The sequence below is a fragment of the Nonomuraea sp. NPDC051191 genome (assembly GCF_044455665.1).
Taxonomy (GTDB): domain Bacteria; phylum Actinomycetota; class Actinomycetes; order Streptosporangiales; family Streptosporangiaceae; genus Nonomuraea.
This window is the reverse complement of the sequence record NZ_JBITEZ010000009.1, coordinates 420,318-468,165: the sequence shown is the minus strand read 5'-3', so window position 1 is coordinate 468,165 and position 47,848 is coordinate 420,318. Positions and strand designations below refer to the sequence as shown.

General features: G+C 70.5%; 47 protein-coding genes, 2 tRNA genes and 1 riboswitch (1 of these 50 running past the window's edge). Of the genes, 23 read left to right on the top strand and 26 right to left on the bottom strand.

Going from position 1 to position 47,848, the window contains the following annotated elements; genetic code table 11:
• Nucleotides 1-369 precede the first annotated feature (369 nt).
• From ACIA8R_RS27670 to ACIA8R_RS27645, 6 genes are all read right to left on the bottom strand, one after another.
• Nucleotides 370-2,934 (bottom strand): valine--tRNA ligase, encoded by a 2,565-nt coding sequence (locus tag ACIA8R_RS27670; protein ID WP_397041141.1) that lies wholly within the window; start codon nt 2,932-2,934, stop codon nt 370-372.
• Between the two features lie 72 nt (nt 2,935-3,006).
• Nucleotides 3,007-4,290, bottom strand: coding sequence for an ATP-dependent Clp protease ATP-binding subunit ClpX (gene clpX, locus ACIA8R_RS27665; RefSeq protein WP_185067261.1), 1,284 nt, complete (start codon nt 4,288-4,290; stop codon nt 3,007-3,009).
• Between the two features lie 184 nt (nt 4,291-4,474).
• Entirely contained in the window at nt 4,475-5,098 is a 624-nt protein-coding gene (locus ACIA8R_RS27660; protein ID WP_352323604.1) for an ATP-dependent Clp protease proteolytic subunit, read from the bottom strand.
• A gap of 11 nt (nt 5,099-5,109) precedes the next feature.
• Complete coding sequence (locus ACIA8R_RS27655) at nt 5,110-5,742, bottom strand: ATP-dependent Clp protease proteolytic subunit (RefSeq protein ID WP_352323605.1); 633 nt, start codon at nt 5,740-5,742, stop codon at nt 5,110-5,112.
• 518 nt (nt 5,743-6,260) lie between these two features.
• On the bottom strand, nt 6,261-7,643 hold the full coding sequence (gene tig, locus ACIA8R_RS27650) for a trigger factor (protein WP_364104295.1): 1,383 nt from the start codon (nt 7,641-7,643) through the stop codon (nt 6,261-6,263).
• Nucleotides 7,644-7,809: 166 nt separating this feature from the next.
• Nucleotides 7,810-8,676 (bottom strand): helix-turn-helix domain-containing protein, encoded by an 867-nt coding sequence (locus tag ACIA8R_RS27645; RefSeq protein ID WP_397041138.1) that lies wholly within the window; start codon nt 8,674-8,676, stop codon nt 7,810-7,812.
• A gap of 233 nt (nt 8,677-8,909) precedes the next feature.
• Here ACIA8R_RS27645 and ACIA8R_RS27640 point away from each other — a divergent pair, with 233 nt between their 5' ends.
• Complete coding sequence (locus tag ACIA8R_RS27640) at nt 8,910-9,389, top strand: ATP-binding protein (protein WP_357705267.1); 480 nt, start codon at nt 8,910-8,912, stop codon at nt 9,387-9,389.
• Nucleotides 9,390-9,400: 11 nt separating this feature from the next.
• On the opposite strand, the gene ACIA8R_RS27635 is transcribed toward ACIA8R_RS27640, so the two are convergent.
• Together ACIA8R_RS27635 and ACIA8R_RS27630 are read right to left on the bottom strand one after the other, a co-directional pair.
• Complete coding sequence (locus ACIA8R_RS27635; RefSeq protein ID WP_397041136.1) at nt 9,401-9,901, bottom strand: DinB family protein; 501 nt, start codon at nt 9,899-9,901, stop codon at nt 9,401-9,403.
• 96 nt (nt 9,902-9,997) lie between these two features.
• Nucleotides 9,998-10,074: transfer RNA gene (locus tag ACIA8R_RS27630), tRNA-Pro, on the bottom strand.
• Nucleotides 10,075-10,163: 89 nt separating this feature from the next.
• Between ACIA8R_RS27630 and ACIA8R_RS27625 the strand changes: the two genes are divergently transcribed.
• Together ACIA8R_RS27625 and ACIA8R_RS27620 are read left to right on the top strand one after the other, a co-directional pair.
• Nucleotides 10,164-10,237, top strand: a tRNA-Gly gene (locus ACIA8R_RS27625).
• A 614-nt stretch (nt 10,238-10,851) separates the two neighbouring features.
• Entirely contained in the window at nt 10,852-11,481 is a 630-nt protein-coding gene (locus ACIA8R_RS27620) for a uridine kinase (RefSeq protein ID WP_397041134.1), read from the top strand.
• Here the strand turns inward: ACIA8R_RS27620 and ACIA8R_RS27615 are convergent.
• Nucleotides 11,435-12,073 (bottom strand): HAD family phosphatase, encoded by a 639-nt coding sequence (locus tag ACIA8R_RS27615; protein ID WP_364104308.1) that lies wholly within the window; start codon nt 12,071-12,073, stop codon nt 11,435-11,437. The genes ACIA8R_RS27620 and ACIA8R_RS27615 overlap by 47 nt on opposite strands.
• A gap of 95 nt (nt 12,074-12,168) precedes the next feature.
• On the opposite strand from ACIA8R_RS27615, the gene ACIA8R_RS27610 reads away from it, so the two are divergent.
• Complete coding sequence (locus tag ACIA8R_RS27610) at nt 12,169-13,479, top strand: TrpB-like pyridoxal phosphate-dependent enzyme (RefSeq protein ID WP_397041133.1); 1,311 nt, start codon at nt 12,169-12,171, stop codon at nt 13,477-13,479.
• 41 nt (nt 13,480-13,520) lie between these two features.
• Here ACIA8R_RS27610 and ACIA8R_RS27605 read toward each other — a convergent pair whose 3' ends face one another.
• On the bottom strand, nt 13,521-13,598 hold the full coding sequence (locus ACIA8R_RS27605) for a 50S ribosomal protein bL37 (protein WP_387679150.1): 78 nt from the start codon (nt 13,596-13,598) through the stop codon (nt 13,521-13,523).
• A gap of 137 nt (nt 13,599-13,735) precedes the next feature.
• On the opposite strand from ACIA8R_RS27605, the gene ACIA8R_RS27600 reads away from it, so the two are divergent.
• The 3 genes from ACIA8R_RS27600 to ACIA8R_RS27590 all read left to right on the top strand — a co-directional run bounded on the left by ACIA8R_RS27600 (nt 13,736) and on the right by ACIA8R_RS27590 (nt 16,748).
• A complete protein-coding gene (locus ACIA8R_RS27600; protein WP_125636437.1) occupies nt 13,736-14,515 on the top strand; it encodes a DeoR/GlpR family DNA-binding transcription regulator in 780 nt (259 codons plus the stop codon).
• Complete coding sequence (gene galT, locus ACIA8R_RS27595; RefSeq protein WP_364104313.1) at nt 14,512-15,582, top strand: galactose-1-phosphate uridylyltransferase; 1,071 nt, start codon at nt 14,512-14,514, stop codon at nt 15,580-15,582. The genes ACIA8R_RS27600 and galT overlap by 4 nt, the downstream gene beginning before the upstream one ends.
• A 68-nt stretch (nt 15,583-15,650) precedes the next feature.
• Nucleotides 15,651-15,789, top strand: a riboswitch (cyclic di-AMP (ydaO/yuaA leader).
• Nucleotides 15,790-15,794: 5 nt separating this feature from the next.
• A complete protein-coding gene (locus ACIA8R_RS27590) occupies nt 15,795-16,748 on the top strand; it encodes a coiled-coil domain-containing protein (RefSeq protein ID WP_397041131.1) in 954 nt (317 codons plus the stop codon).
• Between the two features lie 57 nt (nt 16,749-16,805).
• Here ACIA8R_RS27590 and pip read toward each other — a convergent pair whose 3' ends face one another.
• Nucleotides 16,806-17,738 carry a prolyl aminopeptidase gene (gene pip, locus ACIA8R_RS27585; RefSeq protein ID WP_397041130.1) on the bottom strand — a complete coding sequence of 311 codons (933 nt, stop codon included), beginning with the start codon at nt 17,736-17,738 and terminating at the stop codon, nt 16,806-16,808.
• A gap of 18 nt (nt 17,739-17,756) precedes the next feature.
• On the opposite strand from pip, the gene ACIA8R_RS27580 reads away from it, so the two are divergent.
• Nucleotides 17,757-18,257 carry a MarR family transcriptional regulator gene (locus ACIA8R_RS27580; protein WP_364104317.1) on the top strand — a complete coding sequence of 167 codons (501 nt, stop codon included), beginning with the start codon at nt 17,757-17,759 and terminating at the stop codon, nt 18,255-18,257.
• A gap of 10 nt (nt 18,258-18,267) precedes the next feature.
• Here ACIA8R_RS27580 and ACIA8R_RS27575 read toward each other — a convergent pair whose 3' ends face one another.
• A complete protein-coding gene (locus ACIA8R_RS27575) occupies nt 18,268-19,197 on the bottom strand; it encodes a zinc-binding dehydrogenase (RefSeq protein ID WP_397041128.1) in 930 nt (309 codons plus the stop codon).
• Nucleotides 19,198-19,273: 76 nt separating this feature from the next.
• On the opposite strand from ACIA8R_RS27575, the gene ACIA8R_RS27570 reads away from it, so the two are divergent.
• Entirely contained in the window at nt 19,274-19,930 is a 657-nt protein-coding gene (locus ACIA8R_RS27570) for a TetR/AcrR family transcriptional regulator (protein ID WP_397041127.1), read from the top strand.
• On the opposite strand, the gene ACIA8R_RS27565 is transcribed toward ACIA8R_RS27570, so the two are convergent.
• A complete protein-coding gene (locus ACIA8R_RS27565) occupies nt 19,917-21,218 on the bottom strand; it encodes a M50 family metallopeptidase (protein ID WP_357705244.1) in 1,302 nt (433 codons plus the stop codon). The two genes, ACIA8R_RS27570 and ACIA8R_RS27565, sit on opposite strands and share 14 nt — an antisense overlap.
• Before the next feature lie 155 nt (nt 21,219-21,373).
• On the opposite strand from ACIA8R_RS27565, the gene ACIA8R_RS27560 reads away from it, so the two are divergent.
• The gene (locus tag ACIA8R_RS27560) at nt 21,374-21,970 is read left to right on the top strand and encodes a response regulator transcription factor (RefSeq protein WP_364092358.1); all 597 of its coding nucleotides are present in this window, start codon (nt 21,374-21,376) and stop codon (nt 21,968-21,970) included.
• Between the two features lie 141 nt (nt 21,971-22,111).
• On the opposite strand, the gene ACIA8R_RS27555 is transcribed toward ACIA8R_RS27560, so the two are convergent.
• A complete protein-coding gene (locus ACIA8R_RS27555) occupies nt 22,112-23,227 on the bottom strand; it encodes a PP2C family protein-serine/threonine phosphatase (protein WP_364092356.1) in 1,116 nt (371 codons plus the stop codon).
• 118 nt (nt 23,228-23,345) lie between these two features.
• On the opposite strand from ACIA8R_RS27555, the gene ACIA8R_RS27550 reads away from it, so the two are divergent.
• Together ACIA8R_RS27550 and ACIA8R_RS27545 are read left to right on the top strand one after the other, a co-directional pair.
• Nucleotides 23,346-24,578, top strand: a complete 1,233-nt coding sequence (locus ACIA8R_RS27550) for a GNAT family N-acetyltransferase (protein ID WP_357705238.1) — start codon at nt 23,346-23,348, stop codon at nt 24,576-24,578.
• A gap of 83 nt (nt 24,579-24,661) precedes the next feature.
• Complete coding sequence (locus ACIA8R_RS27545; RefSeq protein ID WP_357705236.1) at nt 24,662-24,817, top strand: hypothetical protein; 156 nt, start codon at nt 24,662-24,664, stop codon at nt 24,815-24,817.
• Here ACIA8R_RS27545 and ACIA8R_RS27540 read toward each other — a convergent pair.
• Complete coding sequence (locus ACIA8R_RS27540) at nt 24,814-25,281, bottom strand: ribose-5-phosphate isomerase (protein WP_352360446.1); 468 nt, start codon at nt 25,279-25,281, stop codon at nt 24,814-24,816. The two genes, ACIA8R_RS27545 and ACIA8R_RS27540, sit on opposite strands and share 4 nt — an antisense overlap.
• A gap of 90 nt (nt 25,282-25,371) precedes the next feature.
• On the opposite strand from ACIA8R_RS27540, the gene def reads away from it, so the two are divergent.
• Nucleotides 25,372-25,857, top strand: a complete 486-nt coding sequence (gene def / locus ACIA8R_RS27535; RefSeq protein ID WP_357705234.1) for a peptide deformylase — start codon at nt 25,372-25,374, stop codon at nt 25,855-25,857.
• Nucleotides 25,858-25,865: 8 nt separating this feature from the next.
• Here the strand turns inward: def and ACIA8R_RS27530 are convergent, their stop codons facing one another.
• Nucleotides 25,866-27,269 carry an aldehyde dehydrogenase family protein gene (locus ACIA8R_RS27530; protein WP_364092353.1) on the bottom strand — a complete coding sequence of 468 codons (1,404 nt, stop codon included), beginning with the start codon at nt 27,267-27,269 and terminating at the stop codon, nt 25,866-25,868.
• 129 nt (nt 27,270-27,398) lie between these two features.
• Nucleotides 27,399-28,019: a disulfide bond formation protein DsbA gene (locus ACIA8R_RS27525; RefSeq protein ID WP_357705230.1), complete on the bottom strand. Its 621-nt coding sequence runs from the start codon at nt 28,017-28,019 to the stop codon at nt 27,399-27,401.
• A 90-nt stretch (nt 28,020-28,109) separates the two neighbouring features.
• Here ACIA8R_RS27525 and pepN point away from each other — a divergent pair, with 90 nt between their 5' ends.
• The 3 genes from pepN to ACIA8R_RS27510 all read left to right on the top strand — a co-directional run bounded on the left by pepN (nt 28,110) and on the right by ACIA8R_RS27510 (nt 33,179).
• Nucleotides 28,110-30,674 carry an aminopeptidase N gene (pepN, locus tag ACIA8R_RS27520; protein WP_397041124.1) on the top strand — a complete coding sequence of 855 codons (2,565 nt, stop codon included), beginning with the start codon at nt 28,110-28,112 and terminating at the stop codon, nt 30,672-30,674.
• Between the two features lie 94 nt (nt 30,675-30,768).
• The gene (locus ACIA8R_RS27515; protein ID WP_397041122.1) at nt 30,769-32,199 is read left to right on the top strand and encodes a protein kinase; all 1,431 of its coding nucleotides are present in this window, start codon (nt 30,769-30,771) and stop codon (nt 32,197-32,199) included.
• Nucleotides 32,200-32,228: 29 nt separating this feature from the next.
• Nucleotides 32,229-33,179 (top strand): hypothetical protein, encoded by a 951-nt coding sequence (locus ACIA8R_RS27510; RefSeq protein ID WP_364092346.1) that lies wholly within the window; start codon nt 32,229-32,231, stop codon nt 33,177-33,179.
• Nucleotides 33,180-33,197: 18 nt separating this feature from the next.
• Here ACIA8R_RS27510 and ACIA8R_RS27505 read toward each other — a convergent pair whose 3' ends face one another.
• The 3 genes from ACIA8R_RS27505 to ACIA8R_RS27495 are packed head-to-tail and all read right to left on the bottom strand — an operon-like array spanning nt 33,198 to nt 35,318.
• On the bottom strand, nt 33,198-33,560 hold the full coding sequence (locus tag ACIA8R_RS27505; RefSeq protein WP_357705223.1) for a DUF5130 family protein: 363 nt from the start codon (nt 33,558-33,560) through the stop codon (nt 33,198-33,200).
• 7 nt (nt 33,561-33,567) lie between these two features.
• Complete coding sequence (locus ACIA8R_RS27500; protein ID WP_397041120.1) at nt 33,568-33,858, bottom strand: hypothetical protein; 291 nt, start codon at nt 33,856-33,858, stop codon at nt 33,568-33,570.
• Between the two features lie 53 nt (nt 33,859-33,911).
• On the bottom strand, nt 33,912-35,318 hold the full coding sequence (locus tag ACIA8R_RS27495) for an amidase (protein WP_397041119.1): 1,407 nt from the start codon (nt 35,316-35,318) through the stop codon (nt 33,912-33,914).
• Nucleotides 35,319-35,508: 190 nt separating this feature from the next.
• On the opposite strand from ACIA8R_RS27495, the gene ACIA8R_RS27490 reads away from it, so the two are divergent.
• Entirely contained in the window at nt 35,509-36,285 is a 777-nt protein-coding gene (locus ACIA8R_RS27490; protein ID WP_357705217.1) for a nuclease-related domain-containing protein, read from the top strand.
• A gap of 6 nt (nt 36,286-36,291) precedes the next feature.
• Here the strand turns inward: ACIA8R_RS27490 and ACIA8R_RS27485 are convergent, their stop codons facing one another.
• Nucleotides 36,292-37,020 (bottom strand): TetR/AcrR family transcriptional regulator, encoded by a 729-nt coding sequence (locus tag ACIA8R_RS27485; protein ID WP_357705215.1) that lies wholly within the window; start codon nt 37,018-37,020, stop codon nt 36,292-36,294.
• Between the two features lie 69 nt (nt 37,021-37,089).
• Here ACIA8R_RS27485 and ACIA8R_RS27480 point away from each other — a divergent pair, with 69 nt between their 5' ends.
• The 3 genes from ACIA8R_RS27480 to ACIA8R_RS27470 all read left to right on the top strand — a co-directional run bounded on the left by ACIA8R_RS27480 (nt 37,090) and on the right by ACIA8R_RS27470 (nt 40,395).
• A complete protein-coding gene (locus ACIA8R_RS27480) occupies nt 37,090-37,899 on the top strand; it encodes a thioesterase family protein (protein ID WP_364092337.1) in 810 nt (269 codons plus the stop codon).
• Between the two features lie 85 nt (nt 37,900-37,984).
• Nucleotides 37,985-39,823, top strand: coding sequence for a dihydroxy-acid dehydratase (ilvD, locus tag ACIA8R_RS27475; RefSeq protein WP_364092334.1), 1,839 nt, complete (start codon nt 37,985-37,987; stop codon nt 39,821-39,823).
• 74 nt (nt 39,824-39,897) lie between these two features.
• Nucleotides 39,898-40,395 (top strand): WYL domain-containing protein, encoded by a 498-nt coding sequence (locus ACIA8R_RS27470; protein WP_357705209.1) that lies wholly within the window; start codon nt 39,898-39,900, stop codon nt 40,393-40,395.
• A 983-nt stretch (nt 40,396-41,378) separates the two neighbouring features.
• Here the strand turns inward: ACIA8R_RS27470 and ACIA8R_RS27465 are convergent.
• The 3 genes from ACIA8R_RS27465 to ACIA8R_RS27455 are packed head-to-tail and all read right to left on the bottom strand — an operon-like array spanning nt 41,379 to nt 42,981.
• Complete coding sequence (locus ACIA8R_RS27465; RefSeq protein WP_397041116.1) at nt 41,379-41,588, bottom strand: zinc ribbon domain-containing protein; 210 nt, start codon at nt 41,586-41,588, stop codon at nt 41,379-41,381.
• 9 nt (nt 41,589-41,597) lie between these two features.
• A complete protein-coding gene (locus ACIA8R_RS27460) occupies nt 41,598-42,425 on the bottom strand; it encodes a GNAT family N-acetyltransferase (protein WP_397041115.1) in 828 nt (275 codons plus the stop codon).
• 46 nt (nt 42,426-42,471) lie between these two features.
• The gene (locus ACIA8R_RS27455) at nt 42,472-42,981 is read right to left on the bottom strand and encodes an HNH endonuclease (protein WP_352322827.1); all 510 of its coding nucleotides are present in this window, start codon (nt 42,979-42,981) and stop codon (nt 42,472-42,474) included.
• A 280-nt stretch (nt 42,982-43,261) separates the two neighbouring features.
• Here ACIA8R_RS27455 and ACIA8R_RS27450 point away from each other — a divergent pair, with 280 nt between their 5' ends.
• Genes ACIA8R_RS27450 through ACIA8R_RS27440 form a run of 3 tightly spaced genes read left to right on the top strand, consistent with a single transcriptional unit; the run spans nt 43,262 to nt 46,477 of the window.
• Complete coding sequence (locus ACIA8R_RS27450) at nt 43,262-45,319, top strand: prolyl oligopeptidase family protein (RefSeq protein ID WP_397041113.1); 2,058 nt, start codon at nt 43,262-43,264, stop codon at nt 45,317-45,319.
• A 10-nt stretch (nt 45,320-45,329) separates the two neighbouring features.
• A complete protein-coding gene (locus ACIA8R_RS27445; RefSeq protein ID WP_364092326.1) occupies nt 45,330-46,130 on the top strand; it encodes an AraC family transcriptional regulator in 801 nt (266 codons plus the stop codon).
• Nucleotides 46,127-46,477, top strand: a complete 351-nt coding sequence (locus ACIA8R_RS27440) for a VOC family protein (RefSeq protein ID WP_357705199.1) — start codon at nt 46,127-46,129, stop codon at nt 46,475-46,477. Before ACIA8R_RS27445 ends, ACIA8R_RS27440 begins: the two co-directional genes overlap by 4 nt.
• Nucleotides 46,478-46,491: 14 nt before the next feature.
• Here the strand turns inward: ACIA8R_RS27440 and purU are convergent, their stop codons facing one another.
• Both purU and ACIA8R_RS27430 read right to left on the bottom strand, forming a co-directional pair.
• Entirely contained in the window at nt 46,492-47,346 is an 855-nt protein-coding gene (gene purU, locus ACIA8R_RS27435) for a formyltetrahydrofolate deformylase (protein ID WP_357705197.1), read from the bottom strand.
• On the bottom strand, nt 47,343-47,848 hold the 3' end of the coding sequence (locus tag ACIA8R_RS27430) for an FAD-dependent oxidoreductase (protein ID WP_397041111.1). Its footprint extends 1,879 nt past the window's final position; 506 of the gene's 2,385 nt are visible here — the last part of the coding sequence; its start codon lies beyond the right edge, outside the window — the gene reads right to left on this strand; it ends in the stop codon at nt 47,343-47,345. Before ACIA8R_RS27430 ends, purU begins: the two co-directional genes overlap by 4 nt.

Below are 47,848 nucleotides of genomic sequence, written 5' to 3'. Positions count from 1 at the left end.
TTTCATGCACTGGCTTTTAACACACTGTTGAGTTCTCAAGAAACGGACGCGTACTTCCTCACCAGAACCCGTTCCCGGATCCTCGTTCAGAGGCGCTCCCACTTCATTTCCTTCAGTCTACCAGATTCGGACGATTCTTGTCAAACCGCCCGATCCGGGAGCTTCCGGACCTGCCCCGTTTCGGAGCAACCCTGCTAACTTACTCTAACTTCCGGCCTTTGTCCAACCGCTAGGTCAGACAGCCCGAAAGTCGGGGTTGATCAGAAGGGGTGTGGGGCCGATCGGCCCCGCGTTGAAAACTGTAGCAGCCCTGAGGACGACGAAGGTCCATCTTCGGTAACGAATGGACCTTCCCCGCGTTCGTATGGTCTAAACCCCGAGCCCGGACAGCTGCGCCTCAAGGCGCGCGATGTCCGCGGCGGCCTGCTCGGCACGGGCACTGACCTTGGCCACCACGTCGTCGGGCGCCTTGGACATGAACTGCTCGTTGCCCAGCTTGCCGCTCGCCTGAGCGGCTTCCTTCCTGGCGGCGGCGAGATCCTTCTCCAGACGCTTCCGCTCGGCCACGACGTCGATGGCGCCCGCGGTGTCGATCTCCACGGTCACCGCGCCCACGCTGAACCGCGCCGTGGCGTTGAACGTCTCCGCCGGCTCGGTCAGCCGCAGCAACGCGCGGATCGCCTTCTCCTGGGCCTCCAGCGGCGTGCCGGACAGCCCCAGCCGGGCGGCCACCTTCTGGCCGGGCTTGAGCCCCTGGTCGGAACGGAACCTGCGGACCTCGGTGACGAGCTCCTGGAGGGCGTCGATCTCGGCCTCGGCCGCCGGATCGGCGTAGCGCGGGTCGGCCTGCGGCCAGGGGGCCACGACGATCGACTCGCCACCTGTCACCGCTCGCCACAACTCCTCGGTGACGAACGGCACCAGCGGATGCATCAACCGCAGCAGCGCGTCGAGCACGTGCCCGAGCACGAGCCGGGTGTGTTCGAGCCCCTCCCCGAGCTGGATCTTGGCCAACTCCAGGTACCAGTCGCAGACCTCGTCCCAGGCGAAGTGGTAGAGCAGGTCGGAGGCCTTGGCGAACTCGTACTCGTCGAAGGCCGCATCCGCGGCGTTCACCACGGTCTGCAGGCGGGACAGGATCCAGCGGTCGGCCGCGGTGAGGTCGAGCCCGTCGAGCGAGCCCACCGTCGCGCCGTTCATCAGCGCGAACCTGGTGGCGTTCCAGATCTTGTTGCAGAAGTTGCGCGAGCCGGCCGCCCATTCCTCGCTCACCGCCACGTCGGCGCCGGGGTTGGCGCCGCGCAGCAGCGTGAAGCGGGTGGCGTCGGCGCCGAAACGCTCGACCCAGTCGAGCGGGTCGACCACGTTGCCGAACGACTTCGACATCTTCTTGCCGTATTGGTCGCGGACCATGCCGTGCAGGGCCACGGTCTGGAACGGCGGACGGCCGTCCATGGCGTAGAGGCCGAACATCATCATCCGGGCCACCCAGAAGAACAGGATGTCGTAGCCGGTGACCAGGACGGAGGTCGGATAGAACTTCTCCAGCTCCGGGGTGGAGTCGGGCCAGCCGAGTGTCGAGAACGGCCACAGGCCCGAGGAGAACCAGGTGTCGAGGACGTCGGAGTCCTGGGTGTAGCCGGCCGGCGGCTCCTCGTCGGGGCCGACGCAGACGACCTCGCCGCCCGGGCCGTACCAGACCGGGATGCGGTGGCCCCACCACAGCTGGCGGGAGATGCACCAGTCGTGCATGTCGTCGACCCAGTCGAAGTAGCGCTTGGCCAGCTCCGGCGGGTGGATGCGGGTGCGGCCGTCGCGCACGGCGTCGCCGGCCGCCTTGGCCAGCGGCGAGACGTTGACGAACCACTGCAGCGACAGCCGCGGCTCCACCACGGTCTTGCAGCGCGAGCAGTGGCCGACCGAGTGCAGGTACGGGCGCTTCTCGGCGACGATGCGGCCATCGGCGCGCAGCGCGGCGACCACGGCCGGGCGCGCCTCGAAGCGGTCGAGCCCTTGGAAGGGGCCGTGAGCGGTGATGACGCCGCGCTCGTCCATGACGGTGAGGGACGGCAGCGAGTGGCGTCGGCCGATCTCGAAGTCGTTGGGGTCGTGAGCCGGGGTGACCTTGACCGCACCGGTGCCGAAGGCGGGATCGACGTGCTCGTCGGCGACCACGGGGATCATGCGGCCGGTCAGCGGCACCTCGACCATCGTGCCGACCAGGTGGGCGTAGCGCTCGTCGGAGGGATGGACGGCCACGGCCGTGTCGCCGAGCATGGTCTCGGCGCGGGTGGTGGCCACCACGATCTCGTCGGAGTAGCGGATCGAGACCAGCTCGCCCTCGTCCTCGCTGTGCTCGACCTCGATGTCGGACAATGCGGTCAGGCAGCGCGGGCACCAGTTGATGATGCGCTCGGCGCGGTAGATGAGCCCGTCGTCGAAGAGCTTCTTGAAGATGGTCTGGACGGCCCGCGACAGCCCCGGGTCCATGGTGAAGCGCTCGCGCTCCCAGTCGACGCCGTCGCCGAGCTTGCGCATCTGGCCGAGGATGCGGCCGCCGGACTCCTCCTTCCACTCCCAGACGCGCTCGACGAACGCCTCGCGGCCCAGGTCGTGGCGGGACAGGCCCTGCTTGGCCAGCTCGCGCTCCACGACGTTCTGGGTGGCGATGCCGGCGTGGTCCATGCCGGGCAGCCACAACGTCTCGCGGCCCTGCATGCGGGCGCGGCGGGTCAGCGCGTCCTGGACGGAATGGTCGAGGGCGTGCCCGATGTGCAGGACGCCCGTCACGTTGGGCGGCGGGAGGACGATGCTGTACGGCACTCGCGAGCTGCCCGGGTCGGCGTGGAAGTAGCCTTCGGATACCCAGCGCTCGTAGCTACGGGTCTCGACGTCGGCCGGCGTGTATTGGGTGGGCAGCTCTTGCGTGGTCACAGTGACCAATTCTAGGGAGCCGGGCAAGCGAAACGCCCCCGGGTTGATTCCCGGGGGCGTTTTCGACGACGGTCAGGCCGACTTCTCGCGCGGCGTGCGCTGCTGCTTGGCGGCGAGCTGGTCGCGCGGCACGAGCGTCGGGATCGCGTGTTCGAGCACCGACTCGCGGGTGATGACCACGCGGGCGACGTCCTGGCGGGAGGGCACCTCGTACATGACGGACTGGAGCACTTCCTCCAGGATCGCGCGCAGGCCGCGCGCGCCGGTACCGCGCAGGATGGCCTGGTCGGCGATGGCCTCCAGCGCGCCGTCGGTGAACTCCAGCTCCACGCCGTCGAGCTCCAGCAGCTTGCGGTACTGCTTGACCAGCGCGTTGCGGGGCTCGGTGAGGATCTGGATGAGGGCCTCGCGGTCGAGGTTGTGGACCGAGGTGATGACCGGCAGACGCCCGACGAACTCGGGGATCATGCCGAACTTCAGCAGGTCTTCGGGCATCACGTCGCCGAAGATGTCGGCCGTGTCGACCTCTTCCTTCGAGCGGATGATGGCGTTGAAGCCGATGCCCTTCTTGCCGATGCGCGACTCGATGATCTTTTCGAGGCCGGCGAAGGCTCCACCGCAGATGAACAGCACGTTGGTGGTGTCGATCTGGATGAACTCCTGGTGCGGGTGCTTACGCCCGCCCTGCGGCGGCACCGAGGCCGTCGTGCCTTCGAGGATCTTCAGCAGCGCCTGCTGCACGCCCTCGCCGGAGACGTCACGAGTGATCGACGGGTTCTCGCTCTTACGGGCGATCTTGTCAACCTCGTCGATGTAGATGATGCCCGTCTCGGCCTTCTTGACGTCGTAGTCGGCGGCCTGGATGAGCTTGAGCAGGATGTTCTCGACATCCTCGCCGACGTAGCCCGCCTCGGTGAGGGCGGTGGCGTCGGCGATGGCGAAGGGCACGTTGAGCATCTTCGCCAGAGTCTGTGCGAGGAGAGTCTTTCCCGACCCGGTGGGCCCGAGCAGCAAGATGTTGCTCTTGGCCAGTTCAAGGCCGTCGTCTCTGCCCCGGTCGCCGGACTGCACCCGCTTGTAGTGGTTGTAGACCGCCACCGAGAGCGCCTTCTTCGCCTTGTCCTGTCCGATGACGTAGGCGTCGAGGAACTCGTAGATTTCCCTCGGCTTGGGCAGGTTGTCCCACTTGAGCTCGGAGGACTCGGAGAGCTCCTCCTCGATGATCTCGTTGCAGAGATCGATGCACTCATCGCAGATGTAGACGCCTGGACCGGCAATGAGCTTTTTGACTTGCTTCTGACTCTTTCCGCAGAAAGAGCACTTCAGCAGGTCTCCCCCGTCGCCGATGCGTGCCACCCCAGATACTCCTTTGCGTGGGACCGCCCTGCTCACGCGAGCAGTGTCTCCGGACATCCTCCGGACTAGGCCGAACCGCTCAGGTTTCGACGTTACCGTCTTCTGGGCCCTCAGTGAGCCCCCTAGCGGCGAGTCGCACCGGAACGTGCCCTATTGGGCAGCGCTCCGGTGCGTCACATCTCAACTAGGAAGCGACGGCCTGAGCTCGTTTCTTCCTGGTCGGGATGATGTCGTCGATCAGACCATACGCCTTTGCCTCGTCCGCGTTGAGAATTTTGTCGCGTTCGATGTCCTTGCGGATGTCGGCGGAGGCCTTGCCCGTGTGCTTCGCCACGATGTCCTCAAGGAGGGATCGCATGCGGAGGATCTCGCGGGCCTGGATCTCGATGTCGCTTCCCTGGCCACCGCCCTCGGTGGAGGGCTGGTGGATCAGCACCCGGGCGTTGGGCAGCGCGAAGCGCTTGCCCGGGGTGCCGCCGGCCAGCAGCACGGCCGCGGCGGACGCGGCCTGGCCGAGGCAGACGGTCTGGATCTCCGGCCGGACGAACTGCATCGTGTCGTAGATCGCCGTCATGGCCGTGAACGAGCCGCCGGGCGAGTTGATGTAGATGCTGATGTCACGGTCGGGGTCGAGCGACTCCAGCGTCAGCAGCTGGGCCATCACGTCGTTGGCCGACGCGTCGTCGATCTGCACTCCGAGGAAGATGATGCGGTCCTCGAAGAGCTTGTTGTACGGGTTCATCTCCTTCACGCCGTAGGACGTGCGCTCGACGAAGGAGGGGAGAACGTAACGGCTCTGGATGTTCATGTCAGCTCCCCCTAGGAGACCGGGCCCACGGAGGGCACCTGCCGCGCGCTGCGCACCACGTGATCGATGAAGCCGTAGTCCTTCGCCTCCTCGGCCGTGAACCAGCGGTCACGGTCGGAGTCGGACTCGATCTGGTCCAGCGGCTGCCCGGTGTGGAAGGCGATCCGCTCGGCGAGCGTCTTCTTCACGTAGAGCATCTGCTCCGCCTGGATGGCAATGTCGGCCGCGGTGCCGCCGATGCCGCCGGACGGCTGGTGCATCATGACGCGGGCGTGCGGCAGGCCGTAGCGCTTGCCGCGGGCGCCGGCGGTGAGCAGGAACTGCCCCATGGAGGCGGCCATGCCCATCACCACCGTGGACACGTCGTTAGGCACATATTCCATCATGTCGTAAATCGCCATACCGGCACTCACCGAGCCCCCCGGCGAGTTGATGTACAGCGTGATGTCGCGCTCGGGGTCGTCGGCCGCGAGCAGCAACAGCTCGGCGCAGATCCGGTTGGCGATCTCGTCATTGACCTCCTGACCGAGCACGATGATGCGCTCACGCAGCAGGCGCTGGTAAAGCTGGTCCTCAAGCCGGAAGGACGAGCCGTTCTCACGGCCTCGCGACTCAGGCTGATAGAAGGTCGGCGGGCTGGTCACAGCGTCACCTTCCGATGCGTCGTAAGTGATTGGCTTTGCTTGTGACCTTAACGCGCGACGCCCACAGGTCATGCCCGGTCCCCCGTACTGTTCGCTGACGGCGCAGGTCTGGGTGACCGGTCTTCTGTCAGGCTACGCCGTTCCTCCACGTCCAGCTCATGGTCCGGCTCTATGGGCGTTTCGGCGGGGATGATTCCTGGCTGGTGGGGCTTGTGGAGCTTCTGAGGTTGCGTCCCGGTGAATGCCGTCCGGCGGCGGGGAAGCCGTCGCGCGGGCGGTGGCGGTGAGGGCCTTGACGAGCCCTCAGAGGGCGGCTCCCGCCCCTAGGGCCGGATTCGCTCCTGCGGGATCGTCAGGAGCCCTCTGGGCGCGCTCACGCGTTCCATCGCGCGCGGGAACGCGTGACAGCCATGTCCAGAAGGCTTCTGGCCTGAAAACGCGAAACCCCGAACCGGAGTGGTTCGGGGCGAAATGCGCGAAGCCCCCGAACCGTGGTGGTTCGGGGGCTTCGGGGAAGATCAGGCTTCGGCCTTGTCCTCGGAGTCGGCCTCCTCGGCCTCCTCCTCGACCGGGGCGCCGTTGATCTCGGCGTAGATGGCCTTGAGGTCGACCTCGTTGCCCTCGCTGTCGACGACCTTGGCGGCGTCGCCGAGCACGGACTTGGCCTTGTCGCGGACGATCTCGACCATGGCCAGCGTGAGCTGGTCGTTGTCGGCGAGGTGCTTGGCCAGCTCGTTGGGCTGGACGCCCATCTCCATGGCGCGGCGCACCACGAAGTTGGTCAGCTCCTGCTCGTTGACGCCCAGTTCCTCGGCCTTGACGATCTTGTCGAGCACGAAGCCGACCTTGAGCGCCTTGGCGGAGTTGGTGTCGAACTCGGTGAAGCGCTCCTCCTCCGTCGTCTGGTACAGACGGAAGAAGGCGTCGCGGCTCAGGCCGCTCTCGGCGATCTGGTGGTCGAGGTTGTGCTTGCGGGCGTCGACCTCGGCCTTGAGCGCGCTCTCGGGCAGCGGGATGTCGATCTTCTCGAGCAGCGCGTCGAGGGCCTTCTCGCGGGCCTGGACGACCTGGTCGATGAGCTTGTTGCGGCGGGACTGCTCGCGGATGCTGGCCTTGAGCTCGTCGAGCGTGTCGAACTCGCTGGCGAGCTGGGCGAACTCGTCGTCGAGCTCGGGAAGGACCTTCTCCTTGACCGACTTGACGTTGATGATCACGTCGGCCTCCTCGCCGGCGTTCTCGCCGCCGACGAGCTCGGTCTTGAAGCTCTTCTCGTCGCCCGCGGACATGCCGACGAGGGCGTCGTCGAGGCCCTGCAGCACGGAGCCGGCGCCGACCTCGTAGGAGACCTCGCTGGCCTGCTGCTCCTCGATGTTCTCGCCGTTGATCTCGGCGCGCAGGTCCATCACCACGAAGTCGCCGTTGGCGGCCGCGCGCTCGACGCCGGTCAGCGTCGCGAAGCGCTGGCGCAGCGAGTCGAGCTGGCCGTCGACGTCCTCGTCGGAGACCTCGGCGGAGTCGACGGTGACCTCGGCGCCCTGGTAGTCGGGCACCTCGAAGTTGGGCCGGATGTCGACCTCGGCGGTGAACTCGATCTGCTCACCGTCGTCGATCTTCGTGACCTCGATGTCGGGCTGGCTCACCGGGAACACGTCGACCTCGTCGACGGCCTGGCCGTAGAGCTTGGGCACCGCGTCGTTGAGGGTCTCCTCCAGCACTACCGCCCGGCCGAAGCGCTGCTCGATGATGCGGGCCGGAACCTTGCCAGGCCGGAACCCGGGGACGCGCACCTGCTGCGCGACCTTCTTGTACGCCGCATCCATGCTCGGGCGCAGCTCGTCGAACGGCACCTCGACGGTGAGCTTGACCCGGGTCGGGCTGAGCTCCTCGACAGCGGTCTTCACGGAATGGTCTCCTTGATCAAGCTACGAGTGATCGCGGGCGCGTCCATTCGGTACGGCTCACGCGCCGCGCCCACATGAGCGGCGTTGGGCATGCTCCGCCACGGCGGGATCCAACGCCGATGGCCAGTCTAGGGCAGATGCGTACCGAACAACGACGCCGTCGCCGTCAGAACTCCTCGGCGATCGTCCGCAGGAGATCGATCGTCTCATCTGGGGTGGTGCTCACGGCGCACAGCCGCTCCATGACCTCTGTGTAGCGGTCCACGTCCTCACGCTTGTCCAGGTACAGGGCGCTGGCCAGTTGCTCGACGTAGACCACGTCGGGCAGGTCGCGGTCGGGGAAGCGCAGGACGCTGAAGGCCCCGCCCTCGGCGCTGTGGCCGCCGAAGCTGAACGGCATGATCTGGATGGTGATGCTGGGCTGCCGCATGAGGTCGATGAGGTGTTCGAGCTGGGCGCGCATGACCTCGACGCCGCCGATGGGCCGGCGCAGCGCCGCCTCGTCGATCACGGCCCAGAAGATCGGGCCGTCCGGGCGGTCGAAGATGCGCTGGCGTTCGAGCCTGAGGTCGACCCTCCTGGCGATCTCCTCCGTCGCGATGCCCGCCGCTCCCGCGGTCACGACGGCCCGGGCGTACTCCTTGGTCTGCAGCAGTCCCGGCACGAACTGGACCTCGTAGGTCCTGATCCGGGCGGCGGCCTCCTCAAGGCCGACGTACGCCTGGAACCACGTGGGCAGGACGTCGTTGAACCGGTGCCACCAGCCGGGTTCGTTGGCCGTGGCCACCAGGTCGAGGACGGCGGCGCGCGCCTGCGGATCGACGACCCCGTACAGGGTGAGCAGGTCGGAGACGTCACGTTCCTTGAACCCCACCCGGCCCAGCTCCATGCGGCTGATCTTGGATTCGGACCCCCTGATGAGGTGACCCGCCTCCTCGCGGCTGACGTTCTTCGCCTCCCTGAGCTTTCGCAGCTGGGAGCCCAGGAGGATGCGCAGCGCCGTCGGCCCCGAACCCGGCTGGTTCTGCGTCACTTTGCCTCCTACTCAAGGTCCGCACACACAGTGACACCACATTGCCGGGTATGACAAGGTCTCAACCCCGTGTCCGATTAGGAGAGTTTTGCCCCAAAAGGCACATGCTGCTGCACATTGCAGCTGCACGTGCATTTGGGTCTTGCAGCCGCCGCGTTCGTGACCCATGATGGCTTAGTGCATTGTGGGCCAAACATGCACTAAACCGAGGGCTACGGGGAGGTATCGGCGGCATGGTGGAGGATCCTCTGGCCACTGCCGATTGCCTGCAGATCACCCGTGAGGTGGGGTTCGACCACCTGCTCAAGGGCGGGAAGCCGAACACGACCGCGTGTCCCCTGCCCTTCCAGGCCGACTCGGTGAAGACCGCCAGGGACGTGACCCGCTCCACGCTGCGGGGATGGGGCCTGCACGAGCTGAGCGACGACGCCGCGCTCGTGGTGTCGGAGCTGGTGACGAACGCCGTCAGGTACGCCATGTACGCGGCCGGTCGGCGGGAGATCGAGCTCCTGCTGATGCGCGTGTCGCCGCACGTGCTGCTGGCGGTGGCGGACCCGAGCGACGAGGTGCCGCGCCGCAAGGAGCCGGACTTCATCTCCGAGAACGGGCGCGGACTCTACATCGTCGAGACCTACAGCCAGTGCTGGGGCTGGGACCCGCTCGACCGCGGCGGCAAGGCCGTGTGGGCGTTGTTCCGCGCCGAAGAGGGCTGACCCGCTCGTCCCTACTCGCCGGTGACGCCGTCGATGCGCTCGCGCAGCAGGTCGGCGTGGCCGTTGTGGCGCGCGTACTCCTCGATCATGTGGACGAGGATCCAGCGGTGGGTGCAGTCCTGGCCGTTCCTGTCGCCCGTGGCGTCCAGGGACTTGGTGGCCGAGATGGCACGTGCGCGCTCCATCTCGTCCTGCCACGTGGTGAACGCCTCCTCGACCGAGGCCTCGTCTACGTCGTTGAAGTCCGCGTCGGCGTCGACTTCCTTGTTCCAGAGGCGGGGGATGTCCTCGCCGTCCAGCACGCGGCGGAACCAGACGCGCTCCACGTGCGCCATGTGCCGGACCAGGCCCAGCAGTGACATGGTGGAGGGCCCGGCCGAGCGGAGCCTGAGCTGGTCGTCGGTCAGGCCGTCGCATTTGACGGCCAGAGTGCCGCGATGCCATTCGAGCCAGTTGTTGAGCATGGTCCGTTCGTCGCCGACATAGGGCGGCGGCACGCGATTGTCTGTCACGCCATGACCTTAGTGGGCAGTTCGTCCTGCTTCGACGCTATTTTTGGGGCGCGAAAAGCAAGAGGCCCCCTCCGGATGGGAGGGGGCCTGCTGAGCTGGTCGGGGCGACAGGATTTGAACCTGCGACTTCTTGCTCCCAAAGCAAGCGCGCTGCCAAGCTGCGCCACGCCCCGCCTCGTCGGGTGCGCATGCGGTCCGTGACTCCGGTACGCTTACGCCCTGACGACCGGATGAAGTCTAGACCAGAGTTCGACCGGTTCGCGCGGACGTAGCTCAATGGTAGAGCCCTAGTCTTCCAAACTAGCTACGCGGGTTCGATTCCCGTCGTCCGCTCCAGACACGAAGGCCCAGGTCCGGGAGATGATCCCGAGCCTGGGCCTTACTGTTATCCGATCTTGTCTCTTTGTGGCCGCGCCAGCCTCATGCCGTCCGGCCATCTGCCCTACAGGGGACACCGACACTGATCGCACGCTCTACGAGAGGGCGCGAAGTGCCTCCATGCGGCGACGGCCTCCACCCTCAAGGCCGATGGAACCTCAGGGCTCCTATGATCGGCACGACGACAGGAGGCCCAGTGTTCTTCCATCCGTTCACGCTCTTCGTCATCGCGATTCTGCTCGGCGGAGTCGCCTTGTTCGTCGTGATGAGCATCCTGCTGTGCAGGCTGTTCTGTGGGAACGCCTCCGGCGGGGGCGCTCGGCCCCGGGGTGATCGCGAAGGCGGTCCTGTCTCCGGGTAGTCAGCGGCCTAGGCAGAGCCCATGATCTTCATGGCCGTAGCCGCCTTCCCACTCTCGTCACGCACCAGGACTGCAAGAAGCGGCCGACCACGGGGGCGTCGCGATGATCGACGGTGTGCGTCATGACGGACCCGACGTACGGCGGAGCAGCTCTCGTGCGTGGTTCGGGGGCCTGGGGTTTTCGTGATCTTCGGGGCGTAGGGTGGTGGTGATGCGTGCACGACCGATCTCACGGGAGGCGCTCGTCGAGGAGCTGGCCGAGCGTGTCGCCGCGTGGCCCAGGGACTCATGGGTGCGGGTGGCCGTCGACGGGGCGCCCGTGGCGGGGCCCGGCGCGCTGGCCGACGAGCTGGTCGCGCCCCTGCGGCTGCTGGGGCGGCCCGTGCTGCGGGTGTCGGCCGGCGACTTCCTGAGGCCGGCCTCGCTGCGGCTGGAGCACGGCCGGACCGATCCCGACGTCTTCTACGAGGACTGGCTCGACGTCAAGGGGTTGCTGCGCGAGGTGCTCGAACCGCTGGAACCGGGCGGCTCGGGGCGGGTGCTGCCGGCGTTGTGGGACAGCGGGATCGATCGGGCGTACCGGCTGCCGTACCGGGAGCTGGCGCCGGGCGGGGTGGTGCTCGTGGACGGGACGCTCCTGCTGGGACGGGGGCTGCCGTTCGAGCTGAGCGTGCACGTGTGGCTGTCGGCGGGTGCGCTGGCGCGGCGCACCCCCGAGGACGAACGGTGGCGCCTGCCGGCCTACGAGCGGTACGAGCGCGAGGCGCGCCCGCAGCGGGCCGCCGACGTGGTCGTCAGGGCCGACCATCCGGACCGTCCGGCGGTGCTGACGGACGGCTGAGCCCCAACAGGGCGTCCAGCTCGGCGACGGCCTGGGCGTTGGAGGTGAAGCGCACGGCGTGCAGGCCGGCCGCGCGGGCGCCCTCGACGTACGGCTCGTGGTCGTCGAGGAACACCGTGGCGGCGGGATCGGCGCCGAGGGCGTCGCAGGCCAGCAGGTAGATGCGCGGGTCCGGTTTGCGCACGCCCGCCTCGTGCGAGTAGACGATGTGGTCCACCAGGTCGGCGTAGCCGTACGCGGCCTGCTCGCGTTCCCTGGCTCCGACATAGCTGTTGCTCACCAGGCCCGTACGGAAGCGGGGACGCAGGGCGCCCAGGTACGCCATCAGCCCGGTGTTGGGGCTGCCGAGGTACTCGGTCCAGACGTCGGCCATGAACGCCTCGGCGTCCGCGCCGAGCAGCTTCGCCACCTCGGCGTGGGCCTGCTCCTCCGTCACCTCTCCCACGGCCCCGGCCAGCCAGGTCGGCTCCAGGTGCGCGTCGAGGTGACCGGCGGGCAGACCGAGCCGCTCCTCCCATGTGGCCGTCACCCCCAGGGACGGCGTGAGCTCCAGGACGCCGCCGATGTCGAAGATGACCGCTTCGATTTTCATTCGCTCCTCCTGTGAACTGTTTCAACCAAGGTAAAGAAGGAACGTGTCCGCGTCCAGACCCTTGACGGCTCGGAAGGGCGGCTCAAACTGAAACGGTGATCCCTGGCAACTGGTACAACATCGTTCCCGATCTTCCCGTGCCGCCTCCGCCGCCGCTGCACCCCGGCACCCGCCGTCCCGTCGGGCCGGACGACCTCGCGCCGTTGTTCCCCATGGAGCTCATCGCGCAGGAGGTCAGCGGCGAGCGCTACGTCCCCATCCCGAAGGAGGTCTACGACGTCTACCGACTGTGGCGGCCGACGCCGCTGATCAGGGCGCGCCGGCTGGAGAAGGCCCTCGACACGCCGGCCCGCATCTACTACAAGTACGAAGGCGTCTCACCGGCCGGATCGCACAAGGCGAACACCGCCGTGCCGCAGGCGTACTACAACGCCAAGGAAGGCGTGCGGCTGCTGACCACGGAGACCGGCGCGGGACAGTGGGGGTCGGCCCTGGCGTTCGCCTGCGCCCAGTTCGACATCGAGTGCCGGATCTGGATGGTTCGCGCCTCCTACGACCAGAAGCCGTACCGCAGCTCGCTCATGCGCGTGTACGGCGCCACCGTCCACCCCAGCCCCTCCCCCGTCACCGGCGCGGGCAGCAAGGCGCTGGCCGACGACCCCGACTCGCCCGGCAGCCTGGGACTGGCGATCAGCGAGGCGGTCGAGGTGGCCGCCGCGAACCCCGAGGCCCGGTACGCGCTCGGCTCGGTGCTCAGCCACGTCCTCATGCACCAGACGGTGATCGGCGAGGAGGCCCTGGCGCAACTGCCCGAGCTGCCCGACCTGGTCATCGGCTGCACCGGCGGCGGCTCCAACTTCGCCGGCCTCGCCTTCCCCTTCCTCAGGGAGAAGCTGGCCGGACGGATCGCCACCGAGTTCCGGGCCGTCGAGCCGGCCGCCTGCCCGTCGTTCACCCGAGGCGTCTACGCCTACGACTTCGGCGACACCGCCGGGCTGACTCCGCTGCTCAAGATGCACACCCTCGGGCACTCCTTCGTCCCCGACCCGATCCACGCCGGCGGGCTTCGCTATCACGGCATGGCGCCGCTGCTGTCCCACATGTACGAGCTGGGGTTGTTCGAGGCGGTGACCCGTACCCAGAGCGAGTGCTTCGAGGCGGGCGTGCGCTTCGCGCGGACGGAGGGCATCGTCCCGGCTCCCGAGCCCACGCACGCGCTGGCCGAGACCATCGCCGAGGCGCTGCGCTGCAAGGAGAGCGGCGAGGAGAAGGTGATCCTCACCGCGCTGTGCGGGCACGGCCACTTCGACCTGGCCGCCTACGACCGCCACCTGGCCGGCGAACTGGAGGATCACACCCTCCCGCAGGAACGGCTCGACCGGGCGCTCACCGAACTGCCCGGCTGACAGAAGCACGGGTGGCCGCGGGATCCCGCGGCCACCCGTGGTCAGTTCGCGTTCGGGCGCTTCCTGTGGTTCGCCTTCTTCTTCTTGCGCCCCCTGCCCTTGCGTGCGCGTTTCGCCATGGGCTCACCTCCGGCGGTCGGGATCGTGACCTTCAAGGTCTCCCCTGCCCGTCAGTCGCACAAGCGATACGCCGCGACCTAACATTCCTCAACAAACTCGTGTCATAATTTGGTGGAATCTGTTGGAAGGGGTGGGCGTGCTCGCACAGCAGCGTCAGCAGACGATCCTGGAACGCGTACGCAGCAGCGGCGGCGTCCGGGTGGCCGACCTCGTGCGCGAGCTCGGCGTCTCGGACATGACGATACGCCGTGACCTTGAGGTGCTGGCCGAGCGCGGGCTGCTGGAGAAGGTCCACGGCGGCGCGACGGCCCTCGGCCCCGGTTCGACCGAGGAGCCCGGCTTCACCGCCAAGTCCGCCCGCCAGCAGCAGGAGAAGGAGGCCATCGCGCGGCACGCGGCCACCCTCGTCCGGCCGGGCACCGCCGTCGCGCTCTCCGCCGGCACCACCACGTGGGCGCTGGCCCACCATCTGGTCGCCGTGCCCGAGCTGACCGTGATCACCAACTCGATCCCCGTCGCTGAGGTCTTCCACCGCAACCCGCGCGCCGACCGCACGGTCGTGCTGACCGGCGGCGTGCGCACACCCTCCGACGCGCTCGTCGGCCCCGTGGCGGTGGCGGCGATCCGCCGGCTGCACGTGGACACGCTCTTCCTCGGGGTGCACGGCATGAGCCTGCGCGCCGGGTTCACCACGCCCAACCTCCTGGAGTCCGAGACCGACAGGGAGCTGGTGGCCGCGGCGCACCGGCTGGTGGTCCCCGCCGACCACACCAAGTGGAACACGGTCGGCATCAGCACGATCGCCGAGCTGACCGAGGCCGACGTGGTCATCAGCGACGCGGGGCTGCCCGAGGAAGCACGCACCGAGCTGGCCGAACGGGCCGGAGAACTGATCATCGCGGAGGGCACGCCTTGAAGCGCACCATCACCCACCTGGCAGACGGCCGAGAGCTGATCTACTTCGACCGGCGCGACGACGCCGACCGGAGCGCGATCGACCGGCGTCCGCTCGACCCGCGGCCGGTGGCCTCCGAGCTGCGCTACGACCCGCTGACCGAGGAGTGGATCGCGATCGCCGGTCACCGGCAGACGCGCACGTTCCTGCCGCCGGCCGACGAGTGCCCGTTGTGCCCGTCGTCCGGGACGCGGGCGTCGGAGATCCCGGCCCATGACTATGACGTGGTGGTGTTCGAGAACCGCTTCCCCTCTTTCTCCGGAAATTTTGGGACTTATGGGGATGTCGGCGGGTTGAGTGAGGTGCGTCCGGGGGTCGGGCGGTGTGAGGTGGTGTGCTTCACCTCCGACCACACCTCCTCCTTCTCCAAGCTCTCCAACGCCCAGGTCAGGCTGGTCATGGAGGCGTGGGCCGACCGCACGGCCGAGCTGTCCGGCATGGAGGGCGTCGAGCAGGTGTTCTGCTTCGAGAACAGGGGCGAGGAGATCGGCATCACGCTCCCGCATCCGCACGGGCAGATCTACGCCTACCCCTACGTGACCCCGCGCACCAAGCTCCAGCTCGGGGCGGCCTCGCGGTACACGGGCGGCAACCTGTTCGCCGACGTGCTGGCCGCCGAACGGGCCGCCGGCACGCGGGTGGTCGCCTCCAACAAGCTGTGGACGGCGTTCGTGCCGGCCGCCGCGCGCTGGCCGTTCGAGGTGCACGTGTATCCGCACCGGCAGGTGCCCGACCTGGCGGCGCTGTCGGAGGAGGAGCGGGCCGCGTTCGCGCCGCTGTACACCTCGGTGCTGCGGGCGCTGGACGCGCTGTTCGGGGTGGCGATGCCGTACATCTCGGCCTGGCACCAGGCGCCGGTGCGGTACGGCCGCGAGCTGGCCTACCTGCACCTGGAGCTGTTCAGCATCAGGCGGGCGCCCGGCAAGCTGAAGTACCTGGCGGGCTCGGAGTCGGCCATGGGCGCCTTCGTCAACGACGTGCTGCCGGAGGAGGCGGCACGCATGCTGCGATCACGAATTGATCACTAATTGATTTCTCCTTAAAGTCGCATGACTCGTGATCTACCACTAATATCCCGTTAGACATCGGCCAAAACGGTCGTTGTACGCCTAATCCCGGGCGTGTTGCCCGGGAGCCGGGGACCCATCGCATCCGGGGTGAATCCGCGCAAGTGGTAGGGACTGCTCCCGTGCCCGAACCCGTCAGCTAACCCGGCCGGCAGAGGGAGAGGAACACCCACGTGGCGGCTTCGACCCCCGCGAGTCTTGCCATCGGCCTCATCACCGCCACCGCGCTGCTCATCCATCCGGCCGCCGCCTCGGCCGCGCCCAAGCCGTCCGAGGCCGAGCTGCGGGCCCAGCTCAAGCAGCTCAACAGCAAGGTGGACAAGCTCATCGAGACGTACAACCTCAAGCGGGTCGAGCTGGCCAAGGCCCAGCAGGCCGCCACCGCGGCACAGCAGCGGCTCACCGCCGCCGAGCAGGCGGTGGCCACGGCCGAGCAGCGGGTCGCCGAGATCGCCCGGATGCGCTACCAGAACCGCGACGCCTCCCTGCCCGGCTTCATGCTGACCCCGGACGGCAACAACGTGGCCATGCTCGAACAGCTCACCGCCGAGCAGCAGGCCGTCGTCAACAGCGTGGCCAAGGCCCGCGACGACCAGAAGAAGGCCGCCGCTGCCGCCACCGCGCTCGCGGCCGAGCTCAAGGCGGGCACGGCGGAGGTGGCCGAGCAGCGCGACGACGCCCAGGACGTCATCGACGACATCAAGAAGAAGCTTCAGGACCTCGTGCCGTTCGGGCCGGGCAAGAAGTCCGACGGCAGCTGGGCGCCCGAGCTGCCGTCCGGCTCGGACAACATCACGCCGCGCACCCGGCTGATGCGCGCGCAGGTGCAGAAGAGCTTCTCGCTGCCGTACGAGGTGGGCTGCTTCCGGTCCGGCTCCAGCGGCGAGCACCCGCTCGGCCGGGCCTGCGACTTCATGATGAGCACGGGCGGCACCATGCCGAGCGCCGTCAACAACGCCCTGGGCGACCGCCTGGCCGCCTGGGCGCTGCAGAACAAGACCAAGCTCGGCGTCAAGTACGTGATCTGGAAGCAGCGCATCAACCAGGGCTCGGGCTGGCGCGGGATGTCCGACCGCGGCAGCATCACCGAGAACCACTACGACCACGTGCACATCTCGATGAACTAGCCGACGTCCTGTTCGCGTGACCACCTGACAGCCTTGCCGGCCCGGGCTGTCGGTGGTTCAGCCCCGGAACTTGTCCGTCGCGGCGGTCAGCAGGTCGATCATCTCCAGCCCGCCGTGTCCCTCCCCCACCACGTGCAGCTCGCTCCCGGGCCACGCCTTGTGCAGCTCCCAGGCCGTCACCAAGGGCCCGCTGACGTCGTACTTCCCGTGGATGAGCACCCCGGGCACCCCCGCCAGCCGCGTAATCCCGCGAACGAGATCGCTCTCCCCGAGAAAACACCCGTTCCCCCAGTAGTGCGTCACCAGCCGGGCGAACGTCATCCGGAACACCGGGTCCTGATATCTCCGGCTCGGCTGGAACTCCGGGTCGAGGCTCACATGCGTGTCCTCCCACGCACACCACTCGATCGCCGCCCGCTCCCGCCGCTCGGGGTCGGCCAGCGCCTTCGCGTAGCCCGCCGCCAGGTTCCCGCCCCGGTCCTCCTCCGGCAGGAAGTCGCGGAACCGCTCCCACTCCCGGGGGAAGATCCGCCCGACGTCCCGGGTGATCCACTCGATCTCCCAGGGCCGCCCGGCGGTGACCGCGAACAGGATCACCTCGCTCACCCGCTCCGGATACCGCTCGGCGTAGGCCAGCGACAGCGTCGACCCCCAGGACGCCCCCACGAGCTGCCACCGCTCGATGCCGAGATGCTCCCGCAGCCGCTCCATGTCGGCGACGAGATGCGCCGTGGTGTTGACCGACAGATCGGTTTCCGGCTCCCCGGCATCAGGCGTGCTCTTCCCGCAGCCACGCTGATGAAAGACGACGATCCGGTACGCCTCGGGATCGTGGTACCGCCGCCACCCCGGGGACGCGCCCCCGCCCGGCCCGCCGTGCACGATCACCGCCGGCTTGCCATGCGGATTCCCGCTGACCTCCCAGTAGACGAGGTTGCCGTCACCCACGTCCAACATGCCCTGCTCGTAGGGCTCAATCGAGGAATACATAAGCGCTAATATATCTACATGCCCCAGAGTCTCGGCACCCTGATGCGCACCTTCCACGAGCGCACCGACGGCGCGATCGCCCGGCTGTACGCCGACCTCGGGCTCCCCGACTACCGCCCCCGCTACTCCCCCGTCGTCCGCGCCCTGGTCGAGACCGGCCCCATGACCATCCGCGACCTGGCCGCCGCCATCGGCGTCACCCACTCCGCCGCCAGCCAGACCGTCACCCAGATGCGCCGCGCCGGCTACCTCGACCTCCGCCCCGGCCCCAACGACGCCCGCCAGCGCATCGTGCACCTCACCGGACGATGCCGCGACGCGCTCCCTCTCATCGAGGCCGAATGGCAGGCCACCGCCCTCGCCATCGCCGCCCTGGACGCCGAGCTCCCCGTCCCGCTGGCCGACGTCCTCGCCTCCGCCCTCCAGGCCCTCGACGCCCACCCCTTCCGCGACCGCCTTCTCGCGACCGCGCCGCTGGCCGCGTACGGCGATCGGCGCGGTCCCGGGGGCAGGGACTGACCCTGCTCTCTCACGCCAGGTCGAGCACCGCCTTGCCGTGCACGCGGCGTTCGAGGAGGGCGGTCACGGCCTCGGTGGCATCGTCCCAGCCGCCGCGCCAGGTGATCTCAGGGCTCAGCGTGCCGCCCGCGACCTGTCCGGCCAGCCAGGTCAGGTCGCGGCGCAGGCCCTGGCAGTAGAGCAGGTGGAACGTCACGAGCGAACGGTCGTGGCGGTCGGCTCCGCCGAACAGGGCTCCGAACGGGAAGCTCTCGCCCTCGCCGGTGGAGTGGCCGACGGCGACCAGCGTGCCGCCCTCGGTGAGCTGGTCGAACGCCTCGACCAGCGGGGCGCCGCCGAGCAGGTCCAGGACGCCGTCGAGCCGTCCGCCGCTCTCCGCGGGGCTCGCGACGACCTCGTCCGCGCCGAGCGCGCGCAGGGCGTCGCCGTGCCGGGCCGGGTCGCCGGTGGCGGCGATCACGTACGCGCCGCCGAGCCGGGCGAGCTGCACGGCGTACCGGCCGACGCCGCCCGTCGCGCCGGTGACCAGGACGCGCCGCCCCAGGATCGGCCCGAGACGGTCGAGCGCGCGCAGCGCGGTGGCGCCGGCGACCGGGATCGTGCTGATCGCGCCGGGGTCCGCGTCCTGCGGCGCCACCCCGATCCAGTCGGTCGACACGGCCCGCAGCTCGGCCCAGCCGCCACTCTCGCCCACCGTGACCACGGGCGTGCCCGCGGCCGGCCCCGAGCCGTCGGCCGCGGCCTGGACGACGACCCCCGCGGCGTCCCAGCCCAGCACCGTGCCCTCGGGCGCCTCCTGGAGGCCGTGCCTGACCTCGCCGTAGTTGAGCGAAGTGGCGGTGACCCGGACCAGCGCCTGGCCGGGCGCGGGCACCGGCTCGGGGGCCTCCCCCACCCGCAGGCCCCCGGGAACGGAACGGTCGACGATCAAAGCGCGCATGATGATGCCCTCCAAAGTGCCACTGAGTGGCATAAGCCTATAGGGGGCATATGCGCTCCGGCTACACTAGGGGACGATGACCGCCGATCTGCTGCCGCTCCGGGAGCGCAAGAAGCTCAAGACCAGGGCCGCCCTGGTGGACACCGCGCTCGCGCTGTTCACCGAGCGCGGCTTCGACCAGGTGACCCTCGACGAGCTGTGCGCGGAGGTCGAGATCTCCAAGCGCACGTTCTTCCGGAACTTCGCCAGCAAGGAGGAGGTCGCCTCGGCCCCGCTGGAGGCCCTGTGGACCGCGCTGCTCGGCGACGTCGAGCACGCGCCGCTCGGCGGCCGTCCCGTGCTGGAGGTGTTGCAGGAGGCGATGCTCGCGGCGGTGCGCCGGATGTCGGCGGAGGGGCCGGAATGGGTGGCCCGCGTGCGGCTCAGTCAGGAGCTGTCGCAGCGTACGCCGTCCATCGCCGCGCACGGGCTGCAGTTCTGCGACCGCACCAGCGCGGCCTTCGAGACGACCCTGCGTACGCGGCTCGGCCTCGGAGACCGCGACCAGCGGCCCAGGCTGGCGCTCGACCTGCTGGTGGCGGCCTTCCACGCCGCCCTGCGCGGCTGGACCACCCGCTCGCCCGAGCCCACGCTGGACGGCCTGCTCGCCGAGTTGCGTACCGTGTTCGCGGCCGTGCCCGAGGCGGTGACGTTCACCGGCGACGGGCCCGGCCGCCGGGTCAGCCGAGCGTGAGCGGGTTGACCAGGTCGGCGTAGACCAGCAGACCGGCCATGATGATCAGCACGAACGCCATCGCGTACGTGAGCGGCAGCACCTTGGCGATGTCGACGTGGCGCGGCTCGGGACGGCGCATGACCCTGGCGTAGCCGCGCTTGATCCCCTCCCACAGGCCGCCCGCGATGTGACCGCCGTCGAGGGGCAGCAGCGGGATCAGGTTGAACAGGCCGATCGCCAGGTTGAACCCGGCCAGCAGGCTGACGAAGGTGAACAGCTTGTTCGTGACGGAGGTGTCGGAGGCCAGGATCTCGCCGCCGAGCCGGCCCGCGCCCACGACGCCCACCGGGCCCTCGGGGTCGCGCTTCTCGCCGGAGAAGGCGGCGTTCCAGACGCCGACCATCTTCTCCGGCAGGTTGACCATCGAGCCCACGACGCGGCCGGTCAGGTCGCCCATGTAGCCCAGGACGTACCCCATGCTCTGCTTCTCGTAGACCTGGGAGGGCACGACGCCGAGGAACCCGACACCCTTGTCGATCTTGCCTTCGTCGGCCGTGCTGGGCAGGTCGCGGGCGATGAGGGTGACGTCGAGCGTCATCGGCCTGCCGTCGCGGACGATGCCGAGCTTGACCGGGCCGGCGCCGTGGCCGCGGATGAGGCGGGTGGCGTCCTGCCAGCTCGCGATCTTCTGGCCGTCGAGGGAGACCATGCGGTCGCCGACCTTGACACCCGCCTTCGCGGCCGGGGTGCGCTCGTCGGCGGGCGTGCACGTCTTGCGCACCTCGGTGGTGGGGATCACGCACGTGTTGGTGTCGGCCGACACGATCGGGGCCAGCTTGGGCAGGCCGATGCCGACCAGCAGGATGCTGAAGAAGATGAAGGCGAGCACGAAGTTCATCGCCGGGCCGCCCGACATGATGATGACCTTCTGCCACCACTTCTTGCGGTAGAAGACGCGGTCCTCGTCGCCGGGCCGCACCTCCTCCATCGCGGCGTCGCGGGCGGTCTCGATCAGGCCCTGCCACGGCCCGGTCGGCGCGCTGCGCAACCTGCCGGGGACGTCGCCCGGACGCGGCGGCAGCATGCCGATCATGCGGATGTAGCCGCCGAGCGGGATCCACTTGATGCCGTACTCGGTCTCGCCCCTGCGGATGGACCAGGCGGTCGAGCCGAAGCCGACCATGTACTGGGTCACGCGCACGCCGAAGATCTTGGCCGGCACGAGATGGCCCACCTCGTGCAGGCCGACGGAGACCATCAACCCCACCAGGAAGAGGAGGATCCCGGCGACAAAGAGCCAGTTCATCTACGCGCGCTCCAGGCAGACAGGCGGTCTCGACGTGTCCAGACTAGTCGAACTCATCACATCCCTCGGGCTTGTCCGCACTTTGGCGAATCCACGAGCCACATTGACAGTAAGCGATCAGCCGATCACCCTGGGAGACGATGGAGGGGGACGCCTTGATCCGCATACTCATCGCCGAACACCTGCCCTTGGTGCGACGCGGTCTGCAGGCCACGCTCGAAGCCGAGCCCGACCTGCGGGTGGTCGCCGAGACAGGCTGCCCCGACGGCGTGCTGCCCGCGGCGCGGTCCAGCGCGCCCGACGTCGCGATCGTCGACCTCGACCTGCCGGGCCTGCCGGTCGCCACCCATCTGACCCAGCAGATCCCCCACTGCTCGGTGCTGATCCTTTCCGCGCGGCCGAGCCCCGGCGAGGTGCGCAGGGCGTTCAACGGCAGCGTGCTGGGGTTCATGAGCCTGCGGGTGGCGCCCGAGCGGCTGGCCGAGGGGGTGCGCCAGGTCGCGGCGGGCGGCCGGGCGGTGGAGTCGGAGCTGGCGGTGGCCGCCCTGCAGTCGGCCGCCAACCCGCTCACCCGGCGGGAGCTCGACGTGCTGCGCATCGCGGCCGGCGGGGCGAGATCGACGGAGATCGCCGACCAGTTGTTCCTGTCGGTCGGCACCGTACGCAATCATCTGTCGCGGATCATGTGCAAGACGGGCGCCCGCAACCGGCTCGACGCCGTACGCATCGCCAGCGACAGCGGCTGGCTGTGAGAGCGGCCCACGGGAGCCGGACGAGGAGACGGGCCCGGTGGAGCCGCGCCGCTCCGCCGGGACCCGAACAGTCGAATGATCTCAGCCTGCCGAACCCGCTGCCAGTGACCGCCATCACGACCTGACCCGTGTGAAACGTCACTACGGACGCCAGATCAACACCAGCGCGCAGTCGTCGTTGTGGCCCGAGGACATCGCGTTGACCAGCGCCCTCGCGCCGTCGCGGAAGCCGGAGGGCAGCAGCCGTTCGGCCTCGCCGAGCAGCCGGTCGAGCCCCGCGTCGATGTCGCGCCCCGGCTGCTCGATCAGCCCGTCGGTGTAGAGCAGCAGCGCGTCGCCCTTGCGCAGGGTGCCGCTGTCGGGCTCGCAGTGGAGGTCGGGCACCACGCCGAGCACCACGCCCTTGGCCGAGGCGACCTGCCAGTTGCCGGTGCCCGAGTCGAGCTTGACGACCGGCGGGTGGCCGGCCGAGGTGATCGTGTAGTCGCCGGTGGCCAGGTCGAGGCGTACGTGCACGGCCGTCACGAAGCCCTCGTCGCCGCGCTGCCGGTGGAGGTAGGCGTTGCACGCGGGCAGGAAGTCGTCGACCGAGCCCAGCAGCCCGCCGAACGTGCCCGACAGCAGCAGCGCGCGGGTGCCGGCGTCGACGCCCTTGCCCGAGACGTCGACGAGGGCGATCTCCACGGAGTCGCCGTCGCGCATGGAGACCAGGAAGTCGCCGCCGAACGACGAGCCGCCGGCCTGCTTGAGCACCACCTTGGCGCCCCAGTCCTTGGGCAGCGGGGGCAGCTCGCCCTGGCTCTTGAGCCGGTCGCGCAGCTCCAGCAGCATCGCGTCGCCGCGCAGCCCCTGCACGCCGAGCTTGCCCCTGGTACGGGCCATCAGCACGGCCAGCACGGTGGTGAACACGATCGTCACCGTGAGCCCCAGCCCCACCCGCGCCACCCCGAGCGTGGCCGCGATGTAGGCCAGCGCGACGCCCACCGCCACCAGCAGCTTGACCAGGCTGCGCAGCCGCAGCTGCAACCCGCCGATCAAGGTGACCAGGATGAGCAGCGACGGCGAGAACCACTCGGTGGACACCTTCGCCGCCAGCAGCCCGATGACGAGCGAGAGCACGGTCAGGGTGATGAGCAGGTTGCGGTCGCGGGCCAGCGGCCCTCTCCGGAGGAACCGGACGGCAGACACCAGGAACGGCACCCGCACCAGGACCGCGCGGACCCGTGGCGGAATCAGCGGCGCCGGACGGGAACTCATGATGCGTGTGACTGTATCGGTCTGACCCCTGTTTGGGCAGCCCACTTGACCAAGGCCTTGATCATTAAGCACGGATATTGGGTGGCCGTCCCCCTTTGCCCGCTCCTACCGTGGACGGATGACCTATCCGATCCGTCCCATTGACGAATCCGAGTGGCCGGGCTTCGCCGGCGTGCTCGCAGAGGGGTTCGGCTGGACGCCGCATCCCACCCAGGACGAGCGGTTCAAGGCGGCCACGGAGTTCGACCGCACGCTGGTCGCCTTCGACGGCACCACCATGGCGGGCGTCACGTCCGTCTTCAGCCTCACGATGACGGTCCCCGGCGGACGCCAGATCCCCGTGGGCGGCGTGACCGCGGTCGGCGTGCTTCCCTCGCACCGCCGCCGCGGCGTGCTGTCCGCGCTCATGCGCCGGCAGCTGTCCGACATCCGCGACCGGGGCGAGTCGGTGGCCGCCCTCTACGCCTCCGAGTCGCTGATCTACGGCAGGTTCGGCTACGGCAGGGCGGCCAGCGAGCTGTCGTACCGCATCGACAAGCACCGCTCGGCCTTCGTGCGGGACGCCCCCACGGACCCCGCGCTCAGGATCAGGGTGGTCTCCCCCGCCGAGGCCAGGAGCGACTTCGAGAAGCTGTTCTCCGAGGTCGTGACCCGGCGTCCGGGACGATACGCGCGCAACCGGCACATCTGGGACGGGATGCTCGCCGACGAGGAGCACGACAGGGACGGCTGGGGCTCGCTGCGCGCGGTGCTCGCCGAGGACGACGGCAACGTGCGCGGCTACGCGCTGTTCCGCACGAAGTCCGCCTGGGACCCCAACGGCGTGGCCAACGGCGAGCTGCGGCTCATCGAACTGGAGGCGGCCGACCCGGCGGCCTACGCCCTGCTGTGGCGCAACGTGCTGGACCGGGACCTGATCACCAGGCTGGAGGCGTACGCCAGGCCGGTGGACGACGCCCTGACCGCGCTGCTCGCCGACTCCCGGCAACTGCGCGCGACCTGGTCCGACGAGCTGTGGGTACGCCTGGTCGACGTCGACGAGGCCCTGACCGCCCGCGCCTACGCGGCCCCCGTGGACCTGGTGATCGAGATCGAGGACGACGTGTGCCCGTGGAACGCCGGCCGCCGCCGGCTCACCGCGGGCACCGACGGCGCGCAGTGCAAGCAGGTGGACGACGAGCCGGACCTGACGGTGCCGGTGTCCGCGCTCGGCTCGGCGTACATGGGGGACGGCCTGCTCGGCGCCCAGCTCGACGCGGGCCTGCTGCGCGAGCGCACGCCGGGCGCGGTGCGGGCGCTGGCCGCGGCCATGGCCTGGACCCCCAAGCCACTGGCCGGGCTGGTGTTCTGATCCCCGGAACAAGACCGGAGACAAGACCGGAGACAAGGCACAGGACAAGGCACAGAACGAGACCCGGAGCGTAGGCTCGGAGCATGGCCCTGCAAAGTCTGCAGATCACCGCGACCATCGCCATGCGGGCCCGCGACGTGTCCAGGCCGTCGAAGGAGCAGCAGGAGGCCGCCGACCGGCGGCCCCTGCGCGACGAGACGCCACGGCGCGAGGCCAGGCGCAAGAGCGAGCCCGCCTAGGGCAGCGAGGGCAGCTGGCCGATCGTCTCGTAGGTGGTCAGCTGCGCGATGCGCCTGCTGTGGCGCTCGCTGCCGGAGAAGGAGGTGGTCAGGAAGACCTCCACGAACCTGGTCGCCTCCTCGGTCGTGTGCATGCGGGCGCCGATGCTGACGACGTTGGCGTTGTTGTGCTCGCGGGCCAGGGAGGCGGTCTCCTCGCTCCAGGCCAGGGCCGCGCGGATGCCGCGCACCTTGTTGGCCGCGATCTGCTCGCCGTTGCCCGAGCCGCCGATCACCACCCCGAGGCTGCCGGGGTCGCCGGCGACGCCCTCGGCGGCGCGCAGGACGAACGCGGGATAGTCGTCCTCGGCGTCGTAGACGAAGGGACCGCAGTCGGTCACCTCGTGGCCGTGGTCCTTGAGCCAGGACACGAGGTGGTTCTTGAGCTCATAGCCGGCATGGTCGGCACCGATGTAGACACGCACCCGTCCAGTCTTCCACAGCCCCGCCGATCCCACTCGCTGGCTAGAGTAAGGACCCCAACCGTTCCCCAGTCCTTACGAAAGTGGAGACGCATGCGTGAGATCCGCGTCATCGGCGATCCGGTGCTGCGCACGCCCGCCGAGCCCGTCACCGACTTCGACCGCGAGCTGCGCCGCCTGATCGAGGAGATGTTCCAGGCGATGTACGCGGTCAACGGCGTCGGCCTGGCCGGCCCGCAGATCGGCGTGTCGCGGCGGCTGTTCGTCTACGACATCGCCGGCCGCAAGGGCCACGTCGTCAACCCCGTGCTCACCGTCGACGACGCCGAGGAGGTCTCCGACGAGGAGGGCTGCCTGTCGGTGCCCGACCGCCGCACCGGCACGCCGATCTACGCCGCCGTCGCGCGGGCGGCGGGCGTCACCGTCGAGGGGCTCGACCGGTTGCAGCGGCCGGTGCGCCTGAAGGCCCGCGGCTCGCTGGCGCGCTGCTTCCAGCACGAGACCCAGCACCTCGACGGCAAGCTGTACGTGGACCGCCTGCCGAAGGACGAGGCCCGCAAGATCATGCTCCGCGCGTAGGCCGGGGCCTACAGCTGCAGCGACTTGATCTCCAGGTACTCCTCCAGGCCGAACTCGCCCAGCTCGCGGCCCACTCCCGACTGCTTGTAGCCGCCGAAGGGGGCCAGCGGGTTGAACTGGCCGCCGTTGACGACGACCTGACCGGTGCGCAGCCTGCGCGCGACGGCGACCGCGCGCTCCTGGCTGCCCGACCAGACCGCCCCGGCCAGGCCGTACCTGGTGTCGTTGGCGATCTCCACGGCCTGGCCCTCGCTCGTGTACGGGATCAGCGCCAGCACGGGCCCGAAGATCTCCTCCTGCTCGATCGTCATGCCCGGCTCGACCGCGGCGAAGACCGTGGGCTCGACGTAGAAGCCGCGTTCGCGGGGGCGCTCGGTGCCGCCGGCGACGAGCCTGGCGCCCTCCTCCTGACCCCGGTTGATGTAGCGGACCACCCGCTCGCGCTGGGCCGCCGACACCAGGGGCCCGACCCTGGTGGCCTCGTCGAAGGGGTCGCCGACGGTGTACTTGCGGGTCGCCTCGACGGCCAGGCGGACGGCGTCGTCGTACTGGTCGCGGTGGACGATCATCCGGCTCCAGGCCGAGCAGGTCTGGCCCGCGTTGATGAAGCAGTTGGCCACCCCGACCTTGACGGCCGTGGCGAGATCGGCGTCGGGCAGGACGATGTTGGCCGACTTGCCGCCGAGCTCCAGCGCCACCCGCTTGACGGTCTCGGCGGCGAGCGCGGCGACCCGGCGGCCGGCCGCGGTGGAGCCGGTGAAGGAGACCATGTCCACGTCGGGATGGGCGGCCATGGCCTCGCCGACGACCGGGCCGCGTCCGCTGACCAGGTTGAACACCCCGGGCGGCAGGCCGACCTCGTCGAAGATCTCCGCCAGCGCGTACGCCGCGAGCGGCGCCACCTCGCTCGGCTTGAGCACGACCGTGCATCCGGCGGCCAGCGCGGGGCCGACCTTGCAGATGATCTGGTGGAGCGGGTAGTTCCAGGGCGTGATCGCCGCGACGACCCCGATCGGCTCCTTGACCAGCAGCGAGTTGCCGATGCGGGACTCGCGCGGGTAGCTCTCGGCCATCTGCGCGTAGGAGGACAGCACGGCCGCGGGCATCAGCGTCTGCACCTTGAGCGCGAAGCCGAGCGGCGCGCCCATGTCGGTCGCGATCGTCCGCGCGACGCTCTCGGCGCGCTGCTTGAGCAGCTCGGCCGCGGCGCCGAGCAGCTTCCCGCGCTGCGTCGCCGACGTGTCGGACCAGACGGGGAACGCCTCGCGCGCCGCCGACACCGCCGCCTCGACGTCGTCGGGGGTGCCCGCGGGCACCCGATCGATGATCTCCTCCGTGGCCGGGTTGGCGACCTCGATGGACTCGTCTGACGTAGAGGCGTTCCAGGAACCGCCGATGTACAGCTGGCGCATGGGGCCATCCTCGCGTGCACGTCGTGGACTGGCGACAGCATGGACCGGGCAGAGGGGGATTCCTTATCCTCGGCGCGCCCGAGACCTACCGCCAGGGTAGGAGTCTTACCCCGGCGGCGGAAGACATATCTAGTCGAAGGTGGGCTGTCTGGTACGAGTCCGCTTCAGCTCGAAGAAGTCATCGAACTCGGTGACGAGAAGAACGCCGTCCCACAGCCTGCCCGCGTCCTCGCCCTTCGGGATGGACGTGATCACGGGACCGAAGAAGGCGTTGGCGCCGACGCGGATGACCGGGGTGCCGACGTCCTGGCCGACCAGGGTGATGCCCTCCTGGTGGGAGGCGCGTACGTCGTCGTCCCACTCGGTGGAGTGGGCGGCGGCGGCGAGGTCGCGGCTGAGGCCGATCGCCTCCAGGGAGTCCTCGATGAGCTCGCCGAGGCGGCTGAGGTCCTTGCTCCCGCCCTGGTTGTGCAGGCGGGTGCCGAGCTCGGTGTAGAGCGGGCCGACGACCTTGTCGCCGTGCGCGGCCCGTGCCGCGGCCACGACGCGGACGGGTTCGATGGCCCTGGCGATGGCCTCACGGTAGGAGTCGGGCACGTCATTGCCCTCGTTGAGGACGTTGAGGCTCATCACGTGCCAGCGCGGCTCGATGGCGCGAACCTTCTCCACTTCGAGAAGCCATCGTGACGTCGCCCAGGCAAATGGGCAGAAAGGATCGAACCACAGGTCCACGGGAATCTTCTCAGTCACGTGGGGCCATAACCTGAGGGTGTCGAGGTCCTATTCCCGGCGTGGCAGGATACCGACAAACTACAACGAAGTGGTGAAAAGGAGCGCAACTTGGCAGGGAACCTGACCCGGGACGAGGCTCGCGAGCGCGCCCGGCTGTTGACGGTCGAGTCGTACGACGTCGCACTCGACCTGACGGAGGGGGACGAGCGCTTCGAGAGCGTCACGACGGTGCGCTTCACCAGCACCAGCCCGGGCGCCTCCACCTTCATCGACCTCCACGGCGCCAACGTGCGCAAGGTCACCCTCAACGGCGTCGACCTCGACGTCTCCGCCTACGACGCCGAGAAGGGCCGCTTCCCGCTCCCCTCGCTGGCCGAGTCCAACGAGCTGCTGGTCGACGCCGACTGCAGCTACATGCGCACGGGCGAGGGCCTCCACCGCTTCGTGGACCCGGTCGACCAGAAGGTCTACCTGCACAGCCAGTTCGAGACGGCCGACGCCCACCGCATGTACGCCTGCTTCGACCAGCCCGACCTCAAGGCCGTCTTCCAGCTCACCGTGCTGGCCCCGGCCGACTGGGAGGTCGTCTCCAACGGCGCCGCGGCCAAGGTGGAGGACCTCGACGGGCACTCCGGCCGCCACGGCGGCGTCGAGGCGGCCAGGCGGTGGGAGTTCGAGGCCACGCCGGTGATCTCCACGTACATCACCGCGCTGGTGGCCGGGCCGTACTACAAGGTCACCTCGGAGCACGACGGCATCCCGCTCGGCCTCTACTGCCGCGCCTCGCTCGGCGAGCACCTCGACGCCGACAACCTCTTCGAGGTCACCCGGCAGGGCTTCGACTTCTTCCACCGGGTGTTCGGCGTCCGCTACCCGTTCACCAAGTACGACCAGCTCTTCGTGCCCGAGTTCAACGCCGGCGCGATGGAGAACGCGGGTTGCGTGACGTTCCTGGAGGACTACGTCTTCCGGTCCCGCGTCACCGACGCGGTCGTCGAGCGGCGCGCCGAGACGATCCTGCACGAGATGGCCCACATGTGGTTCGGCGACCTGGTCACCATGCGCTGGTGGGACGACCTGTGGCTGAACGAGTCCTTCGCCACGTACGTGTCCGTGCTGGCCCAGGCCGAGGCCACCCGGTGGGGCAACGGCGCGTGGACCACGTTCGCGAACGTGGAGAAGTCCTGGGCCTACCGCCAGGACCAGCTTCCCTCCACCCACCCGATCGCCGCCGACATCCCCGACATGCAGGCGGTCGAGGTCAACTTCGACGGCATCACGTACGCCAAGGGCGCCTCGGTGCTCAAGCAGCTCGTCGCCTACGTCGGCCTGGACAACTTCCTGGCCGGGGTGCGCGACTACTTCGCCGAGCACGCCTGGGGCAACACCGAGCTGAAGGACCTGCTCGCCGCCCTGGAGCGCACCTCGGGCCGCGACCTGTCGTCGTGGTCGAAGGAGTGGCTGGAGACCGCGTGGGTCAACACGCTGCGTCCCTCCTTCGAGGTGTCCGACGGCCGCTTCACCTCCTTCGAGGTGCTGCAGGAGGCCCCGGCCGACTACCCGACGCTGCGCTCGCACCGCATCGCGATCGGCCTGTACTCGCTGGTCGACGGCGTGCTCACCCGGACCAAGCGGGTCGAGCTCGACGTGGTGGGGGCCCGTACGAGCGTGGCCGAGCTGGTCGGCGCCGAGCAGCCCGACCTGGTGCTGCTCAACGACGACGACCTCACCTACGCCAAGATCAGGCTCGACGAGCGTTCCCTGCGCACGCTCGTCGAGGGCGGCATCGCGGCCTTCACCGACTCGCTTCCGCGCGCTCTGTGCTGGTCGGCGGCCTGGGACATGACCCGCGACGGCGAGATGTCCACACGCGACTACGTCAGGCTGGTCATCTCCGGCGCCGGCACGGTCTCCGACATCACGGTCCTGCAGGCGGTGCTGCGCCAGGCGCGGCAGTCCGTCCAGCAGTACGCCGACCCGGCCTGGCAGGCCGAGGGCCAGGCGCTGCTGGCCGCCGAGCTGCGCTCGCTGCTCGGCTCCGCGGCGCCCGGCTCCGACCACCAGCTCGCCTTCCTCCAGGCGTTCGCCCCGGTGGCGGTCTCCGCCGCCGACCTCGACCTGGTGCAGGCCATCCTCGACGGCACCGGCGTGCCCGAGGGGCTGACCGTCGACGCCGACCTGCGCTGGACGCTGGTGGCCGCGCTGGTCTCCGGCGGCCGGCTGGACGAGGCCGACATCGAGGCCGAGCTGCGGCGCGACCCTACGGCGACGGGTGAGCGGTCGGCGGCGCTGTGCCGGGCCGCGATCCCGACGGCCGAGGCCAAGGCGGCGGCCTGGGCCCAGATCGTGGGCGGCGAGCTGGCCAACCACATCGCCCGCAGCACCATCGCCGGCTTCCAGGACCCGCATCACACCGGGCTGCTGGAGCCGTACCGGGAGAAGTACTTCGCCGAGGTCGGGCGCGTCTACCAGGAGTGGACGTTCGAGAAGGCCTCGACGTTCGCCGTGGGCTGCTTCCCCACGCTGCTCATCGAGCCCGCCACGGTCCAGGCCGCCCAGGACTTCCTGGCCGCCGAGCAGCCGCCGCAGGCCCTGCGCAGGCTGATCCTGGAGGGCGCCGACGGCGTCAGCCGCGCCCTGCGCAACCGCGAGACCGACGCCGCGTCGGCCTGATCCACCCGGGTCCCCGCCACGCCCGGCGGGGACCCGGCTTCGCGCTGCGCCGAATACGGCCTGAGCACGGAGAGTGGGTGTTAGCCTCAAGTACGTGCTAGGCGCCGGTACCACGCTCAACGACCGCTACGTGCTGGCCGACCGCCTCGGCGGCGGCGGCATGGGCGAGGTCTGGCGTGCCGACGACCTGGTCCTGGGCCGGGCCGTCGCGGTCAAGGTGATGATGCCCGCCCTGTCGGAGAACCCCACCTTCACCCAGCGCTTCCAGAACGAGGCCAGGGCCATGGCCACGCTCAGGCACCGCGGCGTGGTCGGGGTCTACGACTACGGCGTCCACGAGGCCGACGGGCGCCGGGTCAGCTACCTGGTCATGGAGTACGTGCGGGGCGAGTCGCTCGACCGCGTCCTGCGCCGGGGCCCGCTCGGCCCCCAGGAGGCCATGCGCCTGATCGCCGAGGTGGCCGACGCGCTGGCCGCGGCCCACGCGCAGGGCATCGTCCACCGCGACGTCAAGCCGGCCAACCTCATGGTCAGGCCCGACGGGCAGGTCGCGCTGACCGACTTCGGGGTCGCCCACTCCGCCTCGGCCGGTCACCTCACGGCCACCGGCACCATGCTCGGCTCGGCCGCCTACTGCGCGCCGGAGATGGCCGCCGGCAACGAGGTCACGCCCGCGGTCGACGTCTACGCGCTGGGCGTGGTGGCCTACGAGTGCCTGACCGGGCGGCTGCCGTACCAGGGGGAGACCCCTGTCCAGATCATCTTCAAGCACCTCAACGCGCCCGTGCCCGAGCTGCCCGCCGAGCTGCCTGCGGCCGTGCGCCAGGTGGTGTCGCGGGCGCTGCAGAAGGACCCGGCGCAGCGCTGGCCGTCGGCCTCCGACATGGCGCGGGCGGCCCGCGCCTCGGTGAGCGGCGCGGCCCTGCCGGTCGACCTGCCGGTCAACACGTCTCCCGTCACCACGTCCTCGGTGTCCGCGTCCACGACGAGCGGTCCCCACCCGGGCCTCCAGCCGACGGGCGTCATGCCCGCGGCCGACGCCGGATCGCCGTTCACCATGCCGTCGGCCCCGGCCGGCCGCACGTCCCGCCGGCGGCGCACGCTGACGGCCCTGGTCACCATGGCCGCCGCCGTCATGGTCTCGGCCGCGGTGGCGGGGTCGGTGTGGCTGCGTCCGGCCGAGCCGGCGAGCACGGGCGAGGTGCTGCCGCCCGCCGAGGAGACCACGCAGGCCCACACCCCGAGCAGCCCGGAGCACACCACCAGGCAGCCCGTGCCGCCGACCAAGGCCGCGCCGAGCGCCAAGCCGAGCGGCACCACCAGCGCGACGCCCGGCCCGACCGTGGCCCCCACCACCCCGAGCGCCACGCCCTCCATCTCGCCGAAGCCCACGCCCACCGCGACCACCGCCGAGCCCGAGCCGTCGCAGGAGCCGAGCCAGCCCGGCCCGGAGGAGCCCACGGACGAGCCCACGGTCACCAGCCCGCCGGAAGACGTCCAGTGCGTGCGCGCCCCGTGTCCGTGACCGTTCCAAGATCGTGAGAAAGTCATCGCGTGGATTCGACTCGTGAGCTGCTGATCGCCCTCGCCCGCCGGTACGCCTTCGCCGACCTGGGCGCGCTCGCCCCCACGGCCGAGATCTCCGACGTGTGCGAGTTCGGGCAGCGGCTGCTCTCGCTCGACGCCGAGGACTTCGCGGCCGAGGCCAGGTCCGTGCCGGCCGACCTGCGCCGGCTCGCCCGCGCCTGTCACATGCCGCAGACGCCGCGGGAGCAGCCGCGCGGGGCCCTGGAGTCGCTCAAGCCCGCCTACGGCCTGCTCCTTGAGGTGATCGCCGTCCGCTGGCACCGGCGCGAGCTGAGCCCCATGATCGCGGCCGTGCACATCGCCAGCGAGTACCTGCCGCTGCTGGCCTTCGAGCCGCAGCTCGGCCACGCCGGCGACCCGGCCCGCTGGCCCGCGGGGCTGAGCGCGCCCGGGAGCAGGTTCGGCGTGATCGGCGACCGGGAGTGCGACCACACCAAGTCCGAGCAGTCGGCCACCAACCGCACGCTGCGGGTGTCGGTCGAGCCCGGCGAGGGCTGGCGGGCCTACTTCGACCGGCAGCACAGCCAGCTCGCGGGCGCGCTGGCGGTGTGCGTCGCGACCTGCCGCAACCCGTGCACGGCCATGGACTGGATCGAGCCCGAACCGCGCGCCGACCTCCAGGTGCGCGCCCGTACGGCGCTGACCTTCGCCGAGACGCCGCTCGTCCGGCTGCGGCATGCCGCGCCCGTCGGGCACGGGTTCGGGGTGCCGTCCCCGGAGGAGGTGCTCGACGCCTGGGAGCGCAGCCGGGCGGCGCTGGACAAGAACGCCGTGGGCGCGGCGGCCACCGAGGACGACGACTTCCCGCTGCCCGGGCTGCCCGCGCTGTTCTCGGCCGTGGCGGGGGCGCCGATCGAGCCGTCCGGGCTGCTCGCCGGCGTCAGCGACCACGTCGTCACCCTGCTGCAACGCGCCTGACGACCGCTGCGGCGCAGGTCAGTGGCGGGTCGTGGCCTGTTCGCCGAGGGCGGCGATGCCGTACAGGAGGCCGCCGACCAGGTCGCCGGCGCTGAAGGCGGTGGCCATCGACAGGGCGGTGAGCCGGCAGGCGCCGTCGCTAAGCCGCCGCCTGGCGTTCGGGCCCGTCACGATCTCCAGGGCGCGTCCGGCCGGATCGACGAACACCAGCACGGCGTCGGCGGCCTCGGCGCCCAGGGCGGCGTGCAGGCGCTCGGCGAAGTGCCGCCGGGCGCCGACCGGCTCGCCCAGGAACACGCCGAAACGCAGCCCGCTGCGCCGCTCAGCGCCCTGGACGGCCTTCCGGAGGTCGTCGGCCTGGGCCGTCGTCAGCGTGCGCATCGCCGGGTCACCATCCCGCCGAAGCGCCGCCGAGGTGCCCGTCAGGCTCTGCGGTCGCCGCCGAGGCCACCCAGTCGTGCTCGGACGCCCGCGCCCAGGGCGCGACGCCGTCGGCCAGCACCAGCCCCGACGTGCTCACGCCGTGCTCGCTCCCGGACGGCCCGCCCACCCACACCGGCCCCGCCTCCGCCACCCGGGACGAACCACGCCCCGGCACCATGACCAGCAGGCTGATCAGGACGAACAGCCCTGAGGACACCCCGAGGAGAAAGAGCAGACTTTCCGCTGCGCTGTTCACACGACGAACGTAATCCTCAGCCGGGGGCCCGGCCAGACCCAGGCCGCGACCGCCTACCAGACGACCGGCCGCCGCTCCCCCCAGAATCCGCCCCTGGCCGCCTCGACCTGTGCCGACAGCGAGATCAGAGTGCCCTCGCCACCGATCCGCCCGGCCAGCATGACGCCGATCGGCAGGCCGTCGCCGCTCCAGTGCAGCGGCAGGTTCACCGCGGGCTGGCCGCTGACGTTGTAGATCGCGGGGAAGGCGGCGAAGCGCTTCATGCGCTCGAACGTCTCCTCGACGTCGTCCACGTCCTCGAACCAGCCGATCGGCCTGGGCGGCTGGGTGAGGGTCGGGGTGAGCACCGCGTCGTAGGCGTTCGTGATCGCGAGCGCGCCCCGGGTGGCGAGCTGGAGGGCCGCCTGGGCCTGGAGGAACGCGGGTGCGGGGGTGGCCAGGCCGCGCTCGCGCAGCCATCGGGTGAGCGGCCGGAGCAGGTACCGCTGGTCGTCGGCGACCGGGTGCATGCAGGCGAAGGTGTACCAGAGGGTGACGAACTGCGGCACGAGGTCCACGCCGAACGGCCTGGGGATCTCGACGACCTCGTGCCCGAGGCCGGCCAGGGTCTCGGCGGCGTCCTCGTACGCGGCCAGCACCTCGGGGTCGATCTCGGTCCCCGGCACGACGGGGTCGGCGTAGCGGGCGATGCGCAGCCGTCCGGGGTCGCGGCCGGCGCAGTCGAGGAACGTGCCCTCGTGGCGGGGCGCGAGGTAGAGGTCGCCGGGCTCGTTGTGCGCCATCACGTCGAGCAGGGCCGCCGCGTCGGCCACGGTACGGGCGATCGGGCCGTTCGTGGACATGCCCGCCAGGTCGGGGATGATCGGGGCGAAGCTGATCCGGCCACGGGTGGGCTTGATGCCGTACAGGCCGCACGCCGAGGCCGGGATGCGGATCGAGCCCGCGCCGTCGCTGCCCTGGGCGGCCGGGGCCAGCCCGGCGGCCACGGCGGCGGCCGCTCCCCCGCTGGACCCGCCGGCCGAGGTGCCGAGGTCCCAGGCCGAGCGGGCGGGTGGCGAGACGTCGGTCTCGGTGTAGCAGGGCAGGCCGAACTCGGGGGTGGCGGTCTTGCCCAGGATGACCGTGCCGGCCTCGCGCAGCCGCGTCACGACGGTGTCGTCCACCGGCGCGACGAACCCCCGGTACACCGCCGACCCGAACGTGATCGGCACGTCCTTGACCAGATTGAGGTCCTTGACCGGGATCGGCACCCCGGCCAGCGGCCCGTCCGGCAGGTCCTTCTCCAGGCGTCGGGCCTGGTCGAGGGCCTGTTCGCCGGTCACGGTGACATACGCGCCGACCTGCGGATCGATCCGCTCGATCCGGTCGAGATAGTGCCGGGTCAGCTCGACCGGTGAGACGTCACGGTCGCGGACGGCCCGGGCCTGCTCAAGCGCGGAAAGCTCATGAAGTTCTCGCACGATCGGCACACTAGGCATCTCTAGAGAAGAACGTAAGACATACCCCGAAAACATGAGTGGAACACGATGAGCTGGGCCATAAAACTATGGACAGGTCAACACTAGGAATCGTTCCGATCTCCGGGCTACGGTGAGTTACGTGGACTCCGACAACCAGCGAGAAGACGGTCACAATGCGTCACCCATCTGGGTGAGCGACCGGCCAGAGGGCGAGCAGACCGCCGCCGCGACGCCATCGGCGCCCACGACCACCTACGCGCCCGTGGAACGCGCGTCCATGCGTGACCTGCTCCAGCAGCCACGGTTCCGCCGCCTGCGCAACCGCGCGCTCGTGGCGGTCGGCGTGGCGGTCGTGGTGGGCTTCCTGTTGCGCGACTGGCGCATGGGAGTGACCGCGGGGGTGGTCGCGGCCATCCTCGAAACGGTCTACCGCGCGCGTTCCCATTCCACGGTGCCGGCGTGGCGGCGCGCGTCCGTGGCCGAACGGCGTACCGAGGGGCAGCTCCGCAGGCTGGAGCGCAGCGGTTACCGCACCCTGCACGCCAGGGCGATCCCAGGCAGCGAGGCGCAGATCGACCACCTCGTGGTGGGGCCGACCGGCGTCTACGCGGTCGACTCCGAGAAGTGGGACAAACGGCTTCCCGTCCGCGTCCAGTCGGGCAAGAAGCTGTTCCACGGTCCCTTCGACATGAAGCCGAGGCTCACCGAGGCCAAGTGGGAGGCGTCCCAGGCGAGCGAGCTGATCAGCAAGGCGTTCGGCCGCGAGGTCGTCGTCGTGCCCTCGCTGGCCATCTACGGGCCGCCCGTGCCGTGGAAGATCATGACCATCCGCGGCGTGGACGTCTACCAGGGCGACCGGGCCCGCAAGTGGATCACCAAGCGGGAACGGGCGCTGACCCCGGCCGAGATCGACCGGCTCTACGACATCGCCGCCCAGGTCCTGCCCGCCAGGTACGGCGAAGGCTAGGACGGCCTAGGACGGCCGACGGACCTCGCGGAGTTCCGCTCCGCGGGGTTCTTTCACGTCCGCCGACAGCCGGGCGCCGAAGTCGTCCAGTTCGGCGGCCAGCACGTCGCTGGGCGGCAGCGCGCCGGGCAGGCGGGACGCCAGCGCCGTGCCCATCCCGGCGATGCGCACGATGTGGTCGATCAGCGCCTCCCGGTCCTCGGGCCACGGGAACGACGGCTGGGCGATGAGCAGCGAGACGCAGCCGTGCATGGACGACCACAGGCCGAGCGCCAGCTTCTCGGGGTCGCCTTCGAGCACGCGGACGGCCACGCAGGCGGCGACGGCCGCCACCATGTGGCGGAAGCACTCGGCGGCGGCCGGCGGCACGCCCTGCGCGGTCGAGGGCCGCATCATCAGCACCCGGTACTGCACGGGATGGTCCAGGGCGAAGCGGGCGTAGGCCCGTCCGCAGCGGCCCAGCGCGAGGAACGGGTCGCCCGTCAGGTTCTCGCGGAACAGGCGGCCGAGCTCGTCCCACACGCGCAGGCAGACCGCTTCCAGCAGCGCTTCCCGGTCGGCGAAGTGCAGGTAGACCGAGGGGGTGGACACCCCGGCGCGCTGGGCGACGGCGCGCAGGGTGAGGGCGTCCTCGGTGCCGGACTCGGTCAGCAGGTCCTCGGCCGCGCGCAGGATCTCCTCCCGCAGCAGGCCGCCTTCTCCGCGCCGGGCGCGCACACGTTTCGCAGCGGTCATGGAACTCACATTGACGCCGTCAGGTTGACGGTGTCAAGCTGACCTTCTGCGGAAGGGATATCGCGAAAAATGGGGACTTTCGGGGAGGCGACCGCGCTGGTCGCCCGCGGCGCGGACGCGTTCGGCGCCACGCTGGACGCCCAGTGGAGCGTGGGCACCAAGCTGCACGGCGGCTACCTGCTGGCCGTGCTGGCCCGCGCCGCCTGCCAGAGCACCGCCGGCGAACGGCACCCGCACGTGACCGCCGTGAGCGGCGCCTTCCTCGAGCCGCCCGTGCCGGGCCCGGCGGACGTGCGCGTGGAGCCGCTGCGGATCGGCCGCAGCGTGGCCCAGGTCCGGGTCTCGCTGGCCCAGGAGGGCAGGGTGCGCGTCGAGTCGCACGTCACGCTGGGCGTGCTGGACGACGGCGACCCCTGGTGGTCCGCGCTCCCGCCGGTCGAGCTGCCGCCCGAGGAGGACTGCTTCCTCGTGCCCACCGAGGCGCCCGGCGCGGGCTTCGCCGTGCCGCTGATGGCCGTGGTGGAGGAGCGCGTCGATCCGGCCCATCTGGCGTTCGTGTTCGGCACACCGGCCAGGAAGGGCGTGATCGCGACCTGGCAGCGCCTGGCCGACGGCACCGACTGGGACCCGCTGAGCCTGCTCGTGGCGCTGGACCCGGTGCCGCCGGTCTCGTTCGAGCTGGGGCTGTCCGGCTGGGTGCCGACGATCCAGCTCTCGGCCTACGTCCGCCGGCTGCCCGCGCCCGGCCCGATCAGGGTCCGCCTGTCGGCCACGGACGTCGGGGGCGACCGCATGGACGAGGTGGCCCACGTGTGGGACTCCAAGGGGCGGCTGGTGGCCCAGGCGACGCAGCTGGCGGCCGTACGGTTGCCGGACTGAGGTGTCCGGTTGATGGACACGTGTCTCAGCCGCCGGGCGGGTGGCCGTAACATGTGAAGACTCGCCTCATGATGGGAGAAGCACAATGCCGGCCCTCAGGTCACGTACGGTCACCCACGGCAGGAACATGGTCGGCGCCCGGGCCCTCCTCCGGGCGACCGGCGTAGCCGGGAGCGACTTCGGCAAACCCATCATCGCGGTGGCCAACAGCTTCACCCAGTTCGTCCCGGGCCACGTGCACCTGCGCGAGGTCGGCGACGTGGTGTCGGCCTCGATCCGCGAGGCCGGGGCGATCCCGCGCGAGTTCAACACGATCGCCGTCGACGACGGCATCGCGATGGGCCACGGCGGCATGCTCTACTCGCTGCCGTCCCGCGAGCTGATCGCCGACGCCGTCGAGTACATGGTCAACGCCCACTGCGCCGACGCGCTGATCTGCGTCTCCAACTGCGACAAGATCACCCCGGGCATGCTGCTGGCCGCCCTCCGGCTGAACATCCCCACGATCTTCGTCTCCGGCGGGCCCATGGAGGCCGGCAAGACGCCCGGCCGCAAGCTCGACCTCGTCGATCCGATGATCGCCGCGGCCGACGACTCGGTGTCCGACGCCGAGCTGCTGGAGATGGAGGAGAACGCCTGCCCGACCTGCGGCTCCTGCTCGGGCATGTTCACCGCCAACTCCATGAACTGCCTGACGGAGGCCATGGGCCTGGCCCTGCCCGGCAACGGCACGATCCTGGCCACCCACAAGAAGCGCAAGCAGCTCTTCGAGGACGCCGGCCGCCAGCTCGTCGAGATCACCCGCCGCTACTACGAGGACGGCGACGAGTCGGTGCTGCCGCGCTCGATCGCCACCCGCGAGGCGTTCGAGAACGCCATGGCGCTCGACGTGGCGATGGGCGGCTCGACCAACACGATCCTGCACATCCTGGCCGCGGCCCGCGAGGCCGAGGTCGACTTCGGCCTCAAGGAGATCAACGAGATCTCGCTGCGGGTGCCGTGCCTGTGCAAGGTCGCCCCGGCCACGAGCAAGTACCACGTCGAGGACGTCCACCGCGCCGGCGGCATCCCGGCCATCCTGGGCGAGCTCGACCGGGCCGGGCTGCTGCACCGCGACGTGCCCACCGTCAACGGGGGCACGCTGGCCGACACGCTGGCCGCCTGGGACGTCAAGTCGCCCTCCGCGCTGCCGGAGGCCACCGACCTGTGGCACGCGGCGCCGGGCAACGTGCGCACGGTGAAGGCGTACTCGCAGGACAACCGCTGGGACTCCCTCGACCTCGACCGGGCCGAGGGCTGCATCCGCGACCGCGCACACGCCTACAGCGCCGACGGCGGCCTGGCCGTGCTCTACGGCAACATCTCGCGCGACGGCGCGGTGGTGAAGACGGCCGGGGTCGACGAGTCGATCTGGAAGTTCAGCGGGCCCGCGGTGGTGTTCGAGTCGCAGGAGCAGGCCGTGGAGGGCATCCTCGGCGGGCAGGTCAAGGAGGGCGACGTGGTGGTCATCCGCTACGAGGGCCCCAAGGGCGGCCCCGGCATGCAGGAGATGCTCTACCCGACCTCGTTCCTCAAGGGCAAGGGCCTGGGCAAGGCGTGCGCGCTGGTCACCGACGGCCGCTTCTCCGGCGGCACGTCCGGGCTGTCGATCGGGCACGCCTCGCCCGAGGCGGCCGAGGGCGGCACGATCGCGCTGGTCGAGGACGGCGACATCATCGACATCGACATCCCCGGCCGGTCGATGGAGCTGCGGGTGCCCGAGGCCGAGCTGGCCGCCCGGCGCGAGCGGCTGCTGGCCGACCTGGGCGGCTACCGGCCGCGCGACCGCAACCGGCCGGTGAGCGTGGCGTTGCAGGCGTACGCGGCGATGACCACGTCCGCCTCGACCGGCGCCTCGCGTGATCTGTCGCAGCTGTCCCGATAGTTAGTGTGCGGTGGGCCCCCGGTCCACCGCACAGATTTTCGAAAATTGTCGGTGGTCGTCCCTATTCTTGGGGTATGACGACAGTCGTGAAGGACGAGACTCGCCCGCTGACGACCGCCGAGATCGCCGCCATCGCCCTCTCCCTCGCTCACCTCGGAGCGGGCCCGCAGGCCGTCGCCGCACGGCGCGGCCTGCAGCACGCGCTCGAACACCTGGAGCTCGACGACGACGTCATCGCGACCACGCTCGCGACCCTGACCGAGCCGCTGCCCGTGGAGGTCGCCTCCCGGGCCAGGCTCGTCGCCGACGCCATCACCAGCCGTCTCATGATCCGACTCCACTACCGCGACGCCTCGGGGGCCGTCACCTCCCGCGACGTCGAGCCGGTGACCTGCCTGGTCCACCGCGAGTACTGGTACCTGGTCGGCGTGTGCAGGATGCGCCAGGCCATCAGGGCGTTCAGGTTCGACCGGATCATCGCGGTCGAACCCACGCTGACCCCGTCGCGGCCGCACCTGGCCGACCGGTTCCTCCCGTTCCAGCGCCGCCGCCGGCGGACCAAGGCGGCGTGAGCCGCGAGCGGACCACGCCGCGTGAGCCGCAAGCGGACCACGCGGCGTAACCTGCCGCAAGCTTGACCCTCGGACCCCCGGGCGTTGGTGCGGGGCGTGACAGGCTCGCGCACATGCGCGTCCGGGGGATCTCGCTCATCGCCGCCCTGCTGCCCGCCCTGCTGCCCGTCGTCGTGTCCGCCTGCTCGGCGGGCCGGCCGCCGGACCCGCTCCCGATCGTGGCGCACCGCAAGGCGGTGTCCATGGGGCGCCTGCTGCCGCCCTCCACGCGGCGGGCGATCGACCGGGCGCTGGACCGTCAGCTGCGGGGCCGTCCGGGGCGGGCGGCGCTGTCGGTGTACGACCGCGCGACGGGCGTGCGGTACTCCTACGCCGAGGGCAGGCCGTTCGTGCTGGCCAGCGTGGCCAAGGTGGACATCCTGCTCGCCCTGCTGCTGCTCAGGCAGAGCGAGCACCGGCGGCTCAGCGCGTACGAACGCGGGCTGGCCTCCCGGATGATCCGCGAGAGCGACGACGAGAGCGCCCACGAGCTGTACATGACCGTCGGCGGCCAGGTCGGGCTCACCCGCATCCTGCGTGCGCTGGAGGTGCACGACACCGTGCCGGGCGCCGGTCTGTCGTGGGGAATGACTCTCAGCGGCCCGTCGGACCAGGTGAGGGTGCTGGAGAAGCTCACCGACCCCGCCGGGCCGGTGTCGGCCGCGAGCCGCCGCTGGGCGCTCGGGCTCATGTCGTCGGTGGACAGGACGCAGGCGTGGGGCGTCAGCGCCGCCGGCGGCGAGGTCGCGCTCAAGAACGGCTGGCTGCCCGTCGGCGCGCACGGCGGCCGGTGGACGGTCAACAGCGCGGGCCGGATCGTGCTGAACGGCCACGAACTGCTTGTCGCCGTGCTGTCGGAACGCAGCCCCGACCTGGAGACGGGCGTGGAGACGGTGGAACGGGCGGCCCGGGTCGTGGTGGAGGTGCTCAGCCGGGCCCGCCGGTCACGAGCAGCAGCCACCGCCGCAGCAGCCACCGCCGCCGCCGGCCGGACGGGGAGCGGCCGCGCCGCCGGTCATGGAGACCGTGGACAGCAGCTTGACCGTGTCGCCGTGACCCTCCGGGCAGGTCGCCGGCTCGTCTGAGGCCGACATGGGACGGGAGACCTCGAACGTGGAGCCGCAGGCGCGGCAGCGGAAGTCGTAACGCGGCATGCCGTAAGCCTAACCCGCTGCGGCGGGTGAGCGGGAGCCGGTGTAGGTCAGGTGCGCATGGTCGGAGACGGGCTCGTAGCCGATCGACCGGTAGATCGCGTTGCTCGTCGGGTTGCCCAGGTCGGTGAAGAGCACGACCTGCTCGCACCGCTCGGCCAGCGCCACCTGGCCGGCGTACGCGGTGACCGCGGCCCCGTAGCCCTTCCTTCGGCACGACGGCGGCGTGTAGACCGGGCCGACGCGGCACACGCCGCCGGCCGCCCGGCCGAGCCCCGCCATCGAGACCGGCGCGCCCCCGGCCTCCCAGACGAACAGCTCGCGCCCGGCCACCCGCCGGGCCACCCGCTCGGCGACGTCGTGCGCCTCGCCGAGCCCGACCTCCTCCCCGAACGCCTGGTACCAGCTCACCATCAGCGGGAAGTCGCCCGCCCCGGCGAGCCGGCCGCGGCCGGGCACGGAGGGGACGGCGGGCACGCCGAGGCGGTAGAGCCGTTCGGACACCGTCCGGTCGGGCTCGCCGAGCAGCCGGACGACCTCGGATGTCACCTCGACCGGCCCTATCACCATGGACAGGTCACCGACGAGCGCCTCGACGAGCGACGCGACGGCCTCGGCGGGCATGCGCGTGAGGCTCAAGGGGGCGGGCGGCGTGCGGAAGGCGGCGGCGCGAACCTGGCCACTGGCGGTCCACCAGGCGAAGAAGGCGTCCTCGGCGGGCCGGCCGGCACGCAGTTCGGCGAGAACGGTCAGCGGAACCGTGTTGCCGACCGGGTCGCCGAGCAGGAACGGCTCGGCGACCGCGGCGAACTCCTCTGGATCAGCGGTGAAGGTCCACATACCCGTCATGGTGACAGGCGGCGGCCTCCGGGTTCAAAAAGTGTGTCTAGGCCGCCGCCTCCAGGTAGGGCGCCCATTGGGGATCGCCGACGAGCGAGGCGCCGATGAGCCGCCAGTGGGCGCCCCTCGGCACCGCCGGGAGGACGCGCAGCGTCCATCCCAGCTCCTCCAGGTACTTGTCGGCCTTGCGGTGGTTGCAGGTCGTGCACGAGGCGACGCAGTTCTCCCACGTGTGGGTGCCGCCGCGCGACCTCGGGATGACGTGGTCGATGGTCTCGGCCCGCTGCCCGCAGTAGGCGCAGCGGTAGTCGTCGCGCCTCATGAGGGCCGCCCTGGTCAGCGGGATTCGGGACCGGTAGGGGATGCGGACGTATCTGCGGAGCCTGATCACCGAAGGCACATCGAGGGTGCAACTCGCCGAGCGGAGCTGGGCGCCCCGCCCGTCGCGGTGCACGACGTCGGCCTTCTCCCGCAGCACCAGGACGATGGCCCGGTGGAGCGAGAGCGTGGTGAGCGGCTCATAGGTGGCGTTGAGCAGCAGGACCTGGCGCGTCATCGGGCCTCTCCCTGCCGCGCGCGTATCAAAGGGGACATGCCGTGGCATGTCCCGCCTGTCGGCCCCTCCTGGGGCACTGGTGCTTCCGTCACATGGACCTCCGCCGGACGGTCCAGCGGATGGTCACCACGGCACCGTCCTGTCACCAAGTCTGGCGTTAGCCGTAGCGTCCCCGCCACCCCATAATCTTCAAGCCGGAATGACCAGAGGGACACACGTTACGTTTTATGCCCGCTTCACCAGCGCTTTACGCCCCCACCTTGGCAGTAGGGTTCCTGGCATGACGCGAGAGCCTTATCCGACGGCACGCCGCGAAGACGTCGTCGACATCCTGCACGAAACGCCCGTCCCCGACCCGTACCGGTGGCTGGAGGACCCTGACAGCCCGGACACCAAGGAATGGCTGCTCGCGCAGGCCGAGCTGTTCAACGCCACGCGTGGCGAGCAGCGGTTCAAGGACCGCATCGCCGAGCTGCTGCGGTCCGGCTCGGTGGGCCCGCCGGCCTGGCGCGGGGAGCGCCGGTTCTTCTCCCGCCGCACGCCGGACCAGGAGCACGCGGTCTACTACGTCGTCGAGGCCGACGGCACCGAGCGGGCGCTGATCGACCCGATGGAGATCGACCCGTCCGGTCTCACCACGCTCGACGCCGTGCAGCCCGACAAGGAAGGGCGGCTGCTGGCGTACCAGATCTCGGTGGGCGGCGACGAGGAGTCGATCCTCTACATCATGGACGTCGCGACCGGGATGCGCGTCGAGGGCCCGATCGACCGCTGCCGCTACTCCCCCATCGCCTGGCTGCCGGGCGGCGAGGCGTTCTACTACGTGCGCAGGCTGCCGCGCACCGAGGTGCCGGAGAACGAGGCGCAGTTCCACCGCCGCGTCTACCTCCACCGCGTCGGCACCTCGACCGAGGACGACGTGCTGATCTTCGGCCAGGGGCTGAAGATGACCAATTACTACGGCGTCTCGGTCTCGCGTGACGGCCACTGGCTCCAGGTCTCGGCGCACGAGGGCACCGCGCCGCGCAACGACCTGTGGGTGGCCGACCTGACCGCCTCGCCCGCCGACTCCCCCGACCTGAAGGTCGTGCAGGAGGGCGTCGACGCGCAGACCGCCCTGGTGTTCGGCCGCGACGGCAGGCTCTACGTGCACACCGACCGGGACGCCTCCCGCGGCCGGGTGTGCGTGACCGACCCGGCCGACCCGGGCTACGAGACCTGGCGCGACCTGATCCCCGAGGACCCCGAGGCGGTGCTGTCCGACTTCGCCATCCTCGACGACCTGGAGCGCCCGGTCATGCTGGTGGGCTGGACCCGCCACGCGATCAGCGAGATCACCGTCCACGACCTGGCCACCGGCGAGCGCGTGGGCTCGGTGCCGACGCCGGGCCTGGGCACGATCGGCGGCATCTCCGAGCGTCCCGAGGGCGGCTTCGAGGCGTGGTTCGGCTACACCGACAACACCACGCCGCCGACGATCCAGCGCTACGACGCCCGCACGGGCGAGACCACGCTGTGGGCCGCCTCGCCGGGCGCGGTCGAGGTGCCGCCGGTGCGCACGTCGCAGGAGGTGTACCGGTCCAAGGACGGCACCGAGGTCCGGATGTTGATCATCTCCCCGGCCGACGAGCGTCCCGGCCCCCGCCCGACGATCCTGTACGGCTACGGCGGCTTCGGCCTGTCCATGACCCCCGGCTACTCGGCCTCGATCCTGGCCTGGGTCGAGGCGGGCGGCGTCTACGCCATCGCCAATCTGCGCGGCGGCGGCGAGGAGGGCGAGGACTGGCACCGCGCGGGCATGCTGGCCAACAAGCAGAACGTCTTCGACGACTTCCACGCGGCGGCCGAGCACCTCATCGAGACCGGCGTCACCACCCGCGAGCAGCTCGGCATCTCCGGCGGCTCCAACGGCGGCCTGCTGGTCGGCGCCGCGCTGACGCAGCGCCCCGACCTGTACGCGGCCGTCGTCTGCTCGGCGCCGCTGCTCGACATGATCAGGTACGAGAGGTTCGGCCTCGGCGCGACCTGGAACGTCGAGTACGGCAGCGCCGACGACCCCGAGCAGTTCGGCTGGTTGCGGGGCTATTCGCCCTACCACCGGGTCGAGGAGTCGGTGGCCTACCCGGCGACGCTGTTCACCGTCTTCCAGTCCGACACGCGGGTGCACCCGCTGCACGCCTGGAAGATGTGCGCGGCGTTGCAGCACGCCTCGACCGCCGGGCGGCCGGTGCTGCTGCGCAACGAGACCGAGGTGGGCCACGGCGCCCGCTCGGTGAGCCGTACGGTCGATCTGTCGGCCGACACGCTGACCTTCCTCGCCGAGCACACCGGTCTGTAGTGTCGGCGGCATGAGCACGCCGGGGCCGGCCATCGTCGAGGCCGCCCCCGGCGCTGCGCTGCGGCCGTACGTCACCCGGTTGTGCGCCTACAGCGAGCACTACCCCGCGCCGCTGACGCGGGCCGAGGCCGCCATGCCGGGGGCGGTGCTCATCCTGGGCGTCGGCGCGCCGATGGAGGCGTACGGGGAGCGGGTCAGGGCGTTCGCGGGCGGGCTCGCCGACCGGTTCGCGCTCACCCGGGTCACCGGGCCGTGCGAGGGCGTGCAGGTGGTGCTCACGCCGTTCGGGGCGCGGCGGCTGCACGGGCTGCCGATGCGGCACCTGACCAACCGGGTGGTCCCGGTGGAGGCCGTGCTCGGGCGGTGGGCCGGGGAGCTGCTCGACCGGCTGGCCGCGACGCCGTCGTGGCGGGAGCGGCTGGCCCTGACCGACCGGCTGCTGACCGAACGCATCCTCGCCGGGCCCGAGGTGGGCCCCGAGCTGCCGTGGGCGTGGGCGCGGCTGCTGGAGTCGGGCGGGCGGCTCGGGGTGTCGTCGCTGGCGGCGTCGCTGGGCTGGAGTCACCGTCATCTGGTGGCCCGCTTCCACGACCAGGTCGGGCTGGCCCCGAAGGCGGCGGCCCGGGTGATCAGGTTCGGCCGGGCCGCGCGGCTGCTGCGCTCCGGCGAGCCGATCGCCGCGGTCGCGGCCGAGTGTGGCTTCTACGACCAGGCCCATCTCAACCGGGAGTTCCGGGCGCTCGGCGGCACCACGCCCGGTCAGATTCGTCCAAGACCCGCCGGCGGCCCGCCGTGGACACTGGAGCCATGAAACGCACTGTCTACGCACTGGCCCGCTACGAGGACCCGCAGGCGGCGCTCGACTTCCTGACCGGGGCGTTCGGGTTCCGGGTGCACGAGTCGTCGAAGGACGCGTCCGGAGCCGTCGAGCACGCCGAGCTGTTCGTCGAGGACGACCTGATCATGATCGGCCGGGGGAAGCCGGGCGGGCCCGGCGTCTACATCGCGGTCGACGACGTCGACGCCCACCACGATCACGCCAGGGCCGCGGGGGCCGTGATCACCATGGAACTCGTCGACCAGCCGTACGGCTCGCGCGAGTACGCCTGCAAGGACCCCGAGGGCAACTCCTGGTTCTTCGGGACCTATCGCCCGTAACCCATCGGAAGAGGTCAGCGGGGGAAGACGACGGTCTTGTGGCCGTCGAGCAGGACGCGCTGCTCGGCGTGCCACCGGACCGCGCGGGCCAGCGCCACGCACTCCACGTCGCGGCCGATGCGCACGAGGTCTTCGGGCGAGTGGCTGTGGTTGACCCGGGCGACCTCCTGCTCGATGATCGGCCCCTCGTCGAGGTCGGAGGTCACGTAGTGGGCCGTCGCGCCGATGAGCTTGACGCCGCGGTTGTGGGCCTGGTGGTAGGGCTTGGCGCCCTTGAACGACGGCAGGAACGAGTGGTGGATGTTGATCGCCCGCCCGGCCAGCTTCTCGCACAGGTCCTCCGACAGCACCTGCATGTAGCGGGCCAGCACCACCAGGTCGACCTGGTAGTGCTCGACCAGCGCCAGCACCTCGGCCTCCTGCCTGGGCTTGGTCTCGGGGGTGATCGGCAGGTGGTGGTAGTCGATGCCGTACGACTGGGTGAGCGGGCGCAGGTCGGGGTGGTTGGAGGCGACCGCGACGATCTCGATGTCCAGCGTCTTCGACCTGACCCGGTAGAGCAGGTCGTTGAGGCAGTGGTCGAACCGGCTGACCATGATCAGCACGCGCGGCTTCCTGGCCACGTCGCGCAGCTTGAACTCCATGGCGAAGTCGGGGGCGAGGGCGGCGAAGGCGGCGCCCAGCTCGTCCTCGCCGAGGGGGGCGGAGAACTGCACGCGCATGAAGAAGCGCTGGGCGACCCGGTCGCCGAACTGCTGGCTCTCGATGATGTTGCACCCGTGCCCGGCCAGGAGGCCGGAGACGGCGGCCACCACGCCGGGGCGGTCGGGGCAGGACAGGGTCAGGATGTACTCGGCGTGGCTGCTCATGACTTCACTCTCGCGGACGTGGGATCGTAGGGCGCCTTGAGGCTGATCTGGGCAGAGTACAGGTCGCCGGCCACCTCGACCTCCACCTTCTCCAGCGTGACGCCGCCTTCCGGCGAGACCTCGGTGACGAAGCCCAGTGCCACGGACCTGCCGAGCGTGGGGCTGTGGGCCGCCGAGGTGACGTAGCCCACCGGGACGCCGTCGGACAGCAGGGACTCGCCGCCCCACAGGTGTGCGGCGGGGTCGTCCAGCACGATCGAGACTACCCTGCGCGACGGCGACCCCAGGGCGTGCCGCGCTCCCCGGTAGCCGCTCTTCTTGCAGGTGAAACGCAGTCCGGCGGCGGCGGGGGTGATCTCCGGGCCCAGCTCGCGGCCCCAGGCGCGGTAGCCCTTCTCGATGCGCATGGCCTCGATGGCGTAGTAACCGGCCTGGGTCAGCTCGCCGGTGCCCATGAGCGTCTCGTGGACGGTGACGGCGAACTCGGCGGGCACGTACAGCT

What these genes read in the sequence shown, in the direction of transcription:
- ACIA8R_RS27660 (WP_352323604.1), bottom strand. Translation starts at nt 5,098, where the DNA reads ATGAACATCCAGAGCCGTTACGTTCTCCCCTCCTTCGTCGAGCGCACG.
- ACIA8R_RS27640 (WP_357705267.1), top strand. Translation starts at nt 8,910, where the DNA reads ATGGTGGAGGATCCTCTGGCCACTGCCGATTGCCTGCAGATCACCCGT.
- ACIA8R_RS27620 (WP_397041134.1), top strand. Translation starts at nt 10,852, where the DNA reads ATGCGTGCACGACCGATCTCACGGGAGGCGCTCGTCGAGGAGCTGGCC.
- ACIA8R_RS27615 (WP_364104308.1), bottom strand. Translation starts at nt 12,073, where the DNA reads ATGAAAATCGAAGCGGTCATCTTCGACATCGGCGGCGTCCTGGAGCTC.
- ACIA8R_RS27605 (WP_387679150.1), bottom strand. Translation starts at nt 13,598, where the DNA reads ATGGCGAAACGCGCACGCAAGGGCAGGGGGCGCAAGAAGAAGAAGGCG.
- pip (WP_397041130.1), bottom strand. Translation starts at nt 17,738, where the DNA reads ATGTATTCCTCGATTGAGCCCTACGAGCAGGGCATGTTGGACGTGGGT.
- ACIA8R_RS27580 (WP_364104317.1), top strand. Translation starts at nt 17,757, where the DNA reads ATGCCCCAGAGTCTCGGCACCCTGATGCGCACCTTCCACGAGCGCACC.
- ACIA8R_RS27575 (WP_397041128.1), bottom strand. Translation starts at nt 19,197, where the DNA reads ATGCGCGCTTTGATCGTCGACCGTTCCGTTCCCGGGGGCCTGCGGGTG.
- ACIA8R_RS27570 (WP_397041127.1), top strand. Translation starts at nt 19,274, where the DNA reads ATGACCGCCGATCTGCTGCCGCTCCGGGAGCGCAAGAAGCTCAAGACC.
- ACIA8R_RS27565 (WP_357705244.1), bottom strand. Translation starts at nt 21,218, where the DNA reads ATGAACTGGCTCTTTGTCGCCGGGATCCTCCTCTTCCTGGTGGGGTTG.
- ACIA8R_RS27555 (WP_364092356.1), bottom strand. Translation starts at nt 23,227, where the DNA reads ATGAGTTCCCGTCCGGCGCCGCTGATTCCGCCACGGGTCCGCGCGGTC.
- ACIA8R_RS27550 (WP_357705238.1), top strand. Translation starts at nt 23,346, where the DNA reads ATGACCTATCCGATCCGTCCCATTGACGAATCCGAGTGGCCGGGCTTC.
- ACIA8R_RS27545 (WP_357705236.1), top strand. Translation starts at nt 24,662, where the DNA reads ATGGCCCTGCAAAGTCTGCAGATCACCGCGACCATCGCCATGCGGGCC.
- def (WP_357705234.1), top strand. Translation starts at nt 25,372, where the DNA reads ATGCGTGAGATCCGCGTCATCGGCGATCCGGTGCTGCGCACGCCCGCC.
- ACIA8R_RS27530 (WP_364092353.1), bottom strand. Translation starts at nt 27,269, where the DNA reads ATGCGCCAGCTGTACATCGGCGGTTCCTGGAACGCCTCTACGTCAGAC.
- ACIA8R_RS27505 (WP_357705223.1), bottom strand. Translation starts at nt 33,560, where the DNA reads ATGCGCACGCTGACGACGGCCCAGGCCGACGACCTCCGGAAGGCCGTC.
- ACIA8R_RS27485 (WP_357705215.1), bottom strand. Translation starts at nt 37,020, where the DNA reads ATGACCGCTGCGAAACGTGTGCGCGCCCGGCGCGGAGAAGGCGGCCTG.
- ACIA8R_RS27480 (WP_364092337.1), top strand. Translation starts at nt 37,090, where the DNA reads ATGGGGACTTTCGGGGAGGCGACCGCGCTGGTCGCCCGCGGCGCGGAC.
- ilvD (WP_364092334.1), top strand. Translation starts at nt 37,985, where the DNA reads ATGCCGGCCCTCAGGTCACGTACGGTCACCCACGGCAGGAACATGGTC.
- ACIA8R_RS27470 (WP_357705209.1), top strand. Translation starts at nt 39,898, where the DNA reads ATGACGACAGTCGTGAAGGACGAGACTCGCCCGCTGACGACCGCCGAG.
- ACIA8R_RS27465 (WP_397041116.1), bottom strand. Translation starts at nt 41,588, where the DNA reads ATGCCGCGTTACGACTTCCGCTGCCGCGCCTGCGGCTCCACGTTCGAG.
- ACIA8R_RS27460 (WP_397041115.1), bottom strand. Translation starts at nt 42,425, where the DNA reads ATGTGGACCTTCACCGCTGATCCAGAGGAGTTCGCCGCGGTCGCCGAG.
- ACIA8R_RS27455 (WP_352322827.1), bottom strand. Translation starts at nt 42,981, where the DNA reads ATGACGCGCCAGGTCCTGCTGCTCAACGCCACCTATGAGCCGCTCACC.
- ACIA8R_RS27450 (WP_397041113.1), top strand. Translation starts at nt 43,262, where the DNA reads ATGACGCGAGAGCCTTATCCGACGGCACGCCGCGAAGACGTCGTCGAC.
- ACIA8R_RS27445 (WP_364092326.1), top strand. Translation starts at nt 45,330, where the DNA reads ATGAGCACGCCGGGGCCGGCCATCGTCGAGGCCGCCCCCGGCGCTGCG.
- ACIA8R_RS27440 (WP_357705199.1), top strand. Translation starts at nt 46,127, where the DNA reads ATGAAACGCACTGTCTACGCACTGGCCCGCTACGAGGACCCGCAGGCG.
- purU (WP_357705197.1), bottom strand. Translation starts at nt 47,346, where the DNA reads ATGAGCAGCCACGCCGAGTACATCCTGACCCTGTCCTGCCCCGACCGC.